This is a genomic window from Roseovarius gahaiensis (genome assembly GCF_011601345.1).
GTDB lineage: Bacteria > Pseudomonadota > Alphaproteobacteria > Rhodobacterales > Rhodobacteraceae > Roseovarius > Roseovarius gahaiensis.
In genome coordinates this window covers 1-55,069 of record NZ_JAAORB010000015.1, presented here as the reverse complement: position 1 = coordinate 55,069, position 55,069 = coordinate 1, and the positions used below count along the sequence as shown (strand labels likewise).

The 55,069-nt window shown below is 61.0% G+C and carries 52 protein-coding genes and 1 tRNA gene; 23 read left to right on the top strand and 30 right to left on the bottom strand.

Going from position 1 to position 55,069, the window contains the following annotated elements; translation table 11 throughout:
• Positions 1-364 precede the first annotated feature (364 nt).
• The gene (locus HAT86_RS09480) at positions 365-1,237 is read left to right on the top strand and encodes an S-methyl-5'-thioadenosine phosphorylase (RefSeq protein ID WP_167196388.1); all 873 of its coding nucleotides are present in this window, start codon (positions 365-367) and stop codon (positions 1,235-1,237) included.
• Between the two features lie 18 nt (positions 1,238-1,255).
• Here HAT86_RS09480 and HAT86_RS09475 read toward each other — a convergent pair whose 3' ends face one another.
• Complete coding sequence (locus tag HAT86_RS09475; protein ID WP_167196386.1) at positions 1,256-3,130, bottom strand: acyltransferase family protein; 1,875 nt, start codon at positions 3,128-3,130, stop codon at positions 1,256-1,258.
• 176 nt (positions 3,131-3,306) lie between these two features.
• Here HAT86_RS09475 and HAT86_RS09470 point away from each other — a divergent pair, with 176 nt between their 5' ends.
• The gene (locus HAT86_RS09470; RefSeq protein ID WP_167196383.1) at positions 3,307-3,846 is read left to right on the top strand and encodes an adenine phosphoribosyltransferase; all 540 of its coding nucleotides are present in this window, start codon (positions 3,307-3,309) and stop codon (positions 3,844-3,846) included.
• Between the two features lie 63 nt (positions 3,847-3,909).
• Here the strand turns inward: HAT86_RS09470 and HAT86_RS09465 are convergent, their stop codons facing one another.
• Positions 3,910-4,923 (bottom strand): NAD-dependent epimerase/dehydratase family protein, encoded by a 1,014-nt coding sequence (locus HAT86_RS09465; protein ID WP_167196380.1) that lies wholly within the window; start codon positions 4,921-4,923, stop codon positions 3,910-3,912.
• Positions 4,924-5,095: 172 nt separating this feature from the next.
• Between HAT86_RS09465 and tsaA the strand changes: the two genes are divergently transcribed.
• Positions 5,096-5,578, top strand: coding sequence for a tRNA (N6-threonylcarbamoyladenosine(37)-N6)-methyltransferase TrmO (gene tsaA, locus HAT86_RS09460; RefSeq protein ID WP_167196377.1), 483 nt, complete (start codon positions 5,096-5,098; stop codon positions 5,576-5,578).
• A 125-nt stretch (positions 5,579-5,703) separates the two neighbouring features.
• On the opposite strand, the gene HAT86_RS09455 is transcribed toward tsaA, so the two are convergent.
• The 6 genes from HAT86_RS09455 to HAT86_RS09430 form a co-directional block, all read right to left on the bottom strand.
• Complete coding sequence (locus HAT86_RS09455; protein ID WP_167196373.1) at positions 5,704-6,183, bottom strand: DUF411 domain-containing protein; 480 nt, start codon at positions 6,181-6,183, stop codon at positions 5,704-5,706.
• Between the two features lie 96 nt (positions 6,184-6,279).
• Positions 6,280-7,062 (bottom strand): ZIP family metal transporter, encoded by a 783-nt coding sequence (locus tag HAT86_RS09450; RefSeq protein ID WP_167196398.1) that lies wholly within the window; start codon positions 7,060-7,062, stop codon positions 6,280-6,282.
• Entirely contained in the window at positions 7,058-8,305 is a 1,248-nt protein-coding gene (locus tag HAT86_RS09445; protein WP_167196394.1) for an aminopeptidase, read from the bottom strand. Before HAT86_RS09445 ends, HAT86_RS09450 begins: the two co-directional genes overlap by 5 nt.
• 73 nt (positions 8,306-8,378) lie before the next feature.
• Positions 8,379-9,608: a NifU family protein gene (locus tag HAT86_RS09440; protein ID WP_167196370.1), complete on the bottom strand. Its 1,230-nt coding sequence runs from the start codon at positions 9,606-9,608 to the stop codon at positions 8,379-8,381.
• The gene (locus tag HAT86_RS17000) at positions 9,601-10,791 is read right to left on the bottom strand and encodes a P-loop NTPase (RefSeq protein WP_167196367.1); all 1,191 of its coding nucleotides are present in this window, start codon (positions 10,789-10,791) and stop codon (positions 9,601-9,603) included. Before HAT86_RS17000 ends, HAT86_RS09440 begins: the two co-directional genes overlap by 8 nt.
• 4 nt (positions 10,792-10,795) lie before the next feature.
• Positions 10,796-11,431 (bottom strand): MarR family transcriptional regulator, encoded by a 636-nt coding sequence (locus HAT86_RS09430; RefSeq protein ID WP_167196365.1) that lies wholly within the window; start codon positions 11,429-11,431, stop codon positions 10,796-10,798.
• 91 nt (positions 11,432-11,522) lie between these two features.
• On the opposite strand from HAT86_RS09430, the gene HAT86_RS09425 reads away from it, so the two are divergent.
• From HAT86_RS09425 to HAT86_RS09400, 6 genes are all read left to right on the top strand, one after another.
• The gene (locus HAT86_RS09425) at positions 11,523-12,389 is read left to right on the top strand and encodes a sigma-70 family RNA polymerase sigma factor (RefSeq protein WP_167196363.1); all 867 of its coding nucleotides are present in this window, start codon (positions 11,523-11,525) and stop codon (positions 12,387-12,389) included.
• A gap of 146 nt (positions 12,390-12,535) precedes the next feature.
• A complete protein-coding gene (gene phnC, locus HAT86_RS09420; protein WP_167196361.1) occupies positions 12,536-13,360 on the top strand; it encodes a phosphonate ABC transporter ATP-binding protein in 825 nt (274 codons plus the stop codon).
• A gap of 72 nt (positions 13,361-13,432) precedes the next feature.
• Positions 13,433-14,335, top strand: coding sequence for a phosphonate ABC transporter substrate-binding protein (gene phnD, locus HAT86_RS09415; RefSeq protein ID WP_167196359.1), 903 nt, complete (start codon positions 13,433-13,435; stop codon positions 14,333-14,335).
• An 81-nt stretch (positions 14,336-14,416) separates the two neighbouring features.
• Positions 14,417-15,292 (top strand): phosphonate ABC transporter, permease protein PhnE, encoded by an 876-nt coding sequence (phnE, locus tag HAT86_RS09410; RefSeq protein WP_167196357.1) that lies wholly within the window; start codon positions 14,417-14,419, stop codon positions 15,290-15,292.
• Positions 15,293-15,295: 3 nt separating this feature from the next.
• Positions 15,296-16,645 carry a phosphonate ABC transporter, permease protein PhnE gene (gene phnE, locus HAT86_RS09405; RefSeq protein WP_167196355.1) on the top strand — a complete coding sequence of 450 codons (1,350 nt, stop codon included), beginning with the start codon at positions 15,296-15,298 and terminating at the stop codon, positions 16,643-16,645.
• 1 nt (position 16,646) lies between these two features.
• Positions 16,647-17,264, top strand: a complete 618-nt coding sequence (locus HAT86_RS09400; RefSeq protein ID WP_167196353.1) for an LbetaH domain-containing protein — start codon at positions 16,647-16,649, stop codon at positions 17,262-17,264.
• A 10-nt stretch (positions 17,265-17,274) separates the two neighbouring features.
• Here the strand turns inward: HAT86_RS09400 and phnF are convergent, their stop codons facing one another.
• On the bottom strand, positions 17,275-17,991 hold the full coding sequence (gene phnF, locus HAT86_RS09395) for a phosphonate metabolism transcriptional regulator PhnF (protein ID WP_167196351.1): 717 nt from the start codon (positions 17,989-17,991) through the stop codon (positions 17,275-17,277).
• A 97-nt stretch (positions 17,992-18,088) separates the two neighbouring features.
• Here phnF and phnG point away from each other — a divergent pair, with 97 nt between their 5' ends.
• The 9 genes from phnG to HAT86_RS09350 are packed head-to-tail and all read left to right on the top strand — an operon-like array spanning position 18,089 to position 25,001.
• The gene (gene phnG, locus HAT86_RS09390; protein WP_167196349.1) at positions 18,089-18,544 is read left to right on the top strand and encodes a phosphonate C-P lyase system protein PhnG; all 456 of its coding nucleotides are present in this window, start codon (positions 18,089-18,091) and stop codon (positions 18,542-18,544) included.
• Positions 18,544-19,110, top strand: a complete 567-nt coding sequence (gene phnH, locus HAT86_RS09385; RefSeq protein ID WP_167196337.1) for a phosphonate C-P lyase system protein PhnH — start codon at positions 18,544-18,546, stop codon at positions 19,108-19,110. Before phnG ends, phnH begins: the two co-directional genes overlap by 1 nt.
• Positions 19,110-20,222, top strand: coding sequence for a carbon-phosphorus lyase complex subunit PhnI (locus tag HAT86_RS09380; protein ID WP_167196334.1), 1,113 nt, complete (start codon positions 19,110-19,112; stop codon positions 20,220-20,222). Before phnH ends, HAT86_RS09380 begins: the two co-directional genes overlap by 1 nt.
• Positions 20,219-20,815, top strand: a complete 597-nt coding sequence (locus tag HAT86_RS09375; protein ID WP_167196331.1) for an HAD family hydrolase — start codon at positions 20,219-20,221, stop codon at positions 20,813-20,815. The genes HAT86_RS09380 and HAT86_RS09375 overlap by 4 nt, the downstream gene beginning before the upstream one ends.
• Entirely contained in the window at positions 20,812-21,669 is an 858-nt protein-coding gene (locus HAT86_RS09370; RefSeq protein ID WP_167196328.1) for an alpha-D-ribose 1-methylphosphonate 5-phosphate C-P-lyase PhnJ, read from the top strand. The genes HAT86_RS09375 and HAT86_RS09370 overlap by 4 nt, the downstream gene beginning before the upstream one ends.
• Entirely contained in the window at positions 21,666-22,448 is a 783-nt protein-coding gene (phnK, locus tag HAT86_RS09365) for a phosphonate C-P lyase system protein PhnK (RefSeq protein WP_167196325.1), read from the top strand. Before HAT86_RS09370 ends, phnK begins: the two co-directional genes overlap by 4 nt.
• A gap of 59 nt (positions 22,449-22,507) precedes the next feature.
• Positions 22,508-23,191, top strand: a complete 684-nt coding sequence (gene phnL / locus HAT86_RS09360) for a phosphonate C-P lyase system protein PhnL (protein WP_167196322.1) — start codon at positions 22,508-22,510, stop codon at positions 23,189-23,191.
• The gene (phnN, locus tag HAT86_RS09355) at positions 23,188-23,793 is read left to right on the top strand and encodes a phosphonate metabolism protein/1,5-bisphosphokinase (PRPP-forming) PhnN (RefSeq protein WP_167196319.1); all 606 of its coding nucleotides are present in this window, start codon (positions 23,188-23,190) and stop codon (positions 23,791-23,793) included. Before phnL ends, phnN begins: the two co-directional genes overlap by 4 nt.
• Positions 23,794-23,795: 2 nt before the next feature.
• Positions 23,796-25,001, top strand: coding sequence for an alpha-D-ribose 1-methylphosphonate 5-triphosphate diphosphatase (locus HAT86_RS09350; protein WP_167196391.1), 1,206 nt, complete (start codon positions 23,796-23,798; stop codon positions 24,999-25,001).
• Positions 25,002-25,007: 6 nt separating this feature from the next.
• Here HAT86_RS09350 and HAT86_RS09345 read toward each other — a convergent pair whose 3' ends face one another.
• Genes HAT86_RS09345 through HAT86_RS09330 form a run of 4 tightly spaced genes read right to left on the bottom strand, consistent with a single transcriptional unit; the run spans position 25,008 to position 27,435 of the window.
• Entirely contained in the window at positions 25,008-25,880 is an 873-nt protein-coding gene (locus HAT86_RS09345) for a cell envelope integrity protein TolA (RefSeq protein WP_167196315.1), read from the bottom strand.
• On the bottom strand, positions 25,877-26,302 hold the full coding sequence (locus tag HAT86_RS09340; protein WP_167196312.1) for an ExbD/TolR family protein: 426 nt from the start codon (positions 26,300-26,302) through the stop codon (positions 25,877-25,879). Before HAT86_RS09340 ends, HAT86_RS09345 begins: the two co-directional genes overlap by 4 nt.
• 3 nt (positions 26,303-26,305) lie before the next feature.
• Complete coding sequence (locus HAT86_RS09335; RefSeq protein WP_167196309.1) at positions 26,306-26,686, bottom strand: ExbD/TolR family protein; 381 nt, start codon at positions 26,684-26,686, stop codon at positions 26,306-26,308.
• A 2-nt stretch (positions 26,687-26,688) separates the two neighbouring features.
• Positions 26,689-27,435 (bottom strand): MotA/TolQ/ExbB proton channel family protein, encoded by a 747-nt coding sequence (locus HAT86_RS09330; RefSeq protein WP_167196306.1) that lies wholly within the window; start codon positions 27,433-27,435, stop codon positions 26,689-26,691.
• A 201-nt stretch (positions 27,436-27,636) separates the two neighbouring features.
• On the opposite strand from HAT86_RS09330, the gene HAT86_RS09325 reads away from it, so the two are divergent.
• Together HAT86_RS09325 and HAT86_RS09320 are read left to right on the top strand one after the other, a co-directional pair.
• Positions 27,637-28,308 (top strand): cupin domain-containing protein, encoded by a 672-nt coding sequence (locus HAT86_RS09325; RefSeq protein WP_167196303.1) that lies wholly within the window; start codon positions 27,637-27,639, stop codon positions 28,306-28,308.
• Complete coding sequence (locus HAT86_RS09320; protein ID WP_331272524.1) at positions 28,305-29,300, top strand: flavin monoamine oxidase family protein; 996 nt, start codon at positions 28,305-28,307, stop codon at positions 29,298-29,300. The genes HAT86_RS09325 and HAT86_RS09320 overlap by 4 nt, the downstream gene beginning before the upstream one ends.
• A gap of 115 nt (positions 29,301-29,415) precedes the next feature.
• Here HAT86_RS09320 and HAT86_RS09315 read toward each other — a convergent pair whose 3' ends face one another.
• Entirely contained in the window at positions 29,416-30,306 is an 891-nt protein-coding gene (locus HAT86_RS09315) for a LysR family transcriptional regulator (protein WP_167196297.1), read from the bottom strand.
• Positions 30,307-30,420: 114 nt separating this feature from the next.
• Between HAT86_RS09315 and HAT86_RS09310 the strand changes: the two genes are divergently transcribed.
• Together HAT86_RS09310 and HAT86_RS09305 are read left to right on the top strand one after the other, a co-directional pair.
• Positions 30,421-31,971, top strand: a complete 1,551-nt coding sequence (locus HAT86_RS09310) for a proton-conducting transporter transmembrane domain-containing protein (RefSeq protein WP_167196294.1) — start codon at positions 30,421-30,423, stop codon at positions 31,969-31,971.
• Positions 31,972-31,987: 16 nt separating this feature from the next.
• Positions 31,988-34,399: a YbcC family protein gene (locus HAT86_RS09305; RefSeq protein WP_167196291.1), complete on the top strand. Its 2,412-nt coding sequence runs from the start codon at positions 31,988-31,990 to the stop codon at positions 34,397-34,399.
• A gap of 51 nt (positions 34,400-34,450) precedes the next feature.
• Here HAT86_RS09305 and HAT86_RS09300 read toward each other — a convergent pair whose 3' ends face one another.
• From HAT86_RS09300 to HAT86_RS09290, 3 genes are all read right to left on the bottom strand, one after another.
• Positions 34,451-35,851 carry a TRAP transporter large permease gene (locus tag HAT86_RS09300; RefSeq protein WP_167196288.1) on the bottom strand — a complete coding sequence of 467 codons (1,401 nt, stop codon included), beginning with the start codon at positions 35,849-35,851 and terminating at the stop codon, positions 34,451-34,453.
• Positions 35,851-36,498, bottom strand: a complete 648-nt coding sequence (locus HAT86_RS09295; RefSeq protein ID WP_167196285.1) for a TRAP transporter small permease — start codon at positions 36,496-36,498, stop codon at positions 35,851-35,853. The genes HAT86_RS09300 and HAT86_RS09295 overlap by 1 nt, the downstream gene beginning before the upstream one ends.
• A gap of 78 nt (positions 36,499-36,576) precedes the next feature.
• Positions 36,577-37,593: a C4-dicarboxylate TRAP transporter substrate-binding protein gene (locus tag HAT86_RS09290; protein WP_167196282.1), complete on the bottom strand. Its 1,017-nt coding sequence runs from the start codon at positions 37,591-37,593 to the stop codon at positions 36,577-36,579.
• 149 nt (positions 37,594-37,742) lie between these two features.
• Between HAT86_RS09290 and HAT86_RS09285 the strand changes: the two genes are divergently transcribed.
• The gene (locus HAT86_RS09285) at positions 37,743-39,071 is read left to right on the top strand and encodes an ABC1 kinase family protein (RefSeq protein ID WP_167196279.1); all 1,329 of its coding nucleotides are present in this window, start codon (positions 37,743-37,745) and stop codon (positions 39,069-39,071) included.
• Positions 39,072-39,142: 71 nt separating this feature from the next.
• On the opposite strand, the gene rpoC is transcribed toward HAT86_RS09285, so the two are convergent.
• The 13 genes from rpoC to HAT86_RS09220 all read right to left on the bottom strand — a co-directional run.
• A complete protein-coding gene (gene rpoC / locus HAT86_RS09280) occupies positions 39,143-43,387 on the bottom strand; it encodes a DNA-directed RNA polymerase subunit beta' (RefSeq protein ID WP_167196277.1) in 4,245 nt (1,414 codons plus the stop codon).
• A 102-nt stretch (positions 43,388-43,489) separates the two neighbouring features.
• A complete protein-coding gene (gene rpoB, locus HAT86_RS09275; protein WP_167196274.1) occupies positions 43,490-47,632 on the bottom strand; it encodes a DNA-directed RNA polymerase subunit beta in 4,143 nt (1,380 codons plus the stop codon).
• A gap of 239 nt (positions 47,633-47,871) precedes the next feature.
• Positions 47,872-48,249, bottom strand: coding sequence for a 50S ribosomal protein L7/L12 (rplL, locus tag HAT86_RS09270; protein ID WP_167196271.1), 378 nt, complete (start codon positions 48,247-48,249; stop codon positions 47,872-47,874).
• A 75-nt stretch (positions 48,250-48,324) separates the two neighbouring features.
• Positions 48,325-48,843, bottom strand: a complete 519-nt coding sequence (gene rplJ / locus HAT86_RS09265; protein ID WP_167196268.1) for a 50S ribosomal protein L10 — start codon at positions 48,841-48,843, stop codon at positions 48,325-48,327.
• A 250-nt stretch (positions 48,844-49,093) separates the two neighbouring features.
• Entirely contained in the window at positions 49,094-49,792 is a 699-nt protein-coding gene (gene rplA, locus HAT86_RS09260; protein WP_167196265.1) for a 50S ribosomal protein L1, read from the bottom strand.
• 1 nt (position 49,793) lies between these two features.
• Entirely contained in the window at positions 49,794-50,219 is a 426-nt protein-coding gene (gene rplK, locus HAT86_RS09255) for a 50S ribosomal protein L11 (protein ID WP_167196262.1), read from the bottom strand.
• A 106-nt stretch (positions 50,220-50,325) separates the two neighbouring features.
• A complete protein-coding gene (gene nusG / locus HAT86_RS09250) occupies positions 50,326-50,859 on the bottom strand; it encodes a transcription termination/antitermination protein NusG (protein WP_167196259.1) in 534 nt (177 codons plus the stop codon).
• A gap of 193 nt (positions 50,860-51,052) precedes the next feature.
• A complete protein-coding gene (gene secE, locus HAT86_RS09245; RefSeq protein ID WP_167196256.1) occupies positions 51,053-51,250 on the bottom strand; it encodes a preprotein translocase subunit SecE in 198 nt (65 codons plus the stop codon).
• A 111-nt stretch (positions 51,251-51,361) separates the two neighbouring features.
• Positions 51,362-52,057: a hypothetical protein gene (locus HAT86_RS09240; RefSeq protein WP_167196253.1), complete on the bottom strand. Its 696-nt coding sequence runs from the start codon at positions 52,055-52,057 to the stop codon at positions 51,362-51,364.
• A gap of 249 nt (positions 52,058-52,306) precedes the next feature.
• Positions 52,307-52,382 (bottom strand) — tRNA-Trp (locus HAT86_RS09235).
• 98 nt (positions 52,383-52,480) lie between these two features.
• On the bottom strand, positions 52,481-53,719 hold the full coding sequence (locus HAT86_RS09230; protein ID WP_167196250.1) for a CoA transferase: 1,239 nt from the start codon (positions 53,717-53,719) through the stop codon (positions 52,481-52,483).
• Entirely contained in the window at positions 53,716-54,576 is an 861-nt protein-coding gene (locus HAT86_RS09225; RefSeq protein WP_167196247.1) for an FAS1-like dehydratase domain-containing protein, read from the bottom strand. The genes HAT86_RS09230 and HAT86_RS09225 overlap by 4 nt, the downstream gene beginning before the upstream one ends.
• 388 nt (positions 54,577-54,964) lie before the next feature.
• The coding region (locus HAT86_RS09220; RefSeq protein WP_149788994.1) for an EF-Tu C-terminal domain-related protein at positions 54,965-55,069 on the bottom strand (105 nt) is incomplete at its 5' end.

Genomic DNA, 55,069 nt, shown 5'->3' with positions numbered 1-55,069 from the left:
GCGCTTTAGCACTTTATCCCAACCACTTGCGCGCGACCTTCAAGCGGCGCACCAAGATCAGCCCAATCGCCGTGCCGCGGGGGCGGCCCGGCGATGCGCGGCGGCCTTCGGCCTTGATCCCGCGCGGGAACTTCGCATTCAAATTTCTGCTCTGAGGCTAACAGCTGTCACCTCATATTCCCACGCGGACGACTTTCCCCCTGACCTCAAGCCAGCCCACCAATGCGACACCTGTGTTAGGTACTGGACATCAGGAAGCGCCAAGCAGGGCTCGACACAGGTCGGCGGAACGAAAGCGCCGGGTTGCAAACCGGTCTGGAACGGTATTCTGTGCCGCGACCGGGCAAGAGAAAGGGCAAGCAATATGAACACCATGTTAGGCGTCATCGGCGGATCGGGGCTGTATCAGATCGAAGGTCTGGACAAGGCTGAATGGATCAGTGTCGAAACCCTTTGGGGCGATCCCAGTGACCAAATCCTGACTGGCATTCTGGACGGCATCCGCATGGCGTTTTTGCCGCGTCACGGGCGCGGGCATGTGCATTCCCCCAGCACCGTGCCCTATCGCGCCAATATCGACGCATTAAAGCGATTGGGCGTGACGGATGTGATCAGCGTCAGCGCCTGTGGCAGTTTTCGCGAAGAGATGGCGCCGGGCGATTTCGTGATCGTGGATCAGTTCATCGACCGGACAACCGCCCGCGAGACAAGCTTTTTCGGCAGCGGCTGCGTGGCCCATGTCAGCGTCGCACACCCCACCTGCCCCCGGCTGGGCGCGGCCTGCACCGAGGCCGCGGGCGCAGCAGGCGTCACGGTGCATGATGGCGGCACCTATCTGGCGATGGAAGGCCCGCAATTCAGCACCTTGGCGGAATCGAAAATGTACCGCGAGGTCTGGGGCGCGGATGTGATCGGAATGACCAACATGCCCGAAGCGAAATTGGCCCGCGAGGCCGAGCTTTGCTATGCCTCGGTCGCGATGATCACCGACTATGACAGCTGGCATCCGGCACATGGCGAGGTGGACGTGACCCAAATCATCGCAACGCTGATGGGAAATGCCGACAAGGGCCGCGAAATGGTACGCCGCTTGCCCGCCCTTCTAGGACCGGACCGCGCGCCCTGCCCGCATGGCTGCGACCGGGCGCTCGACAATGCCGTTCTGACCGCGCCCGAAGCGCGCGATGCCGCTTTGGTGGCAAAACTGGACGCCGTGGCAGGCCGGGTGTTGGATTAGACGTGAATGGTGCGGGCCTCAGCCCCCCAAGCCCATTTTGGCCAGATATCCGTTGGCCTTAAGCTGTTCACCCAACCAGACTGATCCCTCGGGCGTCAGGTGGAACCCGTCATACATCACGATGGTTTCGGGCCCCAGAAAGGTGGTGCATCCGGGTGCGGCGCAAATCATCTCTAGCGGGTCGATGAAGCGATCCCCCAACGCTTCGGTCAGCTTGGCATTCACCTCAACCGCTGTTTCGTGCGGGGTTGTCTGCCACGCCATGCAGTCATCTAGGCATGCATTCAAAATCTCTGGCCGGTCAAACTCCACGCTTTTGGTGCCAAACACCCAGAACTTTTCGCCATATTTATCGACCAATCGCGCGTGACTGTCCTGCATCAGATCGGCCTCCCATTCGGTCCAAGCCGTGGCCAGAATGACCACATCAGCCTGCGCAATCAGTTTATCGGTCTTGGGATCGGACAAGTCATTGTGTTGCGGGGCGCACATGTTGAACCGGTCCTCGCGCAAGAACTCAGCAAATTTTTCGCGTGGCAGGAATAGGTTTCCACATGTCGCACCGACTTGTGCACTGACAACCGATACCCCGGGCGCGATCACGGCATTCAACGCGTTTTGCAAATCGGCCGAGTTACTATCGCCGATCAGCAATAGCTTGGTTTCGGCATCCGGGTCAAAATCCTGCAGGCGCGTCGCATCCTTGGCCTGCCAGACGATGCGGCTGAATTCATCGTTGCGGTCAAACAGGTCAACAACGCCTTGCGGGTAACGAAAGACATTGCCGTTGCTGGCCGCTCCCATAACGCCAAGCGCAATCACCGCCACCGAGGATGTGACAGCAAACCCCCATATCGTGGGTCTTGAGCCAAAAACCTTCCGGTGGCGCGTGGGTGTTTCGACATAGCGATAACTGAAAACCGACAGCAAGGCCGTCGCCAGCAGCATCAGCCCCGTATGCCACAGCGGCGCATTGTGGCCCATGGTATGGCCATAGAAGGCAAGGATCGGCTGGTGCCACAGATACGCACTGTAGGACACAAGCCCGATGGCCACCATCGGGCGCCACGACAACAGCCTATGCGCCAGCGTGCCGGGCACCGCGAATAAGATGACAGCCACAACACCGGCCACCGGAACCACCGCGTAAAAGCTGGGAAACGGTGTGCCGCTGTCATAGGCAAAGATTGCAAATGCGATGGCCACAAGACCCAAGGCCGAAAGCGCATTGGCCAAAGCAGGCCGAACCGCAACGGTCCGTTTATCGACATAAAAAGCGATGAAGGCCCCGGCCAGCAATTCCCACGCCCGCGCGGGTAACAGGAAAAACCCGGCTTCGGGTTCCTGATAGGCGGCCCAATGCGCCAAAAGCAGGCTGAACACGAACACCCCGATCAGGATCTTGACGATCCGCCCTGTGCCCCAGCGCCAAGCGAGCATCAGGAAGACGGGGAATATGATGTAATATTGCTCTTCGACCGCCAAGCTCCAGGTATGCAACAGCGGCTTGATCTCGGCGGCGGTGTCGAAATAGCCGCTTTCGCTCCAGAACAGGAAATTCGATGAAAACGTCGCCACGGCAATCAGGCTTTGCGCGAAATCCTTCATATCGGTGGGGAACAGCGTGAACCATGCCACCGGCAAACAGCACAAAACCACGAAGAACAACGCCGGTAGGATGCGTCGCGCGCGCCGCTCGTAGAAGTTCAGTAGGCTGAAGCGGCCTTCGTTCATCTCGGTCAGAATGATCGAGGTGATCAGATAACCCGAAATCACAAAGAAAACGTCAACGCCAATATAGCCGCCGCCAAACACCTCAAAGCCCGCGTGGAACAAGATGACAGGCACGACCGCAACAGCGCGCAAGCCGTCGATTTCTGCACGATATTTCACTTTGACGATCTCCGCACTGGCATGGTCTTGGCTGGCTCCACATACTGAGCAAGCCGATTGGAGTAAATAGGCCGGCCCACCCGCACAGAACCGTTGTCGATCCCTGTGTTGGGCTTGCAAGGCAAGACCTTTTGGGTCAAACCCAAGCGCGGACCAAGATTGCACAAGGCCATGCCATGCCCGTTCTTCGCACCGTCAAGGATTACATCCGCACCATCGTCGATTTCCCGCACGAGGGTATTTTGTTTCGCGATGTGACCACGCTTTTCGCCGATCCGCGCGGGTTTCGCATGGCCATCGACCAGATGCTGCACCCCTATGCAGGCGAACGGATCGACAAAGTTGTCGGCCTTGAGGCGCGCGGCTTTATCCTTGGCGGCGCGATTGCGCATCAGCTGGCACTGGGTTTCGTGCCGATCCGCAAGAAAGGCAAACTTCCCGGCGCGGTGATCTCAGAGGAATATCAGCTGGAATACGGCGAGGCGGTGGTCGAAATCCACGACGACGCAATCCAACCGGGGGAAAAAGTCCTTGTGGTCGATGACCTGCTCGCCACGGGTGGCACGGCAGAGGCCGGGATCAAGCTGATCGAACGGCTGGGCGGTGAAATTGTCGGCTGCGCCTTTATCGTCGACCTGCCCGAATTGGGTGGACGCCAGAAACTGGAAGCGATGGGCATGGATGTGCACGTCTTGTGCGAGTTCGAAGGCGCCTGAAGGCACATCCCCGGCCTACGGTCAGCAATCGGACAGTTCCACCGATCACGCCCAAGAAAATCATCAAACCTTGTAGTAATCGCGATACCACGCCACGAATTGCGCAATCCCGTCGCACACATCGGTTTGCGGCTTGTAGCCTGTCAGATCGTGCAAAAGACTGGCATCCGCCCATGTGGCGGGCACATCGCCCTTTTGCATTTCCATCAGGTTGCGCTGTGCCGGCATGCCCAGAACCTCCTCGATGGCCTCCACGAAATCCAACAATTTCACGGTGTTGGAGTTGCCGATATTGACCACCCGCCAAGGGGCCACGGGCGACAGGCTGTCGCCGGGGGCGATGTCATCAGGGCTGTCGGGGCGGGCCGGCACCGCATCCATCAACAAACGGATACCGCGCACCAGATCGCTGATATAGGTGAAATCGCGATACATCTCACCGTGGTTGTAAATGTCGATCGGTCGCCCCTCAAGAATCGCCGAGACGAATTTGAACAGCGCCATATCGGGCCGCCCCCATGGGCCATAAACAGTGAAAAACCGGAACATCGAGGTGGGCAGGTTCCACAGATGCGCATAGGAATGGCCCATCGCCTCGGTCGTCTTTTTGGTGGCGGCGTAGATCGTCATCTGGCTGTCGGCCTTCATCGTCTCGGCATAGGGCATATCGGTGTTCGCCCCGTAAACCGAACTGGTCGAGGCCATCAGCAGATGTTTTACCGCGTGGCGGCGGGCCACCTCCATCACATTGAACGTGCCCACAACGTTGGCGTCGATATAGGCGCGGGGGTTTTCAAGGCTGTAGCGCACCCCGGCCTGCGCGGCGAGATGCACGATGATGTCAGGCTGAAAGCTATCGGTGATGCGGTCCAGCGTATCGGCGTCTTCCAGCATCGCCTCGGTCGCCGTGAATCCGGGTTTTTGCAGCAGCATCTGGTGACGACGCTGTTTTAGCGTGACGTCGTAGTAATCGGTCATCCCGTCCAGCCCGTGCACCTGGAACCCCTCATCCAGAAGAAGATCGGCCAGATGGTAGCCGATGAACCCCGCCGTGCCGGTGATGAAAACCCGTGTCATACGCCGCATCCTTTTACTGTCACTCGCTCGACGCGAGCGATAGCCGCTGTGCGCAATCGGCACAAGGCCCGGCACGCCCGCCCGTTTTGACAGCCCGGCGTGTTGATCTGGACAAAGCGCCGTTTCTGCGTAGGTTTGAAAGCTGACAGATCAAACAGGGATAGGCGCAATCATGCAAACCCGTTTGCGGCCCGGTGAAGAAACCGCCGACACCCCCACGGCCCATGATGCCGCCTTGCATTTCATAGGCCGGATTCACACCCCATGGGACAGCCGCGCGCTGTGCCCCCGGCAAGGAAAACCCGACGGGCCCGAATGCCGGATCGAGGTGTTTGCCCCATGGGATCGCGCCTTGGAGGGGATCGAAAGCTATAGCCGCCTTGAAATCCTGTATTGGCTGGATCGCGCGCGCCGTGACCTGATCCGCCAAAACCCCAAAGGCGACGGCGAACGGTTTTTTGGCACCTTTGCCCTACGCTCGCCGCAGCGGCCCAACCCGATCGGCACGGCACTGGTCAATCTGGAGCGGGTCAACGGCAATTGCCTGATCGTGCGCGGGCTGGATTGCCTGAACGGCACGCCGCTGATCGACATCAAGCCCGACCGCTGCGAATTCACGCCGAAGGCACCTGACAAGCCGGGGGTGACATCATAACGCGTCCGCTTGCGGCGCGTATCATCGCCGCTTTCATGCAGCTAACTGACCCCGCGAGGTCGTCGATAACGCGGGGCCTGCCGTGTCCTTGCCAAAGCGGATCGCGTGTTTGACGCGCCGCCCGGTCAGGCCGCGTCGTAGCTGGTGAAAACCTCGGTTGTGCCATCGCGACGGATCAGATGCACATCATACGCTTCGCGTTGGTTTTCCGGCCCCATGCCGGGCGATCCATACGGCATTCCGGGCACCGACAGTCCCACAGCATCGGGACGGTCGCGCAACAAGCGCCGGATGTCGGCGGTGGGCACGTGACCTTCGATCATGTAGCCCTCTATCCGCGCCGTGTGACACGAGGCCATCTTGGCCGGAATGCCGTTGTCCATCTTGTATTGGCTCAACGCGGTGCCGAAACTGGTTTCGGTACTGACATCAAAGCCGTCACGCTGCAAAATCTCGATCCATGCGCCACAGCACCCGCAATTTGGGTCTTTCATGACGTGGATTTGCAAAGGCGAGGCCGCAGCTGCGCCGGGCACCCCCGCAACGAGGCCAGCAAACGCTGCGCATGAAACAAATCCGCGACGGGTTAAACGGTGTGGTGACATGGCCGGTCTCCTTATTTATTCGGGGTCCAACTTAACCCTGTGCTAGGTGGGCGCAAGGCACCCCACATCACGATGACGCGAGACAGCGCGGCGCGCCTACCCCAGCCACACATCCAGAAACAGCATCACCACCAGCCCGACGGCCAACCCCAAGGTGGCCTTGTTCTGGTGCCCGCTGCGGTGGGTTTCGGGGATGATCTCGTGGCTGATGACATACAGCATCGCACCGGCGGCAAAGGCCAGCCCCCAAGGCAACAACGGCTGCGCCAGCACGATCACCCCTGCCCCGATCAGCCCGCCGATGGGTTCGACCATGCCGGTCAGCGCGGCGATACCCCACGCCCGGCGCTTGCCATACCCCTCGCCCAGCAGGGCCACAGCCACGGCCAACCCCTCGGGCGCGTTTTGCAAGCCAATGCCGATGGCCAGCGGCAGACCGCCCTCCAGACCATTGGCGCCAAAGCCTACGCCCACGGCCAGACCTTCTGGAAAATTGTGAATCGTGATCGCGATAATAAACAGCCAAACCCGACGCAGCGCCGCCGCCTCGGGGCCTTCGCGGCCCAGTTTGAAATGCTCGTGCGGCAGGGTTTCGTTCATGGCATGGACTGCGGCCATGCCGATCAGGATCGACACACAGGTGATCGCCGCCGGGATCGCCCCCTCGCCATATGTGACGCCCGCCGCTTCAAGCGCCGGGATGATCAACGAGAAAAACGACGCTGCCAACATCACACCAGCCGCAAAGCCCAGCGCCATGTCGCGCGTGGCGCGTCCGGGAATATGCCCTGCCAGCACCGGCAACGCGCCAACCGCGGTCATAAGCCCAGCTGCAAGACTCCCAAAAAAGCCAAGGGCCGTGGGCGAAAGCGCATCAATCATTCAACGCCCATTCCCCGGCCCGGAACACCGGCACCCGATCACCGCTGCCGGTGATCCCGTCGATGTCCGTTTCCGGCCCGCCGATCATCCAATCGACATGGATCATGCTGGTGTTGCCGCCTCGCGCTGCCACCTCTTCGGGCGACAGTGATCCGCCATCGACGAAACATTTGGAATAGCACTGGCCCAAAGCGATATGGCAGGCGGCGTTTTCATCATAAAGCGTGTTGTAGAACAAAAGCCCCGATTGCGAGATCGGCGAGGAATGCGGCACCAGCGCCACTTCGCCAAGACGGCGCGCGCCCTCGTCGCTGTCCAGCAGCTTTTGCAACACCGCTTCGCCCTTGCTGGCGCGGGCCTCAGTGATGCAGCCGCCCTCGAAACGCACTTCGATATCTTCGATCAGGCTGCCCTGATGCGACAGCGGCTTGGTGGCGCGCACATGGCCGTCGACCTTGTGGGCATGGGGCGTGGTAAACACCTCTTCTGTGGGAATATTGGGATTACAGACAACCCCGTTGCCCGCCACCGAGGCCCCGCCCTGCCATTCATGCCCGTCGGCCAGCCCAACCGTCAGGTCGGCGCCCGGCCCGGTAAAATGCAGCGCGGCAAAGCGTTGCGCGTTCAACCATTCGGTGCGGGCGCGCAGCGTGGCGTTATGGGCCTGCCATTCGGCCACAGGATCGTCGCCTGTCACGCGCGAGGCGGCAAAGATCGCATCGGCCAGCTTAGCCACCGCAGCATCGTCGCCAAGGTCCGGAAACATGCGCCGCGCCCAAGACAGGCTGGGATAGCTGACAATCGACCAATTGATGTGGAAATTCGCGATATGATCCAGCGCCGGTTTATAGGCCATGGCATTGGCCTTGCCCGCGCGCGATACTTTTTCGGGGTCTTGCTCGGCCAGCAGCATCGGATCATCGCCGACAATGGCCATGCGGGCCGCGCCACCCTCGAACGCCTGCGCCATGCCCTGATAGAGCCAATCTGGCGCGCGATCAAAACTGTCGTCGCGGGGGTTTTCATAGCGCGCCAGTTGCAGCTGTTCGTCGCCAAGGATCGGTGTCACCAGACCGGCCCCGGCCCGATAGGCCGCGGCCACGATCGGCCGCACCAGCGGCAGCGCCGCAACCGGCGCGGTCAGCACCAGATCCTGACCCTCTTGCAGGTTCAGCCCGACGCGCACGGCCACCTCGGCCAGACGGTCAATAGACTGGGTATCAATCGGCTGGGATGTCATGCGAACCTCGTTGCCTTGCAGGAATTCGCTGCCACGTTCCTGCAAGGCGCGGGTAAGGTCAAGCAGATGCTTGTCAGGCCGCCTGCCCGCAATGCGCCGCCCGGACCTGTTTCCGATAGGCCGCAATCGCGGCGCTGTCTTGTGCAACAGGCACCCCAAGCTGCGCGGCCAGATCGAAAAAGCCCCGGCCCGGCAAATCGCCACCCCGCGCGCAGGCCAACGCGGCAATCATCGGACGGCCTGCGGCGGCATCTTCACGCATGGTCTGTTCCAAAGCGGCAGTGACCCGGCCCACCGATCCCGGCAGATACAGCCCCAGCGCACGGGCCAGTTTACCATAGGCAATCGGCACGGATTTGTCTGGCAAACCCGCAAGATGCGCGCGTGCCCGGTCTTTCAGCTCAGGGGTCGCAGCCTTGGCCGGTTTGCGCGCCGGCGGCACCTCGATCACCGCGCCATCGGCGCGGATATCAGCCGCCCATGCCCTTTGCGGGCTACGGATGGTCAGGCGGGTCACCTCACCAGACGGGGTTTCGCGGGTTTCAACGTCGCGCGTGATATCTCCACGCTCCAACCCCGCAACCAGAACATGCGTCGCAAGCCCCAGCCGACGGGCCAGATAGTCCGGGTCGATCCGCAAATCCCCATCGCTCCAATCCAGCGCATCGGGTGGAACGGGGCGGGTCAGAGCCGGGCTATCACCCGGTGTCTGGCTGTAAAAGGGGTTTGTCCCGGCCTCATGGTCGGTCACATCCACGATATCGCGTAGCTCAGGCAAGGCCGCGCGCAGCATGGTTTCGATGCCATCACGCAACGTGGCCGCCGAGGCCGCACAGCCCTGACAGCCCCCGGACATCCGCAGGTACACCACACCATCGCTGAGTTTTTCGGCACTTACGTGGCCACCATGGGCGGCAATCGCCGGGTTGGCCTGACGGTCCAACAGGTCAGTCACCTTCGCCAGCAGCGCGGCGTCGCTGTCGCCGTCTTCGTCTTGCGATTGACCAAGCGGCGCGTTTGACGCATCCAACGCGGTGCGGATCGCCGCCGCCACCTGTGGCTTAAGCTGCGCCCAATCGCTTGAGGTGTCTTGGGTCACGGTGATCGTCGCCTCGGCCACATGCACGGCCTGCACCCCCGGCACCGCGAACAGGGCCGCCGCCAAGGGGACATCCGGCTGCGGCGCGGTCCAATGCGCCGACTGGCCCTGTTGAACGGGCGCATCCAGCACAAAACGCATGGTCGCCGGATCATGGGCCGACGCCATGGCGCGGATGCGGCGGCGGGTTTCAGTTTCAGACATCTTCGGCCTCGACCTGTTTCATCGCCCGCAAGGCCGGAAAGGTGTAGATGCCCGAGCTGTGGCCATCGCTGAACGCCACGCCAATGGCATAGTTGCCGACGCTCCAGATGCGCGTGGGCTGAATATCCAGCGCCACGCTGGCCGGGTCCAGCAGGCGTTGACCCGACATTTCATCGCGGCAGGCCGCACATTGGCAGGCCAGACGCAGATCGCGCGGGTCGATCACCTGTTCGCCGCCATCCTGCCAGCGGATGTGCAAGCCGCTTGTGTCATACTCCAGCGCGACAGGCCTTTCGGGGTCGCCGCCTTCGATTGCCGCAGCACCTGCGGGTTGGCCGCTGCCTTGGGCCACCTGCCAATCAAACGGCACAGCCAGTCCGGGACCGTCCTGCTCTTTGCCGCCAATCGCCGCAGCAACGGCGCGGTATGCCTGCGCAGCCGGGCTGTCAGGGGCATCAAGGATCAGCGGGCGGCCTGCATCGCCGCCGTCCACAACCGCCGGGTCCAGCGGGATACTGCCCAGAAACGGCACATTCAGGCTATCGGCGATCTTCTGGCCGCCCCCTTGGTGGAAAATATGCGTAACCTCGCCGCAGGACGGGCAGGTAAAGCCGCTCATGTTTTCGACAACGCCAAGGATCGGCACATTGACCTGTTCCAGCATCCTGAGGCCACGGCGCACGATCTTGAGGCTAACATCTTGCGGCGTGCTGACCACCAATGCCCCGCTCAGCGGAAAGGCCTGCGCCAGCGTCAACTGGATGTCGCCGGTGCCCGGCGGCAAATCCAGCAAAAGCACATCCAGCGTGCCCCAATCGACCTGCGTGATGAACATCTGCAAATACTTGGTCACCATCGGACCACGCAAAATGGCGGGTTTGTCATCGCCCGACAGCATCGCCATCGAGATTACCTTGACTCCATGCGCCTGCGCCGGGATCACCTTTTTTGCGGGCGACATCGCCGGCGGCTGATCGCCCGGAATACCCAGCATGCCGGGGATCGACGGCCCGTAAAGGTCGGCGTCCACCACGCCAACGCGCAGCCCCTGCCCCGCCAAGGCCAGCGCAAGGTTTGCAGTCAGCGTCGATTTGCCCACGCCGCCCTTGCCACTGCTGACGGCGATCATGCGCCCAAGTCCCGCCAAGGGCGAGGTTGACCCGGTCTGGTCTGTATCTGTCATTGTCTCAATCCTGATTGTCTGGCGCGCCCACATCCTGTGCCACCACCTGATCGGTGCGGTGTTTCGGCGCATAACTGGCACAAAGTTGCCCGATGTCTTCTGGGGTCAGGTCCAGCGCGGCGCAGGCGCAATAGCCACCGCAGGGGCGGTCTTCGTAGTGGCCACAATCGCCGCAGGTGCCAAAGGCCCTGCAGCCGCGCTGAGCGGCCAGATCAGCGGCAAGGGCTGGCAGCACACGTTCCAATGTTGCACGACTGCCCTCCTCAAGACGGCCCAGCGCAGTGATCAAATGGCGTAGCGGGTCTTGCTCCAGCAAGTCACATCCGCTTTGCGTCAACTCGAATTGCACGCTGCGCCCGTCAATGTCCGAGCGTTGACGCTGCAGCAGCCCCTTGCCCTCCAGCGTCTTGATGGTCTGCGACGCGGTGCCACGCGTGGTCGCCTGAAAACTGGCAAAGGCCGACGGTGTTCTGGACGCCCGATTGGCGCGCGCAAAAAAGCGCAGCGCCACCCATTGCGAGGCGGTCAGATTCGCGCCCGCCTCCTCTCCGCGGGCGGTCCGGCCAATATGGACCAGCATTTCCGCCAACTGCTCTGCGCTGTCGATAAGGTGCGGTGGAAAGTTTCCAAGTTCAGCCATGCCCATTTGGTAGCGATTCAAAATCAATTTGACAAGCGCAGAATTGCAGATATGGTTTCGTTTCGAAACTAAATGACATTGGGCTTTCACAATGACGATTCCCTACATCCCAAGCGCACCGACGCGACAAAGCTATGGCAAACGCGAAGGGTTTCTGACCGAGGACGAAGAAGTGCGCCTTGCGCGCGCTTGGCGCGACACCGGCGATGTCGCCGCGCGCAACCGCTTGGTCACGGCCTATCATCCGCTGGTTATGTCCATCGCACGACGCTTCACCAAAACCCGCAGCCTTCAGGACGATCCGGATATGTTGCAGCATGCCTATATTGGCCTTTTGAAGGCGGCTGACGGGTTTGACCCTGAACGCGGCTTCCGGTTTTCGACCTATGCCGCATGGTGGGTCCGGGCCGAGTTGCAGGATTACCGCATGAGCAATTGGTCACTGGTCAAGCGCGGCCGCTCGGCCAAGGCGCGCAAGGCGTTTTTCAATCTGGCCCGGATTGAAGAAACGCTTGAGTCCGTGCCCGGCGAAACCGCCGCCGACCGCGATCAGCGGGTTGCCGAAAAGCTGGGCGTTAAACCCGCCGACCTGAACGCGATGCGCCAACAATTCAGCGGTCAAGACAGCTCACTGAACCGCCCGGCCTCTGATGAAGAGGGCGACGATATCATCAACTTGCTTCCCGATCCGGACTGCGACGTGGAACAAGATGTCGCGACGCGCCACGATCTGGATGTATTCCGGCGCACTGTCAGCCGTCATTTCGGCCGGCTGCCCGACCGCGAACGCGAAATCGTCATCGCAACGGTTGTGCAAGATCCGCCGATGACCCTGAATCAGTTGGGCAAAATACACGGCATCTCACGCGAAAGAGTACGGCAATTGCGCGAACGCGGACTAGAGCGCTTGCGAAGCTCGCTCAAGACCGAGCCTGAGCCGATGGAAGCTGCCTTCTGATCTCAAGAAAAGTGGAGGTCGCGGGCCTTGCCCGCGGCAACGCCTGTCATAAAATATTGACAGTTTTGTCACCAAACTGAATCCGAACAGTCACGCAGCTGACATGCCCCCCGCTTAGCACGGCGACGAAAAGCGGGGGCTACAATATGCTGCATGTCACGTCACTCACCAAGCGCTTTGGCAACAAAAGCGCGGTGGACAACGCCACATTCAAGGTCGCGAAACCGGCCATGATTGGTATCATCGGGCGATCGGGTGCGGGCAAATCCACCCTTTTGCGGATGCTCAACCGGCTCAGCGACGCCACAGAAGGCAGTATCACCTTTGAAGGTGCCGAGATCACCACGCTCAAGGGTGCGGCGCGCCGTGAATGGCAATCGCGCTGCGCGATGATTTTCCAGCAGTTCAACCTTGTCCCGCGCATGGACGTGGTGTCGAATGTGCTGCACGGCACGCTGAACAGCCGCTCGACCTTGTCGACGATGTTCAACCTGTATCCAACCTCCGACATCCACAGAGCCATTGAAATTCTGGACCGTCTGGGCATTGCCGGCGAAGCGCCCAAGCGTGCGCAAGCCCTGTCCGGCGGCCAGCAACAACGCGTGGCCATCGCCCGCGCCCTGATGCAAGATCCGCAGATCATTCTGGCAGACGAGCCGATTGCCAGCCTTGACCCGATGAATGCCCAGATCGTGATGGACGCCCTGCGCCGCATTCACGAGGAAGATGGCCGCATGGTCATTGCCAACCTGCACACGCTGGATACCGCGCGCCGCTATTGCGACCGTGTCATCGGGATGCGCGACGGGCGCATCGTTTTTGACGGCACTCCCGAACAACTGACGACCGGCGCGGCGCGTGACATTTACGGGGCCGATGCAAGCTTTTCCGAAGAAAGCACATCGACCTCTATCGAAACGCTGGACCGGGGCACCAAGCGCGCACTGCGCGAGGCCGAAGCCGCGGTCTGACGGCCCTTGGCCCGCCGGGGCTGGCGGGCCGACACTCCACGACACCCAAGACAACCCAATCGGAGAGAACCCATGACCAAACTGTTTGCCGCCATCGTGGCCACAACCGCCCTTGTCAGCCCTGCGCTGGCGCAGGACAAGATCGAGGAATTCCGCATCGGTATCCTTGGCGGCGAAAACGCCCAAGACCGCATGACCTCGAACGAGTGCTTCCGCGCCCACACCGAGGAATTGCTTGGCGTGCCGACAAAGGTCTTTACCCCGGCCGATTACGACGGTGTGATCCAAGGCCTGCTGGGCGGGTCGATCGACATGGCATGGCTGGGCGCATCGGCCTATGCCAAAACCCACCTGACCGATCCCGACGCGGTCGAGCCGGTTCTGGTCAAGGTCAATGTGGACGGCTCTTACGGCTACCACTCCATCGGCTTCACCCGCAAGGATACCGGCATCACCTCTCTTGAGGACATGCAGGACAAAACCTTTGGATTTGGCGACCCGAACTCGACCTCGGGCTACCTGATCCCGTCGATTGAAATCCCCGAGCAGACCGGTGCCAGCATGGAATCGGGCGATTATTTCGGCGAAGTGAAATTCACCGGCGGGCATGAGCAGACCATCGTCGCCGTCGCCAATGGCGATATCGACGGCGGTGTGACCTGGGCCGACGGCCTTGGCGCATGGGAAGACGGCTACAACTCGGGCGCGCTGCGCAAGGCGTCCGATGCCGGTCTGGTCGACATGAACGAGCTGGTCGAGATCTGGAAATCCAAGCCGATCCCGGAAGGCCCGATCGTTCTGCGCACCGACCTGCCCGAGCGCGTCAAGCTGGACATGGTCGGCCTGATGGCCTCGCTGCCCTATATGGATGCCGATTGCGCCTACAACTTCATGGCCGGCGAAGCCCTGGGCATGATGCCGATCGACCACGACGCCTATATCTCGATCGTCGAGGCGCGCAAGTCCAAAATGTAAGCCGAAAGGCGCATGCTCTGGCCGGTCCCATCCGGGGCCGGCCAGTTCTTTTTCCAAACCTCCAGAAGAAAGCAAAGCCGCATGACCGACAGCACGTTGGGCGAATCCGTCGGCGCCAAGGGCACGACAGACATCCAGAACGCCTACATGGCCATGGCCCGCACCAAGCGCATGTATGGCGGGATTATCCTGATTGTTTTCATCGCGCTGATGGTGTCAGGTTTCATGCTGGCCGACAGCCGCAACGCAGGCGGCTTCTGGGACGGCATCCTGAATATCTTTAAGTTTCCCGGCGAGGTGCTAGAGGAGGCGAGCGAAAAAGCCGCGCTCATCCCCGCGCTGATGTGGAAATTCCTGCCCTCGATGATCGAGACGATCAACATCGCCGCTGCCGCCACGCTGGTCGGGGGCCTCATGGCCATCATGCTTTCGCTACTGTCCACACGCGGGCTGGCGCGGTTTCCACGGCTGATCGCCCCCTTTCGCCGCCTGATGGACGTTCTGCGCGCGATCCCCGAGATCGTTGTCGCGCTTGTCTTGATCTTCATCCTCGGCGGCGGACCGGTGCCCGCGATGATCGCCATCGCCCTGCACACCGCCGGTGCGCTTGGCAAACTGTTTTCCGAGGTCAACGAGAATGCCAGCCTGAAGCCGCTGGAAGGCCTTGAATCCGTCGGCGCAAGCTGGAGCCAGCGGATGATGCTGGGCGTCGTCCCGCAGGTCGCCCCGAACTGGCTGAGCTATGCGCTCTTGCGGTTCGAGATCAACATTCGCGCCTCTGCAATCCTTGGTTTCGTCGGGTCGGGCGGGATCGGCTACGACCTCAAGAACGCGTTCAGCTGGGGTCAGGGCCGCTATGACGAGGTCGCTGCAATCTTCATCCTGCTGTTTTTGACCATCGTGTTCTTCGACCAGCTGTCCAGCCACTATCGCAACAAACTTATCGGAAAGGCCTGACACATGACCGCAACTGCCGACATGACCGGGGCCACCGACCTCAAACAGACCGCGACCGCGCTTGTGGCGCGCAAGCGGCTGGTGGCGATCCTCACGCCCATCGTGCTGATGGGCTATTTCGTCTACCTGTTCTTTGCCTTCGACCTTCCCGGCCTGGCCGAGCGCGCGCGCATGGACAACGCCAAGATCCTGATCGCGGACAGCTACAGCTACAAGACCCATATCACCCACGACAACCGCAACGGCGGGCTGGTCTTTGCCATCGAGGGTGAGAGCAAGGGCACCTATCCCGAGGGGATGATCCCCGATTTCGTCACTCCGGTGGGCGAGGATGCTGTCAACATCGCGCTGAAGGCCGGCGAAAGCGCCGAGATCGAAGGCTCGACCCTGCGGTATACGATTCCCGACTACGGCACCGTCACGGTCACCGTCGAGGGGCGCGACATCATTCTGGAAACGCCCGACGGCCAGACGCCCGACTGGATCAGCGCCAGTGGCGCGCGGGTCAACATCACCGGCGAAGGCGGGCGCGCCACGGTTACCCGTGCGCGCACCGAGGTCTACAACTATTCCTTCGGCTGGGAACTGTTCTGGTTCACCCTCGACAGCCCGTTTTACGGCAAAAGCCTTGGCGAACTGGCCGGGCTGGCCGTCTCGGGCGACCGAGTGGTCGCCGACAAAAGCAACATTGCCGCGATGGTTCATGATTTCTGGAACAACGCCATGTGGCGCCACAAGGATGTGATCTGGGCCATTTTTGAGACGATCCTGATGGCTTTCCTCGGCACGATGGGGGCCGCACTCGTGGCCCTACCGCTGGCCTTTCTGGCGGCGCGCAACTTTACCCGGCTGATGAGCATTCGCTTTGCCGTGCGCCGCTTTTTCGACTTCGTGCGCGGAGTCGACGGGCTGATCTGGACGATCATCCTTAGCCGCGCTTTTGGCCCCGGCCCGATGACCGGCGCGCTGGCGATCCTGATCACCGACACCGGCAGCTTTGGCAAGATGTTCTCGGAAGCATTGGAAAATGTCGATGACAAGCAGATCGAGGGCGTGTCCTCCACCGGGGCCAAGCCGATACAGCGTTATCGCTTTGGCGTCATCCCGCAGATCACGCCGGTCTTGCTGAGCCAGGTTCTGTACTATCTGGAATCCAACACCCGCAGCGCCACCGTGATCGGGGCGATCACCGGCGGCGGCATCGGGCTATTGCTGACACAAGCCATCATCACCCAAAAAGACTGGGAAGAGGTGAGCTATTACATCGTTCTGGTCATCCTGATGGTGATCGCGATGGACTGGTTCTCGGGCTGGTTGCGGGGCCGTCTGATCGGCAAAAGTGAGGAGCATTGAGATGCCCCGGCTCAGTGCCGACACACCGTTCATTCACGACGGCTGTCAGATCACCGATACACGGTTGGGCCGCTTTGTCGAGATCGGCCAAGGCAGCCGCGTGGCCCATAGCGATATCGGGGATTATTCCTATTGCGACCGCTACGCCGATCTTGCCAATGCGCAAATTGGCAAGTTTTCCAACATTGCCAGCTATGTGCGGATTGGGGCCACCGACCACCCGCTGACCACGGCCAGCATGCACCACTTCCTGTATCGCTCGGCGGATTACTGGGACGATGCGGCGGATGACCCTGCGTTTTTTGAACAGCGCAAGGCGCGCCGCGCGCAGATCGGGCATGATACATGGATCGGTCACGCCGCCATGATCAAGCCCGAGGTGACCGTGGGCCATGGCGCGGTGGTGGCCGCCGGGGCCATCGTGACCCGCGATGTCGCCCCTTTCACCATCGTTGCGGGCACACCGGCCAAGCCGATGCGCCACCGCCAGCCGCCCGAGATCGCCGAACGGCTGATCGCCTTGGCTTGGTGGGATTGGGATCATGACCGCCTGCGCACCGCGCTTGACGATTTCCGCACCCTGCCCGCCGAGGCGTTTCTTGAGCGCTATGGCGGCTAACCGTGGGGCGCTACTCGTCCAATGTCAGGGTGACGCGATCACCGGCAAACAGCGTCCGCCCGTATTCAACAGGCACACCATCGGCGGTGACGTTTACGCCGGTTGACCGCAACAACGGGTCACCTTCCGTCAGGTGCAAATGCAGCGCTTGCGCGGCATCGGCGGCCACGGCGGTCAACCGGGTTGACCCGCGCGTAAAATCGTCGATGCCCACCTCGCGCAATGCGGCGGTCACACCGGGCTGCGCGGCAAGCGCAGTGTCGATCCCCGGCAAACGTTCCAGCGGGAAAACGCTTTCGAACACCGCGATCGGGGCATCATCGGCCAATGACAGGCCATGATAGGCGCAAACCGGCGATCCTGGTTCGATTTGCAAGGCCTGCGCCTCGCCCGCTGTCGCGCTGCGCGTCTCGATCTGCAAAATGCGTTTGTCCGGGCGCTGTCCGGCGGCGCGCAGGTTTTCGTGAAATCGCACGCGACGACCAATCGGATAATCCGTCGGGCGTGCCGTTACGAAAACACCCGCGCCGCGCCGCGATCGCACCACGCCATCCTCTGCCATACGGGCCAAGGCATGGCGCACCGTATGGCGGTTGACGCCAAAGCGTTCGGCAATTTGCGCCTCGGTCGGCAGTTTGTCACCGGGGCCATAGCGGCCATCGAAAATATCACGGCGCAGCGCCGTGCAAATCGTCAGCCACAGCGGTGTCTTTGCCGGTTTCGCCAATGCCTTGTCATCCAAAATTCACAAATCCCTTGTGGCCTGATGCGTGTCGGTCTGACATAATAAGTCTAGTTGTATAGGAAATGGCAGATTTGTCGAGATGAAAGATCACAGCCCGGATATCCCGCAAAGGCGATCATGGATGGGCCTTCTGGCCCAAGCTGAAACCGGTCGGGTCGCTGACCTGCTGGATCAGTCTGGCCCGCGCCCCGAATTTCAATGGTTGCGCCGCCCTGAAACCGGCAGCGTCATGGTGCAGGGCCGCGCCGGCGGCACTGGCGCGCCATTTAATCTAGGGGAAATGACAGTCACCCGCTGCGCCCTGACGCTGGACTGCGGCACAATCGGGCACGCCTACATTCAAGGCCGCACCAAGGCCGACGCGGAAGCCGCCGCCTTGGTCGACGCGCTGATGCAGACAGACCAAGCCGCAGACATTCAAACCAGCGTGCTGGACCCGTTACACGCCGAGGCCGACCAGCGCCGCGCCGCCCGCGCGGCCCGCGCTGCCGCCACCAAGGTGGATTTTTTCACCCTTGTCCGAGGAGAAGACTGATGCAGACCAGCACCCCTCTTGGCGGCGGCTTTGACACGCCCGCAACGCAAGCCGCGATGGCGTTTCGCGCACTGATGGAGGCGATGGCGCGCCCCGGCCATATCGAAACCGTCACCGGCGCCACACCACCCGCCCCGCTCTCACCAGCCGCTGGCGCAGCTTTGCTGACATTGTGTGACGCCGAAACGCCGCTTTATCTTGCCGGGCCTTGCGATACACCGGCGCTGCGCGACTGGCTGGCGTTTCATGTTGGCGCGCCCTTGGTCGGCCCGGCGGATTGCGCTTTTGCCGTAGGCACATGGGCGGATCTGCAACCACTGACCGACTACAGCATCGGCACCGCCAGCTACCCCGACCGATCCGCCACGCTGATCGTCGAACTGGACGATTTGGGCGCGGATGGGGCCGTATTGCGCGGCCCCGGCATCAAAGACACCGCCGCATTGTCGCTGCCGGAAAAAGCGGCCTTTCAAGCCAACACCGCACAGTTCCCGCTTGGCTTAGATTTCATTTTCACCAGCGGTCAGCGGCTGGCCGCCCTGCCCCGATCCACCGAGGTTTTGTAATGTATGTCGCCGTCAAAGGCGGAGAGCGCGCCATCGACAACGCTCATGCATGGCTGGCCGAGGAACGCCGCGGCGATACGGACGTGCCCGAACTGTCAATCGCGCAGATCCGCGAACAATTGGCCCTGTCGGTCAATCGCGTCATGGCCGAAGGCTCGCTTTATGATCCCGACCTTGCGGCCCTTGCCATCAAACAATCGCGCGGTGATCTGATCGAGGCGATATTCCTGATCCGCGCCTATCGCACCACCTTGCCGCGCTTTGGCACGTCGCGCCCCGTCGCAACCGCGCATATGGCCTGCGACCGGCGCATATCGGCCACGTTCAAAGACCTGCCCGGCGGGCAGATCCTTGGCCCGACATTTGACTACACGCACCGCCTGCTGGATTTCAAACTGGCCGCCGAAGGCGACGCGCCGCCACCCGCGCCGCAGAAGGGCGATGCTGCGCCTGCCGATGTGCCGCATGTCACCGGGTTTCTCAACCAAGAAGGGCTGATCGAAGAGGCCCCCGCCGATGACACGCCCCCGCCCGACCTGACGCGCGAACCGCTGGAACTGCCTGCCGAGCGTGCCTTGCGCCTTCAGGCCTTGGCGCGGGGCGACGAAGGCTTTGTGCTGTCGATGGCCTACTCCACGCAGCGCGGTTATGCCCGCAACCACGCCTTTGTCGGTGAATTGCGGATCGGGGCGGTAGCCGTTGAAATGGACATTCCCGAGCTGGGCTTTGCCGTCGAGATTGGCGAAATCACCCTGACAGAATGTGAAACCGTCAATCAATTCACCGGGTCCAAAACACAGCCGCCGCAATTCACCCGCGGTTATGGTCTGGTCTTTGGCCAGACCGAGCGCAAGGCGATCTCGATGGCTTTGGTCGATCGCGCGCTGCGGTGGGAAGAACTGGGCGAGGATTATACCGGCGCGCCCGCGCAAGACGCCGAGTTTGTCCTGTATCACGCCGACAACATTCAGGCGACGGGCTTTCTGGAGCATATCAAGCTGCCGCATTACGTCGATTTTCAGTCTGAACTGGAGCTGGTCCGCAAACTGCGCCGCGACGTGCAGGACCGGGCGGATGCTGCGGCCGCACAACACCCCGAGGCCGCAGAATGAGCGCCGTGGTCTTTGATATCGGCAATGTTCTGGTCGAATGGGATCCCGCTGCGGCGTTCCTGCCCGATCTGGGCTGCCGCAAAGAAACGGATGCCTTTCTTGAACGCACAGCCTTTCATGACCGCAACCAACGCGCCGACCGGGGCGAACGGTTTGGCGCCTTGGCGCAGGAAATTGGCGATCCGGACGACAGGATGCTGTTTTCACGCTATCCCGAACGCTATGCGCTGACGGTGCAACGCCCGATCGAGGGCACATGGGCCATCATCAACCGTCTGAAACGCAAGGGTCATGCGTTGCACGCAATCACCAACTGGTCCGCTGAGACATGGCCCATCGGGCTGACATTGCACCCCCGCCTGCACGATGCGTTCGGCGTGACCATCGTGTCGGGGCGCGAAGGCCTGACCAAGCCCGATCCGGCAATTTTCAACCTGCTATGCCAACGCGCCGGTCTGCGGCCCGACGACTGCCTGTTCATCGACGACAGCCCCGCAAATGTGCAAGGCGCGCGGGATGCAGGCTGGCAAGCGCATCACTTTACCACGCCCGACCACCTTGAGGCGGACCTTATGGAAAGGGGCCTGTTGTGACCGATCAACCCTACAATTTTGCCTATCTGGACGAGCAAACCAAACGCATGATCCGCCGTGCGATCCTCAAAGGTCTGGCCATTCCCGGCTATCAGGTGCCGTTTGCCAGCCGTGAAATGCCCATGCCTTATGGCTGGGGCACGGGCGGCGTGCAGGTCTCGGCGGCGGTTCTCACGCCTTCGGACCGTTTCAAGGTGATCGACCAAGGGGCCGACGACACCACCAACGCCGTTTCGATCCGAAACTTCTTTCGCCGCACCGCAGGCATTGAGGTGACGACGAAAACGACAGATGCCACCGTGATCCAGACCCGCCACCGGGTGCCGGAAACGGCCCTGCACGCGGGGCAGGTTCTGGTCTATCAGGTGCCCATCCCCGAGCCGCTGCGCTTTCTAGAGCCGCGCGAAACCGAAACCCGCAAGATGCACGCGCTTGAGGATTACGGGCTGATGCATGTGAAGCTTTATGAAGACATCAGCCGCCATGGCCATATCGCCACCGCCTATGCCTATCCTGTCAAGGTGGAAGGCCGCTATGTGATGGACCCGTCACCGATCCCGAAATTCGACAATCCGAAAGTGTCGGACTGCCCGGCGATCCAGTTGTTCGGCGCAGGGCGTGAACAGCGCATCTATGCCCTGCCGCCCTATACCCGCGTCGTCAGCCTTGATTTCGAAGATCACCCCTTCGAGGCGTCCAAGGCTGATCACCCCTGCGGATTGTGCGGCGCGGAAGACAGCTATCTTGACGAGGTGATCACCGACGATGCAGGCGGGCGCATGTTCGTCTGCTCGGACACCGATTTTTGCGAGACCAGACAAGCCGCGGGCCACCGCGGAAAGGATGCGGCATGAGCGAGCACACCCAACCCCTGTTATCCGTGCGCGACATCGCCAAGCGCTATGGCAGCCATATCGGATGCACCGACGTGTCGTTTGACCTCTATCCCGGCGAGGTGATGGGCATTGTCGGCGAAAGCGGCTCGGGCAAATCCACGCTGCTGAACTGCATGGCGGGCCACCTGACGCCCGATAATGGCCAAGTGATTTTCGACACCCGCGCCGATGGCCCGCGCGATACCGTCACCATGTCCGAACCCGAACGCCGCATGCTGGCGCGCACCGATTGGGCCTTTGTCCACCAACATGCCCGCGACGGGCTGCGCATGGGGGTCAGTGCCGGCGGCAACGTGGGTGAGCGCCTGATGGCCGTGGGCGCGCGCCACTACGGCGACATTCGCGACAAGGCCACCGATTGGCTGGACCGTGTCGAAATAGCCCCCGACCGGATTGACGACCGCCCCGCAACGTTTTCGGGCGGCATGCAGCAACGCCTGCAAATCGCCCGCAACCTTGTGACCGGCCCAAGACTGGTGTTCATGGACGAACCCACGGGCGGGCTGGATGTCAGCGTGCAGGCCCGCCTGCTGGACCTGCTGCGCGGGTTGGTGCGCGACATGGGGCTGTCGGCAATTATCGTCACCCATGATCTGGCTGTCGTGCGCCTGTTGGCCGACCGGCTGATGGTGATGAAATCCGGCCATGTGGTAGAACAAGGCCTGACCGATCAGGTTCTGGACGACCCACAACATGGCTACACACAGCTTCTGGTCTCAAGCGTGTTGCAAGTCTGAGACCGCCGGGGCGGTTTGCCCCCGGACCCCTTAGGATATTCAAAGCAAGAAGAACGCCCATGATTGAGATCGAAAACCTGTCCAAAGCCTTTACGCTGCACAATCAGGGTGGCGCCACGATCCGCGTGATGGAGGGGGCCAACCTGTCGGTGCAAAAAGGCGAATGCGTGGCCTTGGTCGGGGCCTCCGGGGCTGGCAAATCCACGCTGATGCGGATGATCTACGGCAATTACCTTGCCGAACACGGCAGCATCCGGGTGGGTCGCACGGTGGTCACCGATGCCAGCCCGCGCGATATCCTGACCATGCGCCGCGATGTTCTGGGCTATGTCAGCCAGTTTTTGCGTGTCGTGCCCCGCGTGCCCACGCTTGACGTGGTAGCCGAGCCGTTGCTGGCCGTCGGCACGCCGCGGGATCTGGCCCGCGACCGGGCCGCAGAGTTGCTGGAGCGGCTGAATATTCCGCAAACCCTGTGGGGTCTGTCGCCCACGACATTCTCGGGCGGCGAGCAACAGCGCGTGAATATTGCACGCGGCTTTACGCATGACTACCCCGCCCTTTTGCTGGATGAACCCACCGCCAGCCTTGACGCCACCAACCGCGCCGTTGTGCTGGATCTGATCGGCGCGGCCAAGGCGCGTGGCGCGGCGATTGTTGGGATCTTCCACGACGAGGCCGCCCGCGATCAGGTCTGCGACCGCGAAATCGACGTGACCGCCTTCACTCCGGTTCGCGCCGCATGACCGCCCCGCGCGATGATACCCAGGCGGCAAGGCCCGGCACGGGGCGGCTGATTGCCGTGGTCGGCCCCTCGGGTGTTGGCAAGGACAGCGTAATGCAGGCGCTTGCCCATGCCGCACCCGGCGTGCAGCCGGTGCGGCGCGCCATCACCCGTCCACCGGGCCAAAGCGGCGAGGACTATGAGGCGCTGAGCCTTGACCAGTTTCAGGCTCGCGCCGCAAATGGTGGCTTTTGCCTGCATTGGCAGGCACATGGCCTGCACTATGGCATTCCCGCCGCCGTGCTGGATGATGTGCAGCACGGGGCGCAGCGCATGGCCAACCTGTCACGCGGGGTATTGACCCAAGCGGCACAGCTGTTTCCCGGCTTTGTCGTGCTGAACATCACCGCAGCGCCTGCAACATTGGCGCAGCGCCTTCAGGCACGCGGGCGCGAAACGCCAACGGATATCGAAAGCCGTCTGGCCCGCGCATCGGCACAGCTGGACCCAAGCCTGCCCGTTCATCACATCGAAAACGACGGCCCGCTTGCGGCAACAGTCGCAAGCGCGTTGCAGTCCCTGGGCCTTGCCCAACATGACGCGCCGACAGAAGGACAGACTTGACCATGATCTCAGCCCCTTCCACCACAACGGCCCCAGCCGATACGCCACAGCCCAAGGCACAGACATCGGGTGACGTGTTACACCTTGCCAATGCGCGGCTTGTTCTGGCCGACACTGTCTTGCATGGATCACTGACCGTTGCAGACGGCCATATTGCCGACATCACCGAAGGTGCCCATGTAAGCCAAGGCGCGATTGACTGCGACGGCGATTACCTGATCCCCGGTCTGATCGAATTGCACACCGATAATCTGGAACGCCATATCGAACCGCGCCCATCGGTTGACTGGCCCCACCTGTCGGCCATTCTGGCCCATGACGGCGAATTGGCGGCCACGGGCATCACCACCGTGTTCGATGCCATGCGCGTCGGGTCGATCCATCGTGGCAAAGGTGGCTATGTGAAATATGCCCGCGCCCTGACCGATGAGATCTTGGCCCTGCGCAAGGCTGATGCCCTACGGATCAGCCACTTTTTGCACCTGCGGGCCGAAATCTGCTCGGAAACGCTGCTGGAGGAACTGGACGAATTCACCCCGGAGGACCGGATTGGCATCCTCAGCCTGATGGATCACACGCCGGGACAGCGGCAGTTTCGCGATATTTCCAAGCTGAAAACCTATGTCGCCAAGAAACGCGGAATGACCGATTCGGAATTCAACGATCACGTCACGCATTTGAAAGGCCTGCGCGCAGAATTTGGCGACCGGCATGAAACCGGTGCCGTGACGCATGCCAAACGGCTGGGCGCGGTTCTGGCCAGCCATGATGACACCACCGCCGATCAGGTGGCGGCCTCGGTCACCCATGGCATCGGTTTTGCCGAGTTCCCGACCACATTCGAGGCCGCAGAGGCCTGCCGCGCCCATGGCGCCGCGATCATGATGGGCGCGCCGAATATCATCCGTGGCGGCTCGCATTCGGGCAATGTCAGCGCGTTGGAACTGGCCAATGCGGACCTGCTGGACATCGTATCGTCAGATTACGTTCCCTCCGCCTTGTTGCTGTCGGCCTTCCGCTTGGGGGCGCTGTGGCAGGATTTGCCGCGCGCCATCCGCACCGTGACGGCCAATCCGGCACAGGTGGCCGGGTTGCCAGACCGGGGTGAGTTGGCTAGGGGCCGCCGGGCCGATATGGTGCGCGTGGCCAGCATGGGCGACACCCCCGTGGTGCGCGGGGTCTGGAGCAAAGGCCGCCAAGTTGGATAACCCGGTCTAGCGGTTGAACTGCATGGGCAAGGTAAAGCTGTAGCTGGGCTTGGACAGCCCCTTGGGCGCAGCCGGGAACCGTCCTGCCGATTGCACGGCCCGCACCGCCGCCTGATCCAATGCGGCATTGCCCGACGAGCGCGCCAGCGCGACCCCCCGCAGGCTACCGTCACGGCCAACCGTCAAACGCACCAGCACCGTGCCCGAGGCCCCGCGCGCCGCCGACGGATAACGCTTGCGCCGCTCCACCTTGCGGCGCAGCTTGGCCCCCCATTGCGCGGTCAGGCTTTGGATTTGCCCGGCGTTGAGGCTGGTTGCTTGAGACGCGCGCGCATTGCCCGCATCCGCCCCCTGCCCTTGCCCCGCCGCGCGCTGTGCGGTGCTCGCCGCTGCGGGATTGCGCGCGGGGTCTGCTTTGGCCTTGGGCTTGGGTGGCGTGCTGCGTTTCGGGCGCTCGCGCGGGCGCGTGTCGGCCAGCTTGGCGGTGTTGGGCGTGGGCTTGGCGACTGGCGGCGGGGGTGGAGCTGTCACCGAAGCATCGGGCACGCTCTCAGGCGCGGGCAAGGCCAGACCCTGAGGCGCTGTCGCGGTGGCGCGCGGCATGGGATCAACGCTTGGCGCAGTTGGCGACGGCGGCGGGTCCGTGGCCGCGACCTGCGGCATGTCAGGCGCATCAACCGGCGCGGACAGATCGGGCGGTGTCTCCCATCGTTCGACCATATCGGCCAGTTGCGCATCCGACACCTGCATCGAGATCACGGCTTGCCCCGCGTCGCCAGCGGCAGTCAGGCCCGTGTCTTGCGGTTCCCAAAGGGCAACCGCCAAATGCAGGGCCACCGCCACGGCCACGAACGCCAAAAATTCGGTCAAGCGGATCATTGCGCCACCGTCACAAGCTGAATTTCCGCAAAGCCGGCCTGCGCCAGCCGCGGCATCAACCGCGCCAATGTTGCGCCCGGCAGTTCAGCATCGGCGCGCAGGATCACCGGCGGCGGTGGCACAGTGTCCGAGCATCCGCCCAAGGCGCAATACGCGTCTTTGGCGGCTTGCAGCGCCGGAATCGCGGCCTCTTCACCGGTAACATCACGAAAGGCCAACGCACCGTCGGGCCCAAGATACAACGTGAATTCCCCCTCGGCCACGCCACCAGGCTGCGACGCCATGGGCGGCTCAACCTCGATCGGATCCGGCGGGGCGATCTGTGCCGTCATCAGGAAAAAGATCAGCAGCAGAAACACCACGTTGATCATCGGCACGATGCTTTCGGGCGGGTGGCGGCGCGGTGGTGTGGAAAATCGCATCGGTTACTCCACCAGAACCAAACCCGTAAACCCGGCGCGCTGCAAGTGCTGCATCACATCGACCAAACGCTGCAACTGCGCCTCATCACGCGCGCGTAACACGATGGTATCTGAAGGGGCCTCCATCAGATCGGCCAAGGCAGATGGCAAATCCGCGACCGCCACGACCTGACCATTCAGGCGCAGGCTGTCGGGCAGGATATCCACCAATCGCGGCGGGCCGGAATATGGTGACTGCCCCTGCCCTGCCACGTTCAGCGGCACCTGCGTATCCATGCCGAACCGCGAGGCCAGCATGAAAAACACCAGCAGCAGAAACACCACGTCGATCATCGGTGTCAGGCTGGGCTTGCGGCGTGGCCTTGGGCTGTCGAAGGCAAACATGATCACTCGGCCGCGCGGGCCACGGCATCATCCGCGCCTTGCAACGGGCGCAAGAAAATCCGGGTTGCCGCGTCTTCCATCTCAAGGCGCAACCGGTCCACGATGCTTTCGAACCACGTCAGGGCCATCGACGCAGGGATCGCCACGGCCATGCCGGCGGCTGTGGTCAACAAGGCCTCCCATATGCCGCCGGCCAAGATCGCCGGATCGGCCCGGCTGCCCGCTGCCTGCAAGGCCTGAAACGCCGCGATCATGCCCAGAACCGTGCCCAACAGGCCCAGCAATGGCGCGATGGTTGCAATCAGTTCCAACGGGCGCAATCCGCTGCGCGCCTGCGCCAAAAGGTTGCGCGCCACACGTTCGGTTTCCGCTTGGGCAGATGCCTCATCCAATGTCGGGTCGCGGCGCGACTCCATCGCCGCGCGGATCAGCGCCGCGCGACAGGTTTGTCGCCCCTGCACTTGGGCCATCGCGGCGTCTTCCTGCCCCTCAGCCCACAGCGCCACCGCGCTTGCCGCGCGTTTGCCACCCGCCCATGCGCCCATCAGCGCCAGCCGCCAGATTTTCCATAGAATCAAGGCCAAAGCGATGACTGAAACCGCCGTGATCGCCCATATCGCAGGCCCGCCCAGCATGATGAAATCACTTACCCTGTCGAATCCCGACTGCGCCTGAAAAAGCCCACCATCAGGCAAAGAGGTTGCTGCAGATGTGCTTTGTTCCGGTGAGCTGCTGTTCGGGTCTGCCATGGTCTGCCTCGCTTGAAGAATACCGCCTGGATGCTGCGATATGTGCGGGTTAAAGCGCTTCTGAGACCGCTTCAAGGGTATTGCTTTGCACTGACCACCGGCACCGGCGTGTTATCCGGCAAGGTCATGCTTGACCTGTTGCGTTCGCGATCCACCTCAGCAACAATTCAGATGACCGTTCATCCAAGGAGCTGACCAGAGATGGAACTGAACGCAGATTTCAGCCAGCGCGCCGTCGTGCGCTATAACGAAAGCGATTGGGTCGCCTCCCCTATGCCCGGTGTGCGCCGCCGGATGCTGGACCGTATGGGCGATGAGGTCGCCCGCGCCACCACGATCGTGCGGTTTGATCCCGGAAGCGCCTTTTCCCCCCACACCCATGACGGGGGCGAGGAATACCTAGTGCTTGACGGCACATTTCAGGATGAAGATGGCGACTTTCCAACCGGGTTCTATGTGCGCAATCCGCCGACATCATCGCATAGGCCAGCCGCGCACGACGGGGCGACAATCCTTGTCAAGCTGCACCAGTTCGATCCCGCCGATCGCACCCAAGTCCAGATCGACAGCGGCACGGCGCAATGGTCGCAGGCAGCACCGGGCGTCGAGAGCTTGCCGTTGCACGAAGACGCACGTGAACGGGTGGTCATGGAACGCTGGGCACCCGACACGGTGCGCCGGCTTGATGCCTCGGGCGGGCTAGAGGTTTTCGTGATCGACGGGGCGCTGTCGGATGACAGCGACACGCTTGGTCAATGGGATTGGCTGCGCTTGCCGGTCGGGTCAGAGTTCACGGCCAAAGCAGGCCCCGAGGGCGCGCGCGTCTGGATCAAGACAGGCCACTTGCGCCACATCGGCGAGGCCCCTGCGTGACCCCTGACACCGAGGTCTGTATTATTGGCGCAGGGCTGTCGGGCCTTGCGCTGGCAACGGCCTTACAAGCCGAGGGGCGCGCGGTGACAGTGCTTGAGGCACGAGACCGGCCCGGTGGCCGGGTTCTGTCGCAGGACGGCTATGATCTGGGGCCTTCATGGATCTGGCCGCAGAACCGTCGGATGCTGACGTTGATTGATCAGCTGGGCCTGAGCCATTTTGCACAATACGCCTCGGGTCGGTTGGTGTTCGAAGATGGCGGCGGGATGATCCGCCGGGATCTGGAGTTTGCCACCATGGGCGGGGCGTTGCGCGTTGTTGGCGGATTGGGCCGGATCACCGATGCGCTGGCTGCGCCTTTGGGCGACGCGTTGCACCTGTCCTGCCCCGTCCAAAAGGTGGCCGAGGATGCTGCAGGCGTAACGATCACAAAAGACAGCACCAGCCTGCGCGCCGCGCGCGTCGTACTGGCCTTGCCGCCGCGTCTGGCAACGGGACTGGGCGTTGCCCTGCCAGATGTGCCAACATGGATGGCTGGGCAGGCTAAACTGGTCGCAACCTACCCGGCCCCCTTTTGGCGCGAACAGGGGCTGAACGGCGATGCAATCTCGCATCGCGGGCCGCTGGCCGAGATTCACGACGCCTCGCCCGATAATCAGACGGCGGGCGCGCTTTTTGGTTTTGCCCATCCCGGCGCAGCGCGCGACACAGGATTTCAAGACGCGGCGATCACACAATTGGCGCGATTGTTCGGGCCAGAGGCCGCAACCCCGGATCAGGTGCTTGTAAAGGACTGGAGCACCGATGCAGCCACCGCCACTGCCGCCGATCAAACCCCGCTTGCCGGACACCCCGTCTATCGCGCGCTGCCCGCAACGCAACGCCTGATCTTTGCCGGAACCGAGGCCACGTCCGAGGATGGCGGTTTTCTGGAAGGGGCCCTTGCCGCCGCCGAAATTGCCCGTGCGCGCCTTGCGACGATTGCTGGATGACCTGCGTGCTGCTGGACTTGATAACCGGTTCAAGGCCGTCGCGCGGCTGATTCCTGACCCGCCGACCGGGCTACGCGTTGTTTGGTGTCACCGGGCCACGTTGCCCCCCGAGACTTCACGGTGCCAAGTTGAAATCCAAGCGATCGGCCAAAAGATCCTGGACCAGCGGATTGGGAAACCGGCGACGCAAGGTCACGGCATAAAAGGTTTCGGTAATCTTCGGATGCTCAACCGCCTCAACCAACCGACCGGATGCCAACTCATCCTTGACGACAATCGGCGCAACCAGTGCCAAGCCGATATCCTCACGCGCCAAAAGCCGCATCATCGCCATGTCATCGACTTCGGCCACCACCTGCGGGCGCACACCCAAACGGCTGGCCAGCGCATCAAACGCGCTGCGCACGGTGCTGTCGGTCGTCGGCAGGATAAAGGGCTGATCTTTCAGCAAATCCGCGATAGAGCTGGCCGGATTCAATCTTGATGGCGCGCCCACCACGCTGACGGATTGTTCGACAAGACGGTGTGACACATACGGCGTCAGGCTATCGACAGGCGGCTCACGGTTCATCAAAACAAGATCGAAATTCAGCGTCGCCAGTCCGTCGAGCAACTCGGCCGCGCTGCCGGATCGCACAATCACATCCACATCTGGGCGCGCCAGAACGGGGCGCAGGAACCCGATCTGAAAGTTGCGTGACAGCGTGGCCAACGCCCCGACGCGCAGCGCCTGACGGCTGCGCCCGGTTTCTTGCAGCGTGGCCACAAGCTCTTGGCCGGTGGTGAAAATCGCATCCGCATGATCCAGCGCGATCCGCCCGGCCTCGGTCAAATGCAATTGCCGTCCGCGGCGTTCAAACAGGGGGTGGCCCAGCCGATCTTCCAACTGCTTGATCTGCACGGACAAGGCCGATTGCGACAGGTTCAGGCGCTGCGCGGTCCGGGTCAGGTTGCCGTCATGCGCAACCGCCCAGAAGTAGCGTAGATGATGATAGTTCAGCGGCATATTATTCTATTTTACAGAACGATAACTTATTAACAATGTATTTTTATTGAAGTGCGCCCTGCCTTAATCCGATTGGAACGTAATTTTTCCACCGTCGATTTGGGGACCTGCACCATGATCCATCTCTTTTTGCCGCTTCTGGCCCCGGTGATCTTGATCACCCTTGCACTGGCGGCACGCCGCACTCCGGGCCTGCGCCCCGGACGCCTTCCTAAGCAGGCCGAATGGGCCGCTTTGGCAGCCTTTGGCGTTTCGGCCCTTGCCTCGGCCCTATTGGCCTTGCAAGGACCGGGCACATCACCGTTGATTGGCGCGCTTGGCGTCGGGCTGTCGGTTCGGCTGGATGCGGTCAGCGCCACGATGCTGGTTCTGGTCAGCTTCATCGGCTGGGTCGTCCTGCGGTTTTCGGCCACCTACATGGATGGCGAGGCCCGGCAAGGTGCCTTTATCGGATGGATGGCCGCGACACTGGCGGCAGTGCTGCTGTTGGTCATGTCAGGCAACCTGATCCAGCTTGTGCTGGCATGGGGCGCAACCAGCCTATGCCTGCATAAACTGTTGCTGTTCTACCCCGAGCGGACGACCGCGCAGCGCGCGGCCCGCAAAAAGGCGGTGATCGCCCGTGCCAGCGAAGTCGCCCTGCTTGGCGCCGTGCTGCTGTTGATCGTCACCTACCGCACGACCGACATCGCGACCCTGCTTGCCAATGTTGAGCCCACCCTGACAACCCTATCCGCCGCGCTGCTGATTGCCGTGGCCGCTGTTCTGGCCTCGGCACAGTTCCCGATGCATGGCTGGCTGACCGAAGTCATGGAGGCCCCCACCCCGGTTTCGGCCTTGCTGCATGCCGGTGTGATCAACGCGGGCGGGTTCCTGTTGATCCGGTTTGCCGACGTGATGCTGGCTGCGCCGGGGGTGATGGCGCTTTTAGTCATGCTGGGCGGGTTCACTGCCCTGTTCGGCGGCTTGGTGATGCTGACCCAGCCTGCGGTCAAAACCTCATTGGCATGGTCCACGATTGCGCAGATGGGGTTCATGGTGCTGCAATGTGGCCTTGCGCTGTTCCCGCTGGCACTTTTGCACATTGCCGCGCATTCGCTTTACAAGGCCCATGCGTTCCTAAGCGCCGGTGAGGCCGTCAAGAACATCGCCGCGATCCGGCGCCCCGGCCCGGTGGCCGTGCCCTCGGCGCGCAATGTTTTGCAAGCTTTCGGTGTGGCAATCGCAATCTATGCGCTGGTCGGGCTTGCGCTTGGGTTTGACGGAAAATCGGTGCAGGCCATTGCCCTTGGCGTGATCCTGATTTTCGGCGTGGCCTACTTGTTAGCGCAGGGCCTTGCCGATGCCGCCCCCGGCGCGTTGACACGGCGCACCATCCTTTACGCCGGGATCACCTCGATCAGCTATTTCGCGCTTCAGATGGCCGCCAAGCATGTGACCGCAGGCACCTTGCCGCCGGTCCCACATCCCGGCCCGCTGGAATGGGCGCTGATTGTTCTGGCGCTGCTCAGCTTTGGCATCGTGGCGATTGCGCAGGCCACCTTTCCGCTATGGGCCGGGCACCCGGCCGCCGCAGGTATTCGCGTGCACCTATCCAATGGGCTCTACGCAAACGCAATCTTCGACCGGCTGCTGAATGGCTGGTCCAAGCGGTCACAGACCTGAACAAAGGGAAACGAACATGTTCACAAAGCACGAAACCTACCCTGCTGCCCTTTTGGAACTGGTCGCACTGGCCAATGAATCGGTCCAGCAAATCCCGCCCTTGTTCCCGCTGGCCGCAAGCGTTGCGGTAAACCCGTTTCTGGGCCAGTCAGATGAGCCGCTGGCCGTGACAGCGGCGCGCATGGGCCGGGTGGCCGGGGTGCGCATCACGCCTGCGCGGCCGGTCTGGAAAGAAAAACAGGCCGCCGGACACCTGACCGACGCCGATATCCAAGACGCGCTAAGCCGCACCACTGGCCCGTTTGACCCGCCTACATTCCATGACATCAAGGCGGCGCTGGACAGCACGGCCCCCACACCTGTGGCACTACCCACGATCGCCGAGCTGGCGACGGATGTGTCCGGCACAGACTGGCCCGGCCTGATCGACGAACGGATCGGCGCATGGGCCGCCAGCTATTTCGACGAGGGGCAAGCCCTGTGGCAACCCGCCCGCACCGGCGGGGCCTTCAGCGCGTGGCGCGAGTTTGCCTCGCGCGATCTGACACCGGAAATCCACGGGCTGAAAGGCTTTGGCGCGTTTGTCTCTGAAACCGCACGCTCGCCATGGCGGGCGATGGGCCGGGCCTCGGAAACGCTGGGCATCACGCCCGCCGGCGCGGGTTCGGCCTATCATCGGCTACTGATCACGCTGGGCGGATGGGCGCAATATGCGCGCTACCATTTGTGGCAGGCCGAATTGAACGGAGAAAACGACACCACAGCCGCGGAATTGCTGGCTATTCGACTGGTCTATGAAGAGGCGTTGTTTGGCCTGTATCGCGACCAAATCGTGCAGCGGTGGACCGACATTCTGGCGCAGCACGCAACGCCAGTCACCCCGACCAAGGATCTGGTGATCGATGCCGTCCTGCAAACCGCGGCCGAACTGGCCGAACAGCGCAGCCTTGCCGACACCCTTGATGCAAACAACGCGCAGCCCTTCGAAGGCCGTCCAGCCCTGCAAGCCGCATTTTGTATCGACGTGCGGTCCGAAGTTTACCGCCGCGCGTTGGAAACGCAGGACGCCAGCATCGAAACCGTCGGGTTTGCCGGTTTTTTCGGTTTGGCCACGACCCATAGCTGCGCCGGCTCGGATATTACCGAGACCCGTGGCCCGGTTCTTTTGCAGGCGGCCGCAACATCCCGCGCCGCCGAGCCGCAAAAGACCGATCTGGATCGCCGCTATGCCGCGCGCGCGAAACGGGCGTGGGGCCGGTTCAAGCTGGCGGCGGTGTCGTCCTTCGCCTTTGTCGAGGCGACAGGCCCGCTTTATGCAGGCAAACTGCTGCGCGACGGGCTTGGCCTTGGGCACCACAAAACCCAACCCGAACCAACGCCGCAGTTTGATCCGTCAATCGACACGGAAACACGCGTTGCAATGGCGCAATCGGTGCTCAACGCCATGTCGTTGACCGGCAATTTCGCCCCCATCGTGATGCTGGCCGGGCATGGGGCCAACGTCACCAACAACCCGCATGAAAGCGGGCTGCATTGCGGGGCCTGTGGCGGCCACGCGGGCGACGTGAATGCCCGGCTTTTGGCGGGCCTGCTGAACGACAAGGCCGTGCGCGACGGCTTGCGCTATGCGGGCATAGACATTCCGGCAGACACCCTGTTTCTGCCAGCCTTGCATGACACCACCACTGACGCGGTGACCCTTTACGAGGATGACCAGCCGACGGCGCAATGGGCGAAAGAGATTGCGCAACTGCGTGAGTGGCTGACAGCGGCGGGCCGTTTGTCACGCGCTGAACGCGCCGCGCGCCTGCCGCGTGCCAACAACGCCGAACGCGATATCGCGCGCCGCGCCACCGACTGGGCCGAATTGCGCCCCGAATGGGGGCTGGCCGGGTGCCGGGCCTTCATTGCCGCGCCACGTCACCGCACCAACGGAACGGCCCTGTCGGGCCAATCCTTCCTGCACAATTACGATTGGCGGGCCGATGATGGGTTTGGTGTGCTGGAATTGATCATGACCGCGCCGGTCGTCGTGGCCAGTTGGATAAGCCTGCAATACTATGGCTCGGCCGTGGTCCCCGACCTGTTCGGCGGCGGCAATAAACTGCTGCACAATGTGGCGGGTGGTATTGGCGTGCTAGAGGGCAACGGCGGCGCGCTGCGCCCCGGCCTGCCGTGGCAATCGGTGCATGATGGTGACGGGTTTCAGCACGATCCCTTGCGCCTGTCAGTGATCATCGAAGCCCCGCGCGAGGCGATGTCGGATATCTTGTCGCGCCATGCCGGGGTCAAGGCGCTGTTCGACAATGGCTGGCTGCACCTGATCGCCATGGACGACAAAGGCAAACTGGCGTGGCGCTATGACGGTGATCTGGAATGGTCGGCCATCGATAACACCACCGCTCAGGCATCCATCGCCGCTGAATGACATCTCTTGGGGCCGCGTGCGCACCTGCCACCGGCCCCGACCGCCCCACTGCTATACCAGTCCCGGCAGCCACAGCACGATCGCGGGGAACGCCACCAAAAGCGCGATGGTGATGCCATCGGCGATGAAAAACGGCGTAACCCCGCGAAAGACATCCTGCACACTGATATCAGGCCGCACCCCGGCCACGACAAAGCAATTCAGACCAATTGGCGGCGTGATCAGGCAAAACTCAGCCATCTTGACCACCAATATACCGAACCAGATCGCGCACATCGGGCCGGACATGCCAAAGGCACTGTCTGCCGCGCTGACAAATTCACCCCCGTTCAAGGCCATGACCGCCGGGTAGACCACCGGCAAGGTCAGCAACAGCATGCCAATGGCGTCCATGAACATGCCCAATATCGCATAGGCCAGCAAAATGCAGATCAAGATCAGCATGGGCGACAGGGTCAAAGACGTGATCCAGTCGGCGAATGCGCCGGGCAGATCGGCAAACCCCAGAAAGCGCACATAGATCAAAACACCCCAGATGATGGTAAAGATCATCACGCTCAGCTTGGCGGTTTCCAACAGCGCATCTTTCAACTCGGTCCACCGCATCCCACGCCAAACCGCGATCAGGAACACGATGAACGCGCCAATGGCGCCGCCTTCGGTGGGCGTGCCCCACGCGTCGCCGCCAAAGGGGTTGTAGACAAAGAAAATGATCGTCACCACGACCAGAACAATCGGCAAGGCCGACGGCAACACGACCAGCCGTTCGCGCCATGTAAAGCCGCGCACCGGCGGGCCAAAGCCTTTGATCGTCAGCGCCAGCCCGACGATCAAAAGCCCATAGACCACAGCCGAAAACGCACCGGGGATGAACCCGGCCAACAACAGTTTGCCTACATCCTGTTCAACGATAATCGCGTAGATCACCAAAATGGCCGAGGGCGGGATCAAGCTGGCCAGCGTGCCGCCTGCCGCCACAACCCCGGCGGCAAAGCGTTTGTCATAACCAATTTTCAGCATTTCGGGGATCGCGATCCGCGCGAACACAGCCGATGTGGCCACGCTGGCCCCCGACACAGCCGCAAAGCCCGCCGAGGCAAACACGGTGGACACCGCCAAGCCGCCCGGCACCCATGCAATCCAGCGTTTGGCGGCCTCGAACAAGGCGCGGGTCAACCCGGCGTAATACGCAAGATACCCAATCAGGATAAAGGTGGGGATCAGGCTCAGCGCTTGGGAGCTGACCTTGGAATGCGGAACCTGCCCGGCGGTCTTGGCCGCCACGGTCAACGCCCAGCCAAAATCATCCGGCGCGTAGCCTTTTTTGGACCAGAAAATCCAGATCAGGCCCACCATGCCAGCAAGACCGGCGGCAAACGCCACCCGCATCCCCAACACGACCAACACCAATAGGCCGCCAGTGACGGCAAGGCCGATGTCGATGCTATCCATCATAGGCCCCCTTTGGTGTCGTCGCGGCCACTGACATGTTCGGCCTCAAGCGCGGCCTGCGTGGCCGCGTCAGTTACCAAGGGCACGGCAACAGGCTGATCCTCTCCGCGCAAGAAAGCGCGGCCAAAGCCCCACAACTGCAACGTCAGCCGCAGGCACAGCACTCCGAACGCCATAGGTGCCAAAAGTTTCGCAGGCCAAAGCGGCAAGGCGATATCCATCGAACTGTCGCGGCTCCACATCGGGGCGTTCCAGTCAAAGCTGCGGTCGAAATGCGCCCATGTGCCCCACACCAGCAAGACCATCAGGATAAGGATGGCGAGTGTGGTGATTATTTCCGCCAGATACAGCCAGCGGCCCTTCAACGCGCCAACAAGGATATCCATCCGGATATGCCCGCCATCACGCTGCGTATAGGCCACGCCCATAAAGGCGATCAGCGGCATCGCCTGTTCGATCCAATCGACATACCCGGGCAAGGGTTGATTGAAAAAGTTTCGCCCGGCCACGGAAACGACGGCAAGGATCATCAAACCAAACACCGCCAGCCCGCTGAGCAACGCCAAAATGCGTTCCAGCCTGTAAAGAGAGCGGTCAATCCGGCTTAGGCGGCTGTCATCCGACAGCACAGATGCGGCACCTGCCATCCCTGTCCCCTTGTTTGTCTAGAAAGTGCCCCGCGCCCAAACCAAACCGGACGCGGGGGTGATCAGTGAGTGGACTGATTATTGGTATTTCAGTTCAGCCAGCTTACCGGTCGCGAAATCGTAAAGCTCTTGGGCTGGCAAGCCGCGTGCGCTCATGTCTTCGATCCACGCCTGCGCGGCCGGTCCGGCCACGGCGGCCTCGAACGCGCTCAGCGACTCTTGGTCAAAGGTGATGCGTTCGATCCCGCGCTCATCCAGGGCCGGGCCCCACGCCGCCATCGTGTTGTTGGTGTAATTGTCAACGTAATGGTCCAGCGCCTCGTCAACGGAACTCAACAGCGCGTCGCGGTGATCCTCCGGCAGCGCCTCAAGCGCATCGGTATTCGCCACGACGGGGCAGTTCACGGTGCCGGGGTTGAGGTTGGTGGTCCACCACTTGGCGTTTTCAATCGTACCAAAGGCCATATGCGCATGCGGGGCAAAGGCGGCTGCCGAAATCACACCGCTATCGAGCGACTGGCGCACCTCGGTGGCCGACATCGAGGTCGGCACCGCACCGACGGCTTCCATCGCCGCGCCGATACCACCGGTCGCGCGCACGCTCAGACCTTCGAAATCGTCCAAACTGCGCGGCGCATCGCCAAGGCCCACAAGGTTGTATTGTGGCATCGGCGAGGGCATCAGCAGGGTTGCGTTCCAACGCGCCAGATCGTCTTGGACAGCCGGGTGATCATACAGCGCCATCGACAGCGCGCGTTCCTGCGCCAGCGTTTCGACACCAAGGAATGGCAGTTCCAAAACGGTAATCGTCGGGTTCTTGTCGCGATGATAGCCAGCGCAGAACTGGGCCATTTCAAAAGCACCAATGCTGATCCCGTCCAGATTTTCACGGTTTTTGGACAAGCCGCCATAGCTGATATTCAGCGTGAATTCGCCGTTGGTTTTCTCGGCCACCAATTCGGCCAGCTTTTCGGTGTTTTCCGTAAACGCACGGCGTTTGCCCCAAAGTGAAACGTTCCATTCGGTCGCCATCGCCTCACCGGCAAAGGCAATCGCAATGGCCGCCACGGCGGTTTTCGCAAGCAGTTTCTGCATCTTTTATTCTCCCTGTTTATCGTTGGGTCGAGCTATGCCCGATTGCCATCAGATTGCCCCCGGCTTTTGCCAAAGTAAACCGGTGACATGAACTGGCAAAGACCTTCCGCAGCGCTATTGTCAGACGCGTGTAGCGCAGGAGTGCCGACATGAGTGACCACCGATCCACCCCCCGCGCACTGGCGGTGCCCGGAACGCGTATCGCACGACTTGCGCGGTTTGGATCCATGGCATCCGGGATGGCCGGATCAATGGCCCTTAATGGCGCGCGCCAATGGGCCGGGGGCGATCGCCCACGCTGGCGCGACCTGTTGCTCACACCCGCCAACGCAGCGCGCATGGCCGATGAGTTGGCGCGCATGCGCGGCGCGGCCATGAAAGTGGGACAGTTGATTTCGATGGACGCAGGCGAGGTTCTGCCGCCAGAGCTGGCCGATGTGTTCGCCCGCCTCCGCGCCGAGGCACATTTCATGCCGCCCAAACAATTAAAGCCGCTGCTGATCCGCGAATGGGGCACCGATTGGCAAAAACGATTTCGCAAATTTGATGTGCGCCCGATTGCGGCGGCCTCCATCGGGCAGGTTCATCGCGCTGAAACCCGCGACGGGCGCAGCTTGGCGGTGAAGATTCAATATCCCGGCGTTCGGCGCAGCATCGACAGCGATGTGGCAAATGTTGCGTCTATAATCAAGCTGTCGGGCCTGATTCCAAAAGGGTTGGATATGACCCCCCTGCTGGATGAGGCCCGAGCGCAACTGCATGAAGAAGCCGATTACGCACGCGAAGGCCGGTATCTGTCGCGTTTTGCAACACTTTTGGCCGACAGTCCTGAATTTTTGGTGCCTGACCGTCACCCCGACCTGACAACTGAAAATATTCTGGCGATGACCTATGCGCCGGGTGACCCGTTGGAAAGTTTGGCCAACAGCCCGCAAGACCTGCGCGATCGGGTGGCGACCCAACTGTTCAAGCTGTTTCTGCGTGAATTGTTAGAGTTTCACCTGATGCAGACAGATCCAAATTTTGCAAACTATCGCTATGATCCGGCCACCGCGCGGGTTGTGCTGCTGGATTTCGGGGCCACCCGCGAATTTGGCCCGGCAAGCATCCAGATGTTCCGCGCCATGCTGGTGGCTGGCGTCAAGGGGGACCGGCTCACCTTGTATCAGGCCGCCTGTGATCTTGGGTATCTGGACACAGCCATGCCCGCCGCGCGGCTTGAGACGCTGCTGGACATGCTGATGCTGGCCACAAGCCCAATGCGGCAGAGCGGCCCGTTTGATTTCGCATTGTCGGATCTGGCCGGGCAACTTCATCAGGCCGGGCTGGAACTGGGCATGGACAACACGCATTGGACTGTGCCGGAAATCGACGCCTTGTTCGTCCAGCGCAAGGTGGCGGGGCTGTATTTGCTGGCCCGACGGATTGGGGCACGTGTGCCTTTGGCCGATCTAATCGCGCCCTATCTGTCCGATTAAGCGCCTGTAAGACAAGAAAAAGCCCCGCCGGACCATCCGACGGGGCTTTTTGAATTTAAGAAGTGAGGCGATCACTCATCCCGGCTGTCTGGTGTTTCCACCAGATTGTCGAACGCATCGCCGCCAACAACGTCATCTTCGGACGGCGCGGCCAAGGCAGCCGCGGCGGCAGCCTCTTCGCGACGGGCTTCGATCACCACGTTATCGCGGCCTTGCGCAACCTGACGCATTTGCTGGGTGGCACCACCGGTGCCCGCAGGGATCAGACGCCCGACGATCACGTTCTCTTTCAGGCCAACCAACTTGTCGCGCTTACCTTGAACCGAAGCTTCGGTCAGAACACGGGTGGTTTCCTGGAACGACGCCGCCGAGATGAACGAGCGCGTCTGCAACGACGCCTTGGTGATCCCCAGCAAGATCGGCTCACCCTGAGCAGGGCGACCGCCTTTGGCGATGGCCTTTTCGTTCGCTGCGTCGAACTCGGCCTTGTCCACATGCTCGCCTTTCAGAAGCGTGGTTTCCCCACTGTCGAGGATCTCCCACTTCTGCAACATCTGGCGCACCACAACTTCGATGTGCTTATCGTTGATCTTCACGCCTTGCAGGCGATAGACCTCTTGCACCTCGTTGATCATGTAGTTGGCCAGCGCTTCGACACCCATGATCGACAGGATGTCATGCGGCGCGGGGTTGCCGTCCATGATGTAATCACCCTTCTGGACAAAATCCCCTTCTTGAACGGGGATGTGCTTGCCTTTGGGCACCATGTACTCGACCGGCTCCATCGACTCGTCGGACGGTTCGATGCTGATACGGCGCTTGTTCTTGTAGTCACGGCCATATCGCACATACCCGTCGATTTCGGCGATGATCGCATGGTCTTTGGGGCGGCGGGCCTCGAACAGTTCGGCCACACGCGGCAGACCACCGGTGATGTCCTTGGTCTTGGCCCCTTCGCGCGGAATACGTGCAACCACGTCACCGGCTTCGATCTTTTGACCTTCTTCGATCGACAAGATCGCATCCACCGACATCGGATAGGTCACCGGGTTGCCCGCTTCGTTGCGGACCGGTTCACCATCTTCACCGACGACGATGATTTCAGGCTTCAGTTCGTTGCCCTTGGGCGCGGCGCGCCAGTCGGTCACGATCTTCTGCGTCATGCCGGTGGCATCGTCTGTCACGTCACGCACCGACACACCGCTTGTCAGATCGACAAACTTCGCGGTCCCGGCCTTTTCGGCAAGGATCGGCAGAGTGTACGGATCCCACTCGAACAGCTTGTCGCCACGGTCGATTTTGTCGCCGTCCTTGACGAACAGCTTGGTGCCGTAGCCGACCTTGTGGCTGGACAGTTCGACATCGTTTTCGCCCATGATCCGCAACTTCATGTTACGGCCCATGACCAAAATCTCACCCGACGAATTTTCAAGCGTCTGCGCATTGTCAAAGACAATCGTGCCCGATTGGCTGGCCTCTTGGAACGACTGCTGGCCACCTTGGGCAACGCCGCCGATGTGGAAGGTCCGCATCGTCAGCTGTGTGCCGGGTTCACCAATCGACTGCGCGGCGATGATGCCCACGGCTTCGCCGGTGTTGACCAGAGTACCGCGCGCAAGATCACGACCATAGCACGTGGCGCACACGCCATCCTCGGCCTCACAGGTCAGCGGGCTGCGAATGCGTGCGGTCTGCACCGCCGCGGTTTCAACCGCATCGGCTGTGCGCTCGTCGATCAGCTCACCTTCCTTGACGATCACCTCTTCGGTGAGGGGGTTCAGGATATCCTCGGCCGCGACACGGCCCAGAACACGTTCACCCAGTGTCGCCACGACTTCGCCATCGTTCACGGCGGCCTCGGCGGTGATCGCACGATCGGTTCCACAATCATGCTCGCGCACGATGCAGTCCTGCGCCACGTCGACCAGACGGCGCGTCAGGTAACCCGAGTTCGCGGTTTTCAAAGCCGTGTCTGACAGGCCCTTACGCGCGCCGTGAGTGGAGTTGAAGTACTCCAACACGGTCAGACCTTCTTTGAAGTTCGAGATGATCGGCGTTTCGATGATGTCACCGTTCGGCTTGGCCATCAGGCCGCGCATACCGCCCAACTGCTTCATCTGCGTGACCGAGCCACGCGCGCCCGAGTGCGCCATCATGTAGACCGAGTTCGGTTCCATCACGGCACCGTCTTCGTCCCTACGCTCGGCCGAGATTGTGTTCATCATCGCATCGGTGACCTGATCGTTACATTTCGACCACGCATCGACCACTTTGTTGTACTTTTCGCCCTGAGTGATCAGACCGTCCATGTACTGTTGTTCAAAGCCTTTCACCTGATCACGGGTTTCCTCGACGATGGTCCACTTGCTGTCGGGGATAACCATGTCATCCTTGCCAAAGCTGATGCCGGCCCGGAACGCCTCTTTGAAGCCCATCGACATGATCTGATCACAGAAGATCACCGACTCTTTTTGCCCGCAATAGCGATACACGGTGTCAATCGTCTGCTGCACTTCTTTCTTGCGCAGCAGCTTGTTCACCAAGCTGAACGGAGCCTTGGCATTAAGCGGCAACATCGCACCAATCCGGACACGGCCCGGCGTGGTTTCAAAACGCTGCATCACCTCGTTGCCTTCCTCGTCGATCTGAGCGACGCGCGCAGTGATCTTGGCATGCATATGCACCTCACCGGCGTCCAGCGCGTGCTGGACTTCGTCGATCGAGCTAAAGGCCATGCCTTCACCTTTCATGCCTTCGCGCATGATCGAGGTGTAGTAGAGCCCCAGAATCATATCCTGCGACGGAACAATGATCGGCGCGCCGTTGGCCGGCGACAGAACGTTGTTCGTCGACATCATCAGAACGCGGGCTTCCAGCTGTGCCTCAAGGCTCAGCGGGACGTGAACGGCCATCTGGTCGCCGTCAAAGTCGGCGTTGAACGCCGAACAGACCAGCGGGTGAAGCTGAATGGCCTTACCTTCGATCAAGACGGGTTCGAACGCTTGAATGCCCAACCGGTGCAGCGTCGGCGCGCGGTTCAGCAGAACGGGATGTTCGCGAATGACCTCATCCAGAATATCCCAAACTTCGGGACGTTCCTTTTCCACCAATTTCTTGGCTTGCTTGACGGTCGAAGACATGCCCTTGGCTTCCAGCCGCGAGTAGATGAACGGCTTGAATAGCTCCAGCGCCATCTTCTTGGGCAGGCCACATTGATGCAGCTTGAGTTCTGGACCGGTCACAATCACCGAACGGCCCGAGAAATCGACCCGTTTGCCCAAAAGGTTCTGACGGAAACGACCCTGCTTGCCTTTCAGCATGTCCGACAGCGATTTCAGCGGGCGCTTATTGGCGCCGGTGATCACGCGGCCACGACGGCCATTGTCAAACAACGCATCGACCGATTCTTGCAACATCCGCTTTTCGTTACGCACGATGATATCGGGCGCGCGCAGCTCGATCAGGCGCTTCAGGCGGTTGTTGCGGTTGATCACGCGGCGATACAGATCGTTCAGGTCGGACGTGGCAAAGCGGCCACCATCCAGCGGCACCAGCGGGCGCAGCTCAGGCGGAATAACCGGAATGACCGTCATCACCATCCATTCCGGGCGGTTGCCGGATTCAAGGAAGGATTCGACAACCTTAAGACGCTTGATGATCTTCTTGGGCTTCAACTCGCCCGTGGCTTCGGCCAGATCGGCGCGCAATTGCTCGGCCTCTGATTCAAGGTCGATGGCCGCCAGCATCTCGCGGATCGCTTCGGCGCCGATATTGGCGGTGAAGGCGTCCATGCCATACGCGTCTTGCGCATCCATGAATTCTTCTTCGTTCAGCATCTGACCATAGCTCAGATCGGTCAGACCGGGTTCGATCACCACGTAGTTTTCGAAATACAGAACGCGTTCCAGATCACGCAGGGTCATATCCAGCATCAGGCCAATGCGCGACGGCAGCGACTTGAGGAACCAGATATGCGCGCAAGGTGCGGCCAGTTCGATATGGCCCATCCGCTCGCGGCGGACCTTTTGCAGCGTGACTTCCACACCGCATTTTTCACAGACGACACCGCGGTATTTCATCCGCTTGTATTTGCCGCACAGGCATTCGTAATCCTTGATCGGGCCGAAAATGCGCGCGCAGAACAGGCCGTCACGCTCGGGCTTGAACGTGCGGTAGTTGATCGTCTCGGGTTTCTTGATCTCGCCATAAGACCAGCTGAGGATACGCTCGGGGCTGGCAAGGCTGACCTTGATTTCGTCGAACACCTTGGCCGGAGCGGCGGGGTTGAACGGATTATTTGTGAGTTCCTGGTTCATTTGATGTCCTCAATTCTGAGAGGGTGCGGGGGAAGGTGCGCCCAAAGGGCACACCCTACGGCGTGGGTGTAGGGTGCGCATTCACTGCGCACCGCTTGCAAATCACTCCGCGTCTTCCTCCTCCGCATCCAGGAGTTCCATGTTCAGGCCAAGGCCGCGCACTTCTTTGACAAGAACGTTGAACGATTCCGGCACACCGGCTTCAAAGTTGTCCTCGCCCTTGACGATCGACTCGTACACCTTGGTCCGGCCAGCCACGTCGTCCGACTTGACCGTCAGCATTTCCTGCAGGGTGTAGGCGGCGCCGTAAGCTTCCAACGCCCAGACCTCCATCTCGCCGAAACGCTGGCCGCCAAACTGGGCTTTACCACCCAAAGGCTGCTGCGTGACAAGGCTGTATGGCCCGGTCGAACGCGCGTGGATCTTGTCATCGACAAGGTGGTGCAGTTTCAGCAGGTATTTGACACCCACTGTCACCGGACGGCTGAACTGTTCACCCGAGCGCCCGTCGAAAAGAACCGATTGGCCCGATTCATCAAAGCCCGCACGCTTGAGCGCGTCGTTCACGTCAGCCTCTTTTGCACCGTCGAAAACCGGCGTTGCGATCGGCACACCGCCGGTCACGTTGCCCGCTGCTTCGACCAGCTGATCCTCTTCCATGCCGGCGATGCCTTCGTCGTAGACATCCTCGCCATAGGCCAGTTTCATCGCCTCGCGCACCGGGGTCAGATCGCCCGACCGCCGATACTCTTGCAGCGCCTCATCCACCTTGATGCCAAGGCCACGTGCAGCCCAGCCCATGTGGGTTTCGAGGATCTGACCAACGTTCATACGCGACGGAACGCCAAGCGGGTTGAGACAGAAATCAACCGGCGTGCCATCTTGCAAGAACGGCATGTCCTCGATGGGAACCACCTTGGAAATCACACCCTTGTTCCCGTGACGACCAGCCATCTTGTCGCCTGGCTGAAGCTTGCGCTTCACGGCGATGAAGACTTTGACCATCTTCATCACACCCGGCGGCAGATCATCGCCGCGGCGCACTTTCTCGACCTTGTCCTCGAAACGGGCTTCAAGCGTGCGTTTCTGCTGCTCGTATTGCTCGTTCAGGGCTTCGACGATTTGCGCATCCTGCTCGTCTTTCAACGCCAGTTGCCACCACTGGCCTTTGGTCAACGTGTCCAGCAACTCTTCGGTGATGTCCGAGTTTGCCTTGACGCCTTTTGGGCCCTTGACGGCGACCTTACCCAAAATTTGGGTTTTCAGACGCGCATAGATGTTGCGATCAAGGATCGCCAGTTCGTCGTCGCGGTCACGCGCCAGACGTTCGACTTCCTCGCGTTCGATTTGCAAGGCACGTTCGTCTTTTTCAACGCCGTGGCGGTTGAACACCCGCACCTCGACCACGGTGCCATAGTCACCGGGTTTCACGCGCAAAGATGTATCACGCACGTCGCTGGCTTTTTCACCAAAGATGGCGCGCAGCAGCTTTTCTTCTGGCGTCATCGGGCTTTCGCCCTTGGGCGTGATCTTGCCCACCAGAATATCGCCCGGCTCTACGTCGGCACCGATGTACACGATGCCCGCTTCGTCAAGATTGCGCAGCGCTTCTTCGCCCACATTGGGGATATCGCGGGTGATTTCTTCCGGCCCCAGCTTGGTGTCGCGGGCGGCCACTTCGAATTCCTCGATATGAACGCTGGTGAACACGTCATCCTGCGCGATCCGCTCGGAGATCAGGATCGAGTCTTCGTAGTTATAGCCATTCCACGGCATGAAGGCGACGATGACGTTCTTGCCAAGCGCCAGTTCCCCCATGTCGGTGGACGGGCCATCGGCAATCACTTCGCCTTTCTGAACCGTGTCACCCACCTTGACCAGCGGACGCTGGTTGATGCAGGTGTTCTGGTTCGAGCGCTGGAACTTGCGCATCCGGTAGATATCAACACCCGGATCGCCGATTTCCATATCGGCGGTCGCACGCACAACGATCCGCGAGGCATCCACTTGGTCGATGATACCGGCGCGTTTCGCCATGATCGACGCGCCCGAATCGCGCGCCACAACGCCTTCGATCCCGGTGCCGACCAGCGGCGCCTCCGAACGCAATGTCGGCACGGCCTGACGTTGCATGTTCGAGCCCATCAAAGCACGGTTGGCGTCGTCGTTTTCCAAGAACGGGATCAGCGAGGCCGCCACCGAAACCAGCTGTTTCGGCGAGACGTCGATCAGATCAACGCTTTCGTTGGGGGCCAGCATGTATTCGCCCGATTGACGGGTTGATACCAGATCGTTCACGAACTGGGCGTTATCATCCAGCTTGGCGTTGGCCTGCGCCACGGTGTGACGCATTTCCTCGGTCGCTGACATATAGACCACCTCGTCGGTGACCTTGCCATTATCGACCTTGCGATAGGGCGTTTCAATAAAGCCATATTTGTTCACGCGGGCAAAGGTCGCCAACGAGTTGATCAGACCGATGTTCGGGCCTTCCGGCGTTTCAATCGGGCACATCCGGCCATAGTGTGTCGGATGCACGTCGCGCACCTCAAAGCCGGCACGCTCACGCGTCAGACCACCCGGCCCAAGCGCCGACAGGCGGCGTTTGTGGGTGACTTCCGACAACGGGTTGGTCTGGTCCATGAATTGCGACAACTGCGACGAGCCGAAGAATTCACGCACGGCCGCAGCAGCGGGTTTGGCGTTGATCAGGTCTTGCGGCATAACAGTGTCAATCTCGACGCTGCTCATCCGTTCCTTGATCGCACGCTCCATACGCAGAAGGCCGACACGATACTGGTTTTCCATCAACTCACCGACCGAGCGCACCCGGCGGTTGCCCAAGTGGTCAATATCGTCGATGTCGCCCTTGCCATCACGCAATTCGACCAGTGCCTTGATGCAGGCCACGATATCTTCGCGATCCAATGTGCGCTGCGTGTCGGGTTTTTCGAGGTTCAGACGCATGTTCATCTTCACACGGCCAACCGCCGACAGGTCATACCGCTCTGAATCGAAGAACAAAGTGTCGAACAAGGCCGATGCAGCCTCTTCCGTGGGCGGCTCACCGGGGCGCATGACGCGGTAAATATCCATCAGCGCGGTTTCGCGGTTCCGGTTTTTGTCGGCCGCTACGGTGTTGCGGATATAAGGGCCAACATTGATGTTATCGATGTCCAGCACTGGAATATCGGTAACCCCGGCTTCGATCAGCTCCTTCACGGTGCCGCCGATAATGTCGCCATCCTTGTCACGCTCAAGCGTCAACTCATCCCCGGCTTCGACATAGATCGCGCCGGTTTCTTCGTTGATGATGTCGCGCGCCACGAATTTGCCGGCGATCTGCTCATACGGCAGCAGCAATTCGGTCACGTCGCCTTCGTCGATCAGTTTTTTGACCGCCCGCGGGGTGATTTTCTTGCTGGCTTCGGCAATGACCTCTCCGGTTTTCGCATCGACCAAATCAAATGTCGGACGGGTGCCGCGCACACGCTCGGGGAAGAACTTGGTGACCCAGCCCTTGTTCTTATGCAGCTTGTAATCGACCGTATCGTAATAGGCATCCATGATGCTTTCTTGATCCAGACCCAACGCATACAGCAGCGTCGTCACCGGCAACTTGCGGCGGCGATCGATCCGGGCGAACACGATATCCTTGGCGTCGAATTCGAAATCCAGCCACGAGCCGCGATAGGGAATGATACGGCAGGCAAACAGCAACTTGCCCGAGCTGTGCGTCTTGCCTTTGTCGTGATCAAAGAAAACGCCGGGGCTACGGTGCATCTGGCTGACGATCACACGCTCAGTGCCGTTAACGACAAATGTGCCGTTATGTGTCATCAAGGGCATGTCGCCCATGAACACATCCTGTTCCTTGATGTCTTTGACCGATTTGGCGCCGGTGTCTTCGTCAATATCAAACACGATCAGGCGCAGCGTGACCTTGAGCGGGGCGCTATAGGTCATGTCGCGCTGCATGCACTCCTCGACGTCGTATTTCGGGCGCTCCAGATCGTAGCTGACGAATTCCAGCACGCTGGTTTCGTTGAAATCCTTGATCGGGAATACGGACTGAAACACACCTTTGATCCCCTCGCCATCCAGTGGCTGGGGCTGATCGCCTGATTTCAGGAAAAGATCATACGAGGATTTCTGCACCTCGATCAGGTTTGGCATATCCAGCACTTCGCGGATTTTGCCAAAGTACTTACGCAAACGTTTCTGGCCTAGGAAGGTCTGAGCCATGTGTTCGGTCACCTTTCGTTTCTCACTGGCGCACGCACTGTCGGGCCACAGCGGCGCATCCATCAGAGATGGCGGGTGCGATCCATTCCCGGCCCTTGTCCCACCAAGGGCCTCCCGATCGCGTGAACCTCGCCTTAGAAAACCCCTGAACCATCAGGGCCTTACTGAGACAGATTCGGCCGGGCCCGGAAATCCGGACCCAGCCTGTAAAATCGCTCCGGGCTTAGCCGGACAACCGATTACTTAAGCTCGACTTCAGCGCCAGCGCCTTCAAGCTTCGCCTTGATTTCTTCGGCTTCATCTTTCGATGCGGCTTCTTTGACAGCTTTGCCACCCGCTTCGACCAATTCCTTGGCTTCTTTCAGGCCAAGACCGGTGATTGCGCGGACTTCCTTGATCACGTTGATCTTGGAGGCACCGGCCGACTTCAGGATGACGTCGAATTCGGTTTGCTCTTCAGCCGCGTCGGCGCCGCCTTCTGCGGGGCCAGCCATCATCACAGCGCCGCCAGCGGCGGGCTCGATGTCGTATTCATCCTTCAGGATGGTTTTCAGTTCTTGTGCTTCGAGAAGCGTCAGACCAACGATCTCTTCAGCCAGTTTTTTCAGATCAGCCATTGTTCAGCTCTTTCCGTATTAAAGATGTGTTCCAACGTCGGGCAATACCCACACGCAGATATTCCAGTTGCTCGCTTACGCAGCTTCCGCCTTCTCTTCGATGGTCGAAAGGATGCTCGCGATGTTCGAAGCAGGTGCGCCAATTGCACCGGCGATGTTCGAAGCGGGTGCGCCCAGCATACCGGCGATCTGAGCAAGCAGCTCGTCGCGCGACGGCATATCGGACACGGCTTTGACACCGGCACGGTCCAGAGCGTCCGTACCCATTGCACCGCCGAGGATCTCGAATTTCGAGTGGTCCTTGGCAAACCCTTCGGCGACCTTGGCGGCCGACACGGGGTCTTCGGAATAGGTTAGGACAGTCATGCCCGAGAGGTATTGACCAATGCTTGCGCATGGCTTGCCCTCTAGGGCGATCTTGGCGAGCCTGTTCTTGGCGACACGAACGGAAGCTTCGGCGTCGCGGGCGCGAGCACGAAGATCCTGCATCTCGGCAACTGTCAGACCCGCGTAGTGGGCAACCACTACGACGCCAGAGCTTTCGAAGATCTGGCCGAGTTCCTCGACCACTTTCTCTTTCTGGGCTCTATCCACAGTTTCACTCCAAATTTGGGGGTTCCCCCCCGGCTCATGTTTGCCCCTGATCAGATCAAGGGCGTTCGGGTCCAATTTCAGGGTCCCGAGGCCAAGATCGCCCGAAGGCTGAAACCTTCGTGGAATCTCATCTCGTTCCCCATCTCAGGAAGGAATTATTGAGCGAACGCCCAACCCTCCATCTCGGACAGGACAGGGCCACAAGGCGGCCCTGCCATTCGCACCGGCCCCGAAGGACCGGCGCAAATTCTTATTCCGACGCGGCGCTGCCCACGTCGATGCTGACACCCGGACCCATGGTCGAGGTCAGCGAAATTTTCTTCATGTAGGTGCCTTTGGCGCCCGTCGGCTTGGCCTTCGACACAGCCGAGATGAACGCGCGCACATTTTCAACCAGCTTGGCCGCGTCGAAAGACGCTTTGCCAACACCCGCATGCACGACACCGGCCTTTTCGGCCTTGAACTGCACTTCACCGCCTTTGGCATTCTTGACAGCTTCGGCCACATCCATGGTCACGGTGCCAACCTTGGGGTTCGGCATCAGGTTACGCGGGCCCAGCACCTTACCCAGACGGCCAACAACCGGCATCATGTCGGGGGTTGCGATGCAGCGATCAAATTCGATCGTGCCACCCTGAACGGTTTCCATAAGATCCTCGGCACCGACGATATCAGCACCGGCGGCCTGAGCTTCTTCAGCCTTGGGACCACGGGCGAACACGGCAACGCGCACGTTCTTGCCAGTGCCGTTCGGCAGACCGACAACACCGCGAACCATCTGGTCCGCATGGCGCGGATCAACACCAAGGTTCATCGAAATTTCGATGGTTTCGTCAAACTTGGCGTTGGCATTGGCTTTGATCAGGGCCACGGCCTCTTCGACGCTCAGGTTCTCTTTGCCATCAAAAGCTTCGCGGGCAGCGCGGGTACGTTTTCCAAGCTTTGCCATCTTACTTCACCTCGATGCCCATGGAACGCGCAGAGCCAAGGATGATTTTCATCGCGGCTTCCACGTCGTTTGCGTTCAAATCTTTCCACTTCGCCTCGGCGATCTCGCGGACCTGCTTGGTGCTCACGTAACCGGCCGTCGCACGGCCAGGGGTGGTTGCACCCGACTTCAGCTTGGCGGCCTTCTTCAGGTAATAAGACGCGGGCGGCGTCTTGATGTCTATTTCAAAAGACTTGTCCTGATAGTAGGTGATCACGGTCGGGCACGGAGCGCCCTGCTCCATTTCCTGCGTCTTGGCATTGAATGCCTTGCAGAATTCCATGATATTGATACCGCGCTGACCAAGCGCCGGCCCCACGGGCGGGGACGGGTTTGCTTGACCTGCGGGCACTTGCAGCTTCATTTTGCCTGCGAGCTTCTTGGCCATTTGGCCTCTCCTTTTTTCCAACTTCCGTCAGGGCGCGCCCCTCAGGATCTTAGTTGTGTGGTCCGGTCCGGGCGCCGCGACGCCCTCGCCTCCCACGGCTCACACGTCAGGCCTGTTTGGTGACCTGCGTGAATTCCAGTTCGACCGGGGTTTCCCGGCCAAAGATCGACACCGTCACCTTCAGGCGCTGGTTGTCGTCATCAACTTCCTCGACCATGCCGTCGAAATCTTCGAACGGCCCTTCGTTGACCTTGACCTTTTCGCCAATCTCGAAATGGATCAGCGTGCGCGGCGCATCTTCGCCTTCCTGAACACGGTTCAGGATGGTGTTGACCTCGACATCGCGCATCGGCATCGGGCGGCCTTGCGGGCCTAGAAACCCGGTCACACGGTTGATCGAATTTATCAGGTGATACCCTTGGTCCGACATTTCCATATGCACCAGCACATAGCCCGGCATGAACCGCCGTTCGGTCGTCACTTTTTTGCCGCGACGCACCTCGATAACCTCTTCGGTCGGGACCAGAACTTCGTCGATCTGATCTTCCAAACCCTGCTCGGCCACGGATGTTCTGATTTGCTCGGCGACTTTCTTCTCAAAATTCGAGAGAACACTGACCGAGTACCACCGTTTCGCCATGTCCGACCCATGCCCTTGTCGTTACCGGCCGTCAGGCCGAAATTTCCAAAATTATCAGGGCGTTACGCCCTTTTGACCCCGAAACAAAAATCGGCGCGCAACCCGATTCGCCGCGCGCCATGCTCCGAAGTATGTCGCCAACTACCGCCCATTGCCCCTGATTTCAAGGTCTTGAACCGGATTTTCTTACTGATCAGCCAAACATCGCAAGAATGCCTTGCAACCCGCTACGGATACCAAGATCGACCAGTGCAAAGAAAACGGCCGTCAAAGCCGCCATGATCAAGACCATGACCGTGGTCAGCAAAACTTCGCGGCGTGTCGGCCAGACAACCTTGGCCACTTCCGAGCGAACCTGCTGAATAAACTGTAGCGGATTGGTGCGTGCCATGAGCGCTGTCTTCTTTCTCAAACGGGTTGACCGGCCACATACGCCGCCCTGCGTATGAATTCAAGGGGCGAAGCTGCAAACCCTGTCGCCCCTTGACAGACTGCAGACACACTATCCCTGATGAGAGCGGGCGGCCAGACGGTCAAACGGGTCAGGCGCATCATCCAGATTAACCTGCTCCTCCACCGCATTGGCAAAATCCGGCAACGCCAGCCGGTTGGCCCAGCGTTCGGGCAAATGATCCAGCACCTGATCCCAACGCAGGGCCAGACGATCCGCGCGTTGCTGCAACCGTGCGGCCCTTTTGGGGCGACGGTTTGCAAAACGCTCCCACCTTTTGCGCGCAAGATTGGCAAACCGGTCAGGCCCCAATGTCAGATATGCAATCAAAAGGACGGTCGCGGCACCCAAAAAGATAACCGGCAAGAGCATGGGCCGCCAAATCGCACAGGCCGCCAAAGCCACCAGTATGATCTGCCGTCGCGTCGGCCTGACACCCTTGAAACGCCGCATCCCAGCCCGACCCGCCTGTTGCGGCGGGTCCGCCTTGAAACGGCCCTCTTGCGGACCGTCAGACACCTGCGCCGTGGCATCCTGCCCGGAAGAGACAGATGGCGCAATCGGCGGCAGGGTCTGGCGTTTCTCTTCGCGCTTTTGCTCCAGCAAAACCTGATGGATGGCACGATCGGCATTCTCGCAAGCTATGCGCGGCGTGCAGGCATCTGGCGGCGCGCGCCCCTGCAGTTCTTCTCCGTCATGCGGTAGGAACGACGCACGACGCGGTTTCGGATCCGACAAATCGGTCATGGCAGCACTCACCTTAACAACACCCCCAACGCAGCACAGTCCGAGCAAAAAAGACTGACACCCTCGCCCCAGTTGATTCACGTTTTTTATGCGGCTGAAATAAGGCGAGATCGTGGCATTTGCGCGCCCTGAATCTGGCTTTGTCGCCAGAAGGAAAACACTGAAGGCCACCGACTCTTATTGTTTCCAGCTCGAACTGGAAAACAGGTGCGCAGACGGCAAGATAAGGCATTTTGATGGCTGGAAATTTGGCAGGGGCAGCAGGGTTCGAACCCGCGACCTACGGTTTTGGAGACCGTCGCTCTACCAGCTGAGCTATACCCCTATATACCGCGTGGGATTACGCCACATGACAGCGGGAATCAAGCCGCCTTTCGCGACTTTCTGCTGTGATTTCGGCAAATGCCTTTGGATTGCGCCCTTTTACGCCGCCGAACGCGCGGCGTATCGCGGGCTTTGCACCACCCCGTTGTCAAACAATTGCGCGATCTCGGTATCGCTCAATCGGACGACATCACCCAAGATTTCTTCGGTATGCTGGCCCAGTTCAGGGGCCGGGGCCGGCTTGGTCCGGGCATGGTCCGAAAACTGCGCCGGGCAGCCCGGCACCGGAAACCGCCCCAAGCCCGGTTGATCCAACATGGAAAACATCGGATTTTCCGCGCTGAGGTCCGGGTCGTCCTGCACCGCCGACTTGATGCTGCGGAAAATCGACCATGTGATGCCGCGTTTGTCGAACTCCTTGGCAAACTCCTCGACGCGCCGCGCGGCAAACCATGGCGCAAGAATCGCCGTGATTTCATGGCGCATCTCCCAACGGACGCCTTCATCGCCCAGATCACGCCCCGTGCGTTGCGCCAGCGCGTCCATCTGTGCGCCGGTTTCCGTCACCTTGACCAGTCCGGCCCATTGCCGCGCGGTCAGGCCGATGGCCATCACCCGTTGGCCGCAAGCGCAGACAAAATCCTGCCCATACGCGCCATAAAGGGCATTGCCCGCCTTGCCGCGCTGCGCCTCGTTCAAGACAGCATCGCCGATCATGCCCAGATGCCCCATTGTTGCTGCGGCAACGTCTTTCAATGCGAACTCAACCTCTTGCCCGTTGCCATGCCGCAGCCGGTGCCGTTCAGCGGCCAAGAGTGCCGAGACCACCATGTTGCCCGCGATCAAATCCCACGCCGGCAGTGCACTGGCAACGGGGGCGTCATGATCTTCGGGGCCAGTCATATCGGGAATGCCAAGCGCCGGGTTCACCGTATAGTCAACTTGCGGTCTGCCGTGCCGGTCCCCCATCAGCGTGACCATGATCAGATCCCGGCGATATTGGCTAAGGGTTTCGTAGTCCATCCAGCCGCGCACCCGCAGATTGGTCAAAAACATTCCCGCATCCGGACCCGGCGCCGTTACGATCCGGGTGACCAATTCCTGCCCCTCGGTGCTGCGCATGTCCACCGCAATGGATTTCTTGCCTTTGTTCAGCCCGGCCCAAAACAAGCTGCGCCCGGATGGGGCCAATGGCCAGCGCTCGGAATCCAGCCCGCCTTCGATACGGTCAAAGCGGATCACCTCGGCCCCCATCTGCGCCAGTTGCATGCCTGCCAGCGGCACCGCCACAAAGGCAGAGCCTTCGACCACGCGCATTCCGTCCAATATCTTGGTCATACGGTTTCCTCCCAAAGTGCTGTGGCTTGCATGCCCTGATGGCCGTTTTGCCCGGTGCACAGCAGCAATGCGCCGGCTTCATCCTCGGTGCCCATGATCTCCAGATCACGGGTTTCTACGGGCGTCAGAAAGACCGGATGCACGGCACGGAAATCAAAATGGCGCGGCCTGCGCCCCTTGTGCCGCCATGCGGCGGTGATCAGCCATGTGGCCTGCATCGGACCATGCACCACAAGGCCGGGATAATGCTCGACCTCTTGGGCATAGGGCAGATCGTAATGGATGCGGTGGGCATTGAACGTCAGCGCCGAATAGCGAAACAGCAACGCTTCGCTTAATGGCTGCCGGGTGTGCACAACCGGGTTGGCAGGCAAAGGGTGCTTGGCAGGGGCGCGGAATCTGTCGGGAATATCCAGATACACGATGTCCTGCCGTTCCTCGATCGCCAACCCGCGTTCGCCGTAAACCTTATGATCGACCGAGACGAAAACCATCGGTCCGGTCTTGCCCTGTTTTTCGGTCACACCACGAATGACCGACCGCTTGGTCAGCCGCTCGCCGACGCGCAGCGGCGCACCGAAGGTCAGGCTGCCGCTGGCCCACATGCGCCGTTCCAGCCAAACCGGCGGCAGGAAATCCCCAAGCGCCGGATGCCCGTCGCGCGCCAGTTCGGCCAATGGTGCAGTCGGATTGAACGCACACCAGTGCCACAGCGGGTCCATGTCGCTGCCATCGCGGGGTGCAGGCATGTGGGGCGCGCCAAGCGTCGCGTGGATCTCGGCGGCCTGACCTTCGGTGATACGCCCCTCTTGCTGGTCGGTTCGGCCCTCCCACGCCTTTATGTTCAACTGATCCATCGCTGTCTCCTCCGCTACTTTACAAAGCCTGCGGAAACGCGAAATAAAGTCAAGTTTTCAATGTGTTAGCTGAATACCTCTGTATGCAGAAAAATCTCGCACGCGCAGCAATGCTGCGCCCGCCGTTGATTTGCATGCACAAAACCGGGCCATTGGGCCCGCGTTATTGCTTTGCATGGGGGGTTATGCTGCGCCTGAAAACGAACCTACCAGACTTCAACGCTTGCGGCAGATTGCCCCACGCAGGCCCCAATCCAGCCGCGACAGCCCAAAATTGAAAAAGGCCGCCCCAGCTAAGGGCGGCCTTATCAGACATTCAAAACCTTGATTAAGGCTCTGTCTTATTCAATGCGTGTCGACACAGCCTTGGGGGCGTGTCTTGGCATCATCATTCGATGATTTTCGACACGACGCCGGCGCCGACGGTGCGGCCGCCTTCGCGGATGGCGAAACGCAGACCGTCTTCCATGGCGATCGGTGCGATCAGTTCAAC

Coding starts and splice junctions, on each gene's coding strand:
- HAT86_RS09300 (WP_167196288.1), bottom strand. CDS start 35,851: ATGGATAGCATCGACATCGGCCTTGCCGTCACTGGCGGCCTATTGGTG.
- phnL (WP_167196322.1), top strand. CDS start 22,508: ATGATTGAGATCGAAAACCTGTCCAAAGCCTTTACGCTGCACAATCAG.
- HAT86_RS09470 (WP_167196383.1), top strand. CDS start 3,307: ATGCCCGTTCTTCGCACCGTCAAGGATTACATCCGCACCATCGTCGAT.
- HAT86_RS09400 (WP_167196353.1), top strand. CDS start 16,647: ATGCCCCGGCTCAGTGCCGACACACCGTTCATTCACGACGGCTGTCAG.
- HAT86_RS09315 (WP_167196297.1), bottom strand. CDS start 30,306: ATGCCGCTGAACTATCATCATCTACGCTACTTCTGGGCGGTTGCGCAT.
- phnK (WP_167196325.1), top strand. CDS start 21,666: ATGAGCGAGCACACCCAACCCCTGTTATCCGTGCGCGACATCGCCAAG.
- HAT86_RS09480 (WP_167196388.1), top strand. CDS start 365: ATGAACACCATGTTAGGCGTCATCGGCGGATCGGGGCTGTATCAGATC.
- HAT86_RS09240 (WP_167196253.1), bottom strand. CDS start 52,057: ATGACCGATTTGTCGGATCCGAAACCGCGTCGTGCGTCGTTCCTACCG.
- HAT86_RS09345 (WP_167196315.1), bottom strand. CDS start 25,880: ATGATCCGCTTGACCGAATTTTTGGCGTTCGTGGCCGTGGCGGTGGCC.
- HAT86_RS09440 (WP_167196370.1), bottom strand. CDS start 9,608: ATGTCTGAAACTGAAACCCGCCGCCGCATCCGCGCCATGGCGTCGGCC.
- phnD (WP_167196359.1), top strand. CDS start 13,433: ATGACCAAACTGTTTGCCGCCATCGTGGCCACAACCGCCCTTGTCAGC.
- HAT86_RS09230 (WP_167196250.1), bottom strand. CDS start 53,719: ATGACCAAGATATTGGACGGAATGCGCGTGGTCGAAGGCTCTGCCTTT.
- phnH (WP_167196337.1), top strand. CDS start 18,544: ATGCAGACCAGCACCCCTCTTGGCGGCGGCTTTGACACGCCCGCAACG.
- phnC (WP_167196361.1), top strand. CDS start 12,536: ATGCTGCATGTCACGTCACTCACCAAGCGCTTTGGCAACAAAAGCGCG.
- phnE (WP_167196355.1), top strand. CDS start 15,296: ATGACCGCAACTGCCGACATGACCGGGGCCACCGACCTCAAACAGACC.
- HAT86_RS09350 (WP_167196391.1), top strand. CDS start 23,796: ATGATCTCAGCCCCTTCCACCACAACGGCCCCAGCCGATACGCCACAG.
- rplK (WP_167196262.1), bottom strand. CDS start 50,219: ATGGCCAAGAAGCTCGCAGGCAAAATGAAGCTGCAAGTGCCCGCAGGT.
- rpoB (WP_167196274.1), bottom strand. CDS start 47,632: ATGGCTCAGACCTTCCTAGGCCAGAAACGTTTGCGTAAGTACTTTGGC.
- tsaA (WP_167196377.1), top strand. CDS start 5,096: ATGCAAACCCGTTTGCGGCCCGGTGAAGAAACCGCCGACACCCCCACG.
- HAT86_RS09430 (WP_167196365.1), bottom strand. CDS start 11,431: ATGGCTGAACTTGGAAACTTTCCACCGCACCTTATCGACAGCGCAGAG.
- rplL (WP_167196271.1), bottom strand. CDS start 48,249: ATGGCTGATCTGAAAAAACTGGCTGAAGAGATCGTTGGTCTGACGCTT.
- HAT86_RS09425 (WP_167196363.1), top strand. CDS start 11,523: ATGACGATTCCCTACATCCCAAGCGCACCGACGCGACAAAGCTATGGC.
- rplA (WP_167196265.1), bottom strand. CDS start 49,792: ATGGCAAAGCTTGGAAAACGTACCCGCGCTGCCCGCGAAGCTTTTGAT.
- nusG (WP_167196259.1), bottom strand. CDS start 50,859: ATGGCGAAACGGTGGTACTCGGTCAGTGTTCTCTCGAATTTTGAGAAG.
- HAT86_RS09290 (WP_167196282.1), bottom strand. CDS start 37,593: ATGCAGAAACTGCTTGCGAAAACCGCCGTGGCGGCCATTGCGATTGCC.
- phnE (WP_167196357.1), top strand. CDS start 14,417: ATGACCGACAGCACGTTGGGCGAATCCGTCGGCGCCAAGGGCACGACA.
- HAT86_RS09285 (WP_167196279.1), top strand. CDS start 37,743: ATGAGTGACCACCGATCCACCCCCCGCGCACTGGCGGTGCCCGGAACG.
- HAT86_RS09380 (WP_167196334.1), top strand. CDS start 19,110: ATGTATGTCGCCGTCAAAGGCGGAGAGCGCGCCATCGACAACGCTCAT.
- HAT86_RS09335 (WP_167196309.1), bottom strand. CDS start 26,686: ATGTTTGCCTTCGACAGCCCAAGGCCACGCCGCAAGCCCAGCCTGACA.
- HAT86_RS09305 (WP_167196291.1), top strand. CDS start 31,988: ATGTTCACAAAGCACGAAACCTACCCTGCTGCCCTTTTGGAACTGGTC.
- secE (WP_167196256.1), bottom strand. CDS start 51,250: ATGGCACGCACCAATCCGCTACAGTTTATTCAGCAGGTTCGCTCGGAA.
- HAT86_RS09310 (WP_167196294.1), top strand. CDS start 30,421: ATGATCCATCTCTTTTTGCCGCTTCTGGCCCCGGTGATCTTGATCACC.
- rpoC (WP_167196277.1), bottom strand. CDS start 43,387: ATGAACCAGGAACTCACAAATAATCCGTTCAACCCCGCCGCTCCGGCC.
- HAT86_RS09455 (WP_167196373.1), bottom strand. CDS start 6,183: ATGTCACCACACCGTTTAACCCGTCGCGGATTTGTTTCATGCGCAGCG.
- HAT86_RS09465 (WP_167196380.1), bottom strand. CDS start 4,923: ATGACACGGGTTTTCATCACCGGCACGGCGGGGTTCATCGGCTACCAT.
- HAT86_RS09225 (WP_167196247.1), bottom strand. CDS start 54,576: ATGGATCAGTTGAACATAAAGGCGTGGGAGGGCCGAACCGACCAGCAA.
- HAT86_RS09325 (WP_167196303.1), top strand. CDS start 27,637: ATGGAACTGAACGCAGATTTCAGCCAGCGCGCCGTCGTGCGCTATAAC.
- HAT86_RS17000 (WP_167196367.1), bottom strand. CDS start 10,791: ATGACAGATACAGACCAGACCGGGTCAACCTCGCCCTTGGCGGGACTT.
- HAT86_RS09330 (WP_167196306.1), bottom strand. CDS start 27,435: ATGGCAGACCCGAACAGCAGCTCACCGGAACAAAGCACATCTGCAGCA.
- HAT86_RS09295 (WP_167196285.1), bottom strand. CDS start 36,498: ATGGCAGGTGCCGCATCTGTGCTGTCGGATGACAGCCGCCTAAGCCGG.
- HAT86_RS09445 (WP_167196394.1), bottom strand. CDS start 8,305: ATGACATCCCAGCCGATTGATACCCAGTCTATTGACCGTCTGGCCGAG.
- phnN (WP_167196319.1), top strand. CDS start 23,188: ATGACCGCCCCGCGCGATGATACCCAGGCGGCAAGGCCCGGCACGGGG.
- HAT86_RS09375 (WP_167196331.1), top strand. CDS start 20,219: ATGAGCGCCGTGGTCTTTGATATCGGCAATGTTCTGGTCGAATGGGAT.
- HAT86_RS09340 (WP_167196312.1), bottom strand. CDS start 26,302: ATGCGATTTTCCACACCACCGCGCCGCCACCCGCCCGAAAGCATCGTG.
- phnG (WP_167196349.1), top strand. CDS start 18,089: ATGAAAGATCACAGCCCGGATATCCCGCAAAGGCGATCATGGATGGGC.